This window comes from Sorangium sp. So ce281, from assembly GCF_051527395.1.
GTDB classification, from domain to species: Bacteria; Myxococcota_A; Polyangia; order Polyangiales; family Polyangiaceae; genus Sorangium; species Sorangium cellulosum_B.
This window is the reverse complement of record NZ_CP150322.1, coordinates 8,357,788-8,414,537: the sequence shown is the minus strand read 5'-3', so window position 1 is coordinate 8,414,537 and position 56,750 is coordinate 8,357,788. Positions and strand designations below refer to the sequence as shown.

48 protein-coding genes (2 of these 48 only partly in view) are annotated in these 56,750 nt (G+C 72.1%); 23 read left to right on the top strand and 25 right to left on the bottom strand.

The window, feature by feature from the left end:
• Positions 1–1,854 carry the 3' portion of a hypothetical protein gene (locus WMF27_RS31990; RefSeq protein WP_437765076.1) on the top strand. The gene continues 3 nt to the left of window position 1, outside the view, so the window shows 1,854 of its 1,857 coding nt (coding positions 4–1,857); its start codon lies off the left edge, out of view; it ends in the stop codon at positions 1,852–1,854.
• Between the two features lie 84 nt (positions 1,855–1,938).
• Here the strand turns inward: WMF27_RS31990 and WMF27_RS31985 are convergent, their stop codons facing one another.
• The 6 genes from WMF27_RS31985 to WMF27_RS31960 all read right to left on the bottom strand — a co-directional run bounded on the left by WMF27_RS31985 (position 1,939) and on the right by WMF27_RS31960 (position 6,527).
• Positions 1,939–2,187, bottom strand: a complete 249-nt coding sequence (locus WMF27_RS31985) for a hypothetical protein (protein ID WP_437765077.1) — start codon at positions 2,185–2,187, stop codon at positions 1,939–1,941.
• A 226-nt stretch (positions 2,188–2,413) separates the two neighbouring features.
• Positions 2,414–2,896: a ribonuclease E activity regulator RraA gene (gene rraA, locus WMF27_RS31980; RefSeq protein ID WP_437765078.1), complete on the bottom strand. Its 483-nt coding sequence runs from the start codon at positions 2,894–2,896 to the stop codon at positions 2,414–2,416.
• Between the two features lie 64 nt (positions 2,897–2,960).
• The gene (locus WMF27_RS31975) at positions 2,961–4,352 is read right to left on the bottom strand and encodes a sigma 54-interacting transcriptional regulator (RefSeq protein ID WP_437765079.1); all 1,392 of its coding nucleotides are present in this window, start codon (positions 4,350–4,352) and stop codon (positions 2,961–2,963) included.
• A gap of 149 nt (positions 4,353–4,501) precedes the next feature.
• Positions 4,502–5,428: a Grx4 family monothiol glutaredoxin gene (grxD, locus tag WMF27_RS31970; RefSeq protein ID WP_437765080.1), complete on the bottom strand. Its 927-nt coding sequence runs from the start codon at positions 5,426–5,428 to the stop codon at positions 4,502–4,504.
• 153 nt (positions 5,429–5,581) lie between these two features.
• Complete coding sequence (locus WMF27_RS31965) at positions 5,582–6,097, bottom strand: hypothetical protein (protein ID WP_437765081.1); 516 nt, start codon at positions 6,095–6,097, stop codon at positions 5,582–5,584.
• Between the two features lie 73 nt (positions 6,098–6,170).
• Positions 6,171–6,527 carry a hypothetical protein gene (locus WMF27_RS31960; protein WP_437765082.1) on the bottom strand — a complete coding sequence of 119 codons (357 nt, stop codon included), beginning with the start codon at positions 6,525–6,527 and terminating at the stop codon, positions 6,171–6,173.
• Between the two features lie 152 nt (positions 6,528–6,679).
• On the opposite strand from WMF27_RS31960, the gene WMF27_RS31955 reads away from it, so the two are divergent.
• The gene (locus WMF27_RS31955; protein ID WP_437765083.1) at positions 6,680–7,330 is read left to right on the top strand and encodes an RNA polymerase sigma factor; all 651 of its coding nucleotides are present in this window, start codon (positions 6,680–6,682) and stop codon (positions 7,328–7,330) included.
• Complete coding sequence (locus tag WMF27_RS31950; protein WP_437765084.1) at positions 7,327–7,596, top strand: hypothetical protein; 270 nt, start codon at positions 7,327–7,329, stop codon at positions 7,594–7,596. Before WMF27_RS31955 ends, WMF27_RS31950 begins: the two co-directional genes overlap by 4 nt.
• 68 nt (positions 7,597–7,664) lie before the next feature.
• On the opposite strand, the gene WMF27_RS31945 is transcribed toward WMF27_RS31950, so the two are convergent.
• Positions 7,665–10,691 (bottom strand): beta-propeller domain-containing protein, encoded by a 3,027-nt coding sequence (locus WMF27_RS31945; protein ID WP_437765085.1) that lies wholly within the window; start codon positions 10,689–10,691, stop codon positions 7,665–7,667.
• A 474-nt stretch (positions 10,692–11,165) separates the two neighbouring features.
• On the opposite strand from WMF27_RS31945, the gene WMF27_RS31940 reads away from it, so the two are divergent.
• A complete protein-coding gene (locus WMF27_RS31940) occupies positions 11,166–12,035 on the top strand; it encodes a hypothetical protein (RefSeq protein ID WP_437765086.1) in 870 nt (289 codons plus the stop codon).
• A gap of 136 nt (positions 12,036–12,171) precedes the next feature.
• On the opposite strand, the gene WMF27_RS31935 is transcribed toward WMF27_RS31940, so the two are convergent.
• From WMF27_RS31935 to WMF27_RS31920, 4 genes are all read right to left on the bottom strand, one after another.
• Entirely contained in the window at positions 12,172–12,765 is a 594-nt protein-coding gene (locus tag WMF27_RS31935; protein WP_437765087.1) for a hypothetical protein, read from the bottom strand.
• A 12-nt stretch (positions 12,766–12,777) separates the two neighbouring features.
• Entirely contained in the window at positions 12,778–13,368 is a 591-nt protein-coding gene (locus WMF27_RS31930) for a hypothetical protein (RefSeq protein WP_437765088.1), read from the bottom strand.
• On the bottom strand, positions 13,365–14,603 hold the full coding sequence (locus tag WMF27_RS31925; protein WP_437765089.1) for a hypothetical protein: 1,239 nt from the start codon (positions 14,601–14,603) through the stop codon (positions 13,365–13,367). Before WMF27_RS31925 ends, WMF27_RS31930 begins: the two co-directional genes overlap by 4 nt.
• A gap of 180 nt (positions 14,604–14,783) precedes the next feature.
• The gene (locus WMF27_RS31920; RefSeq protein ID WP_437765090.1) at positions 14,784–17,645 is read right to left on the bottom strand and encodes an Hsp70 family protein; all 2,862 of its coding nucleotides are present in this window, start codon (positions 17,643–17,645) and stop codon (positions 14,784–14,786) included.
• A gap of 133 nt (positions 17,646–17,778) precedes the next feature.
• Here WMF27_RS31920 and WMF27_RS31915 point away from each other — a divergent pair, with 133 nt between their 5' ends.
• The 4 genes from WMF27_RS31915 to WMF27_RS31900 all read left to right on the top strand — a co-directional run bounded on the left by WMF27_RS31915 (position 17,779) and on the right by WMF27_RS31900 (position 23,442).
• Positions 17,779–18,288: an OmpA family protein gene (locus WMF27_RS31915; protein ID WP_080599074.1), complete on the top strand. Its 510-nt coding sequence runs from the start codon at positions 17,779–17,781 to the stop codon at positions 18,286–18,288.
• 497 nt (positions 18,289–18,785) lie between these two features.
• Positions 18,786–19,439 carry a hypothetical protein gene (locus WMF27_RS31910; RefSeq protein ID WP_437765091.1) on the top strand — a complete coding sequence of 218 codons (654 nt, stop codon included), beginning with the start codon at positions 18,786–18,788 and terminating at the stop codon, positions 19,437–19,439.
• Positions 19,440–19,662: 223 nt separating this feature from the next.
• Positions 19,663–20,643: an aldo/keto reductase gene (locus tag WMF27_RS31905; protein ID WP_437765092.1), complete on the top strand. Its 981-nt coding sequence runs from the start codon at positions 19,663–19,665 to the stop codon at positions 20,641–20,643.
• Between the two features lie 357 nt (positions 20,644–21,000).
• On the top strand, positions 21,001–23,442 hold the full coding sequence (locus tag WMF27_RS31900; protein ID WP_437765093.1) for a GH36-type glycosyl hydrolase domain-containing protein: 2,442 nt from the start codon (positions 21,001–21,003) through the stop codon (positions 23,440–23,442).
• 119 nt (positions 23,443–23,561) lie between these two features.
• On the opposite strand, the gene WMF27_RS31895 is transcribed toward WMF27_RS31900, so the two are convergent.
• Positions 23,562–24,920 carry an amidohydrolase family protein gene (locus WMF27_RS31895; protein WP_437943231.1) on the bottom strand — a complete coding sequence of 453 codons (1,359 nt, stop codon included), beginning with the start codon at positions 24,918–24,920 and terminating at the stop codon, positions 23,562–23,564.
• A gap of 778 nt (positions 24,921–25,698) precedes the next feature.
• Here WMF27_RS31895 and WMF27_RS31890 point away from each other — a divergent pair.
• Complete coding sequence (locus WMF27_RS31890) at positions 25,699–26,148, top strand: hypothetical protein (RefSeq protein ID WP_437943230.1); 450 nt, start codon at positions 25,699–25,701, stop codon at positions 26,146–26,148.
• A 178-nt stretch (positions 26,149–26,326) separates the two neighbouring features.
• On the opposite strand, the gene WMF27_RS31885 is transcribed toward WMF27_RS31890, so the two are convergent.
• The 4 genes from WMF27_RS31885 to WMF27_RS31870 all read right to left on the bottom strand — a co-directional run bounded on the left by WMF27_RS31885 (position 26,327) and on the right by WMF27_RS31870 (position 30,463).
• Positions 26,327–27,205: a transglutaminase family protein gene (locus WMF27_RS31885; protein ID WP_437765096.1), complete on the bottom strand. Its 879-nt coding sequence runs from the start codon at positions 27,203–27,205 to the stop codon at positions 26,327–26,329.
• A 17-nt stretch (positions 27,206–27,222) separates the two neighbouring features.
• Positions 27,223–29,100, bottom strand: a complete 1,878-nt coding sequence (locus tag WMF27_RS31880; RefSeq protein ID WP_437765097.1) for an Hsp70 family protein — start codon at positions 29,098–29,100, stop codon at positions 27,223–27,225.
• The gene (locus tag WMF27_RS31875; RefSeq protein WP_437765098.1) at positions 29,097–29,750 is read right to left on the bottom strand and encodes a DUF2760 domain-containing protein; all 654 of its coding nucleotides are present in this window, start codon (positions 29,748–29,750) and stop codon (positions 29,097–29,099) included. Before WMF27_RS31875 ends, WMF27_RS31880 begins: the two co-directional genes overlap by 4 nt.
• Positions 29,751–29,851: 101 nt before the next feature.
• Entirely contained in the window at positions 29,852–30,463 is a 612-nt protein-coding gene (locus tag WMF27_RS31870; protein WP_437765099.1) for a hypothetical protein, read from the bottom strand.
• A 391-nt stretch (positions 30,464–30,854) separates the two neighbouring features.
• On the opposite strand from WMF27_RS31870, the gene WMF27_RS31865 reads away from it, so the two are divergent.
• From WMF27_RS31865 to WMF27_RS31855, 3 genes are all read left to right on the top strand, one after another.
• Positions 30,855–31,067, top strand: coding sequence for a twin-arginine translocase TatA/TatE family subunit (locus WMF27_RS31865; RefSeq protein ID WP_437765100.1), 213 nt, complete (start codon positions 30,855–30,857; stop codon positions 31,065–31,067).
• A 96-nt stretch (positions 31,068–31,163) separates the two neighbouring features.
• Complete coding sequence (locus tag WMF27_RS31860) at positions 31,164–34,298, top strand: MXAN_5808 family serine peptidase (protein ID WP_437765101.1); 3,135 nt, start codon at positions 31,164–31,166, stop codon at positions 34,296–34,298.
• Positions 34,299–34,420: 122 nt separating this feature from the next.
• Positions 34,421–34,975, top strand: coding sequence for a TerB family tellurite resistance protein (locus WMF27_RS31855; protein ID WP_437765102.1), 555 nt, complete (start codon positions 34,421–34,423; stop codon positions 34,973–34,975).
• A gap of 48 nt (positions 34,976–35,023) precedes the next feature.
• Here WMF27_RS31855 and WMF27_RS31850 read toward each other — a convergent pair whose 3' ends face one another.
• Positions 35,024–35,329: a hypothetical protein gene (locus tag WMF27_RS31850; RefSeq protein ID WP_437765103.1), complete on the bottom strand. Its 306-nt coding sequence runs from the start codon at positions 35,327–35,329 to the stop codon at positions 35,024–35,026.
• Positions 35,330–35,411: 82 nt separating this feature from the next.
• Here WMF27_RS31850 and WMF27_RS31845 point away from each other — a divergent pair, with 82 nt between their 5' ends.
• Positions 35,412–36,380, top strand: coding sequence for a uroporphyrinogen-III synthase (locus tag WMF27_RS31845; RefSeq protein WP_437765104.1), 969 nt, complete (start codon positions 35,412–35,414; stop codon positions 36,378–36,380).
• Here WMF27_RS31845 and WMF27_RS31840 read toward each other — a convergent pair.
• Positions 36,368–37,180, bottom strand: coding sequence for a hypothetical protein (locus WMF27_RS31840; protein WP_437765105.1), 813 nt, complete (start codon positions 37,178–37,180; stop codon positions 36,368–36,370). The two genes, WMF27_RS31845 and WMF27_RS31840, sit on opposite strands and share 13 nt — an antisense overlap.
• A 77-nt stretch (positions 37,181–37,257) precedes the next feature.
• Positions 37,258–40,020: a tetratricopeptide repeat protein gene (locus WMF27_RS31835; RefSeq protein ID WP_437765106.1), complete on the bottom strand. Its 2,763-nt coding sequence runs from the start codon at positions 40,018–40,020 to the stop codon at positions 37,258–37,260.
• A gap of 786 nt (positions 40,021–40,806) precedes the next feature.
• Here WMF27_RS31835 and WMF27_RS31830 point away from each other — a divergent pair.
• The 3 genes from WMF27_RS31830 (at position 40,807) to pdxA (ending at position 44,410) form a co-directional block, all read left to right on the top strand.
• Positions 40,807–42,252: a TldD/PmbA family protein gene (locus tag WMF27_RS31830; RefSeq protein WP_437765107.1), complete on the top strand. Its 1,446-nt coding sequence runs from the start codon at positions 40,807–40,809 to the stop codon at positions 42,250–42,252.
• 203 nt (positions 42,253–42,455) lie between these two features.
• Positions 42,456–43,310, top strand: coding sequence for a winged helix-turn-helix domain-containing protein (locus WMF27_RS31825; protein WP_437765108.1), 855 nt, complete (start codon positions 42,456–42,458; stop codon positions 43,308–43,310).
• Complete coding sequence (gene pdxA, locus WMF27_RS31820) at positions 43,307–44,410, top strand: 4-hydroxythreonine-4-phosphate dehydrogenase PdxA (RefSeq protein WP_437765109.1); 1,104 nt, start codon at positions 43,307–43,309, stop codon at positions 44,408–44,410. The genes WMF27_RS31825 and pdxA overlap by 4 nt, the downstream gene beginning before the upstream one ends.
• 38 nt (positions 44,411–44,448) lie before the next feature.
• Here the strand turns inward: pdxA and WMF27_RS31815 are convergent, their stop codons facing one another.
• From WMF27_RS31815 to WMF27_RS31800, 4 genes are all read right to left on the bottom strand, one after another.
• Positions 44,449–45,441, bottom strand: coding sequence for a ketopantoate reductase family protein (locus WMF27_RS31815; RefSeq protein ID WP_437765110.1), 993 nt, complete (start codon positions 45,439–45,441; stop codon positions 44,449–44,451).
• A 67-nt stretch (positions 45,442–45,508) separates the two neighbouring features.
• On the bottom strand, positions 45,509–45,961 hold the full coding sequence (gene dtd, locus WMF27_RS31810; RefSeq protein ID WP_437765111.1) for a D-aminoacyl-tRNA deacylase: 453 nt from the start codon (positions 45,959–45,961) through the stop codon (positions 45,509–45,511).
• A gap of 2 nt (positions 45,962–45,963) precedes the next feature.
• On the bottom strand, positions 45,964–46,437 hold the full coding sequence (locus WMF27_RS31805; RefSeq protein WP_437765112.1) for a hypothetical protein: 474 nt from the start codon (positions 46,435–46,437) through the stop codon (positions 45,964–45,966).
• Entirely contained in the window at positions 46,434–47,117 is a 684-nt protein-coding gene (locus tag WMF27_RS31800; RefSeq protein WP_437765113.1) for a hypothetical protein, read from the bottom strand. Before WMF27_RS31800 ends, WMF27_RS31805 begins: the two co-directional genes overlap by 4 nt.
• 782 nt (positions 47,118–47,899) lie before the next feature.
• On the opposite strand from WMF27_RS31800, the gene WMF27_RS31795 reads away from it, so the two are divergent.
• The 6 genes from WMF27_RS31795 (at position 47,900) to WMF27_RS31770 (ending at position 53,944) form a co-directional block, all read left to right on the top strand.
• Complete coding sequence (locus WMF27_RS31795) at positions 47,900–49,393, top strand: YcbK family protein (RefSeq protein ID WP_437943229.1); 1,494 nt, start codon at positions 47,900–47,902, stop codon at positions 49,391–49,393.
• Between the two features lie 12 nt (positions 49,394–49,405).
• Positions 49,406–49,948, top strand: a complete 543-nt coding sequence (locus WMF27_RS31790) for an NUDIX hydrolase (RefSeq protein ID WP_437765115.1) — start codon at positions 49,406–49,408, stop codon at positions 49,946–49,948.
• A gap of 191 nt (positions 49,949–50,139) precedes the next feature.
• Positions 50,140–51,363: a serine hydrolase domain-containing protein gene (locus WMF27_RS31785; protein ID WP_437765116.1), complete on the top strand. Its 1,224-nt coding sequence runs from the start codon at positions 50,140–50,142 to the stop codon at positions 51,361–51,363.
• Between the two features lie 739 nt (positions 51,364–52,102).
• Positions 52,103–52,480 (top strand): hypothetical protein, encoded by a 378-nt coding sequence (locus tag WMF27_RS31780; RefSeq protein ID WP_437765117.1) that lies wholly within the window; start codon positions 52,103–52,105, stop codon positions 52,478–52,480.
• On the top strand, positions 52,392–53,231 hold the full coding sequence (locus WMF27_RS31775; protein WP_437765118.1) for a Smr/MutS family protein: 840 nt from the start codon (positions 52,392–52,394) through the stop codon (positions 53,229–53,231). Before WMF27_RS31780 ends, WMF27_RS31775 begins: the two co-directional genes overlap by 89 nt.
• On the top strand, positions 53,228–53,944 hold the full coding sequence (locus WMF27_RS31770; RefSeq protein ID WP_437765119.1) for a hypothetical protein: 717 nt from the start codon (positions 53,228–53,230) through the stop codon (positions 53,942–53,944). The genes WMF27_RS31775 and WMF27_RS31770 overlap by 4 nt, the downstream gene beginning before the upstream one ends.
• Before the next feature lie 35 nt (positions 53,945–53,979).
• Here the strand turns inward: WMF27_RS31770 and WMF27_RS31765 are convergent, their stop codons facing one another.
• Both WMF27_RS31765 and WMF27_RS31760 read right to left on the bottom strand, forming a co-directional pair.
• A complete protein-coding gene (locus WMF27_RS31765) occupies positions 53,980–54,816 on the bottom strand; it encodes a hypothetical protein (protein WP_437765120.1) in 837 nt (278 codons plus the stop codon).
• 25 nt (positions 54,817–54,841) lie between these two features.
• A complete protein-coding gene (locus tag WMF27_RS31760) occupies positions 54,842–55,858 on the bottom strand; it encodes an isocitrate/isopropylmalate dehydrogenase family protein (protein ID WP_437765121.1) in 1,017 nt (338 codons plus the stop codon).
• A 359-nt stretch (positions 55,859–56,217) separates the two neighbouring features.
• Between WMF27_RS31760 and WMF27_RS31755 the strand changes: the two genes are divergently transcribed.
• Positions 56,218–56,750 carry the 5' portion of an OmpA family protein gene (locus WMF27_RS31755; protein WP_437765122.1) on the top strand. It continues 292 nt past the right edge of the window, so the window shows 533 of its 825 coding nt (coding positions 1–533); it begins with the start codon at positions 56,218–56,220; the stop codon falls past the right edge of the window.

The following is a 56,750-nucleotide window of genomic DNA, read 5'->3' as shown; positions in this document are numbered from 1 at the left end:
CCGCCAGTCCCCGAAGTCGTCGCCGTCACAGAACTCGCGCCCGGAAGCGCCGCCTCGAGCGGCGCCGCGGCCGTGCCGGCGGTCGATCCGAGCGCCGCGCGCGGCGCCGAGACACCCTCGGCCGAGCTCGATCGTGCGCTGTCCACGCTGGGCGACGCCGCGCTCGGGTTCGCTCGCATGCCGGCCCTCGAGAAGGCCTTCCTGCTCCGCTCGTCGCTCCCGGACCTGCTCGCCGCCGCGCGCGCCGAGGTCGAGGCGTCGTGCGCCGACCGGGGGCTCGATCCCGGCTCGGCGGCGAGCGGGGAGGCGTGGCTCGCGGGGCCTTGCGTCACGCTCTCGCAGGTGCGCCGCCTGGCCGAGGCGCTCGAGGACATCGCCGCGCGCGGGCGCCCCCAGCTCGGCCGCGGGGCGGTGCGCGCCCGCGCGGACGGCCGGATCGAGGTGGAGGTGTTCCCGGCGCGCCTGAAGGACACCGCCCTGCACGGGCCCCTCCGCGCGCGCGTGCTGATGCAGCCCGGGGCGACGCGCGAGAGCGTCCGGGAAGAGCAGGCGCGCTTCTACCAGCAGCGCGACCCCGAAGGGGGCGTCGCGCTGGTGCTCGGCGCGGGCGACGTCGCCCGCGTCCCCCTCCGGGAAGCGCTGCACAAGCTCTTCGTCGAGGGGCGCGTCGTGGCGCTCGCGATGAGCCCGCGGAGCGCGCCCCTCGGCGCGCTGGTCGAGCGCGCCCTCGCGCCGCTCGTCGCGCGCGGGCTCCTCCGCTTCGTCTACGGCGGCGCCGCGTCGGGCGCCTACCTCGCGGCCCACCCCGCCGTCTCGGAGGTCCACGTCACCGGCCCGGCGGGCGCGCACGACGCGCTCGTCTGGGGGCCGCCGGGCCCGACGCAGGCGCGCCGGCGGGCGTCGGGAGCGCGGCTGCTGGACAAGCCCGTCTCCTCCACGCTCGGCGGCGCCAGCCCGGTCCTCGTGATGCCGTGGCTCTACGGCGGCGACGAGCTCTGGTTCCAGGCGAGGTGCCTCGCGAGCCAGATCGTGAGCGGCGCGTCGCACGGCAGCCACGCCGCGAGCGTCCTCGTGCTGCCCAGGGGCTTCGCGCAGCGGCCGCTGCTCTTCCGGATGCTGCGCCGCGCGCTCGCCGCCGTGCCGCCGCGGCGCGCCGCCCACCCGGAGGCCGAGGCGCGGTACGCCGCGCTCACGGCCGGGCGCGCGCCGATCGAGCCCGAGCGCCTCGAGGCCTCCGCCGACGTGCCGCTGCCGTGCGGGGTCGCGCGCATCGGCGCGCCAGGGCCGGGCGAGCTCCCCTGGACGCTGATCGCCGGGCTCGCCGCGTCGGACGCCGCCGAGCCGCTGTTCTCGACCGAACCGCTCGGCGGCGTGCTCTCCGTCGTCGAGGTCGGCTCGAGCGATCCGGTGGAGTTCCTGGAGGCGGCGACCCGCTTCTGCAACGACCGGCTCGGGGGCAGCCTTGGCGCGACGATCGTGGTGCACCCGATGAGCGAGGAGGACCCCGCCGTCGGGGCCGCGCTCGACCGCGCGCTGCTCGATCTCCGGTACGGCGTGATCGCGGTGAACCAGGCGCCCGCCGCCGCGCACGCGGCCGTCGTCCCGCCCTGGGGGGGCCACCCGGGCTCGACGCTCGCCGACATCCGGAGCGGGCTCGGCTTCGTGCACAACACAGCGATGCTCGCGCAGGTCGAGAAGACCGTCCTGCGCGCGCCGCTCACCGCCTTCCCGCGGCCGCCCGGCTTCTACGATCACCGGCGCTCCCACGTCGTCGGGGAGAGGCTCGCGGCCTGCGCGGTGGATCCAGGGTGGGGGAGCGTCGCGCGCGTCGTGGCCGCCGCGCTGCGGGGCTGATCCGGCGTCGCGCCCCCACCGCGATCTCGTCGCGTTCCCGCCTCGCCTCGATTCCGCCTCGATTCCGCCGCGCTGGCGCGGCGATCAGGAGGGGAGCGACGAGCGGAACTCCTTCACCTTCTCCACGATCTCGCGCAGCGCCTTCCGCGAGGCCTCCGAGGCGTCCTCGGCCAGCTTCTCGGCGTCGAGGAGCCTGGGCTCCAGCTTGTCCCAGGCGTCCTTCGCGTCCATGCCGGCAAGGTGGAGCCTGACGCGGATCTCGTCGCGCAAGGTCTGGAGCGACTCCAGGCTCTTGTTCAGATCGCTCTTCAGTTCCGATGTGATGTTGCCCATTCTTGTCCTCCCGAGGCTACGAGTGTCGATCGCTCCTCTCTGCTCGTGATGCATTGGCCGCGCCAGTTGGCGCGCTTCGACGCGGCGCGCGACGTTCACGCGTCCTGACCGGATCCGAGCCCATCCAACCCGGGCGCAGCCGCCGCGCCCTCCTCGCGAGGTGTGGCAAAAGCGCCCAGGGACGTGCGTTTTGCCGCACCTCGGACGCAAGCGCGCGTGCGGGCGCTCAGGCGAGTTGCGCCTGCGCGCAAACGATGCCGTCATGATCGGCATAGACGAGCTCGCCGGGAACCCACGTGACCCCGGCGAACGTCACGGCGATGTCGCGGTCCCCCGCGCCCTTCTTGGCGCTCTTCCTCGGGTGCGTCGCGAGGGCCTTCACGCCGATCGGGATCTGGCCGATCGCCTCCGCGTCGCGGATGCACCCATGAACGATCACACCGGCCCAGCCGTTCTGGTGGGCCATGGCGGCGATGTTGTCTCCGAGGAGCGCGCAGCGGAGGGAGCCGCCTCCGTCCACGACCAGCACCCGCCCCTGGCCGGGCTCTTCGAGCGCCTTGCGGACGAGCACGTTGTCCTCATGGACCTTCACCGTGGTGATGCGCCCGTGAAACAGCCGAGCTCCGCCGTAATCCCGGAAGATCGGATCGGCGACGAGGACGTCCGGGTGCTCGTCGCACAGATCCGTGGTCTTGATCGATGAGCTCATGAAGACTCCCTGTCCGCCTTCCTGGGTTGTCGACCGCCGGATTCAACCGCTCATCCGCCGCCGGTCACGAGGGCTCGTGGCGCTCGCCGTCCTTGGCGGAGGGGAGGGAGGCGCCGCCCTTGCGCCTGCCCGCGCCGGCGAAGGCCGCCGGGTCGACGCCATGCCGGGCGAGCCACCGGCGCAGCTGGTTCCGGTGCATCCCGAGCGAGCGCGCCGCCCGCGTGACGTTCCCCTGCTCGCGCCGCAGCGCCGTCTCGATGGCGAGCCGCTGCATCTCCGGCGGCGCCGGCGTGCGCCTCGCGACCTCCGTGATGTCGAGGCCCGCGGACGGCGCGAGATCCGCCACCTCCACGGCGGTGCGCCCGGCCGCGAGCGCCGCGAGGCCCGCCTGCCTCACCTCGCAGAGCAGCTCCCGCACGTTGCCCGGCCACGCGCGCAGCGCGCAGCACTCCAGGAAGCTGGCCCCCGGCGCGAGCCGCGCGCCTGTGCGCCTGAGCTCCGCCGCCACGAGCCAGGGGATCTCCTCGAGCCGCTCCGTCAGCGACGGGATCCGCACCTCGGGCCGGCCGATCCGGTAATAGAGGTCGTCCCGGAACCGGCGCGCCGCGACCTCGCCCTGGAGATCCTTCAACGTGGCCGCGCACAGGCGGAACGCCACCTTGCGCGGGCGCGTGTCGCCGAGCGCGACCACCTCCCGGGTCTCGAGGACGCGGAGCAGCTTCGGCTGAACCGCCGGATCGAGCTCCGCGACCTCGTCGAGGAACAACGTGCCGCCGTGGGCAGCCTGGACATAGCCCTCGGCGTCGGCGGTCGCGTCCGAGTAGGCGCCGCGCCGCGCCCCGAAGAACAGCCGCTCCGCGAGGCCCTCCGGGATCGCGGCGCAGTTCACGGCGACGAAGGGGCCGCCCCGCCCCGTCGCCGCGTGGTAGGCGCGCGCCGCGAGCTCCTTGCCCGAGCCGCTCGGCCCGGTGAGCAGCAAGGTATCCCCGCGCATCCCCGCGCGGTGGATCGCCTCGCGGACCTGCCTGAGCGTGGGGCCGACCAGCCCGTCCTCGTGCTCCAGGACCCCGCCGCGCTGGAACGGCTCGATGTCCGCGGTGAAGCGCAGCAGCGTGCTCCCGAGCCGGATCACGCGCGGGGGCGACGAGAAGACCTGATCCTCGATCTGCACCCCATCGACGAAGGTGCCGTTCCTGCTGCCGAGATCGGTGATCCGGAGACCCGCGCCCGACAGCGCGACGCGGACGTGCCGGCGCGACACCTGCTCGTCCTCGACCACCACCGTGTCGTCCGCCGCTGCGCGGCCCAGCACGACCGCGCCGCCCTCGAGCGGGATCGGCGCGCAGGCAGGCTGGCCGCGGGCGAAGATGACCACCAGGCCAGGCGTCGCCCCCTCTGGCGACGCCGACGGCGCGGTGTCGGACGCCCTGATCGTCGACTGATCGTCGGCACCCACACCTCACGCATACATGATCCCACGCCGGCCCTGAAGGCTCTCGGGTATCGGTCAGTGTGGTTGAAAAAATCTATCGAGGCGCGATGCCCGCGCCTCTCTCGTCGTGGGAGTGCGGCTGCTCGTCGTGGGCGTGCCTCTGGCCGAGGCGGTCAGTACCGCGGCACCGAGGGGTCGACCTCTTGCGACCACGCATCGATTCCGCCCTGGAGGTTGTAAAGGTTCCTGTAGCCCTTCGCGAGGTAGTGCTCGGCGGCCGCCTGGCTGCGGCCGCCGTGGTGGCAGTGGAAGACGATCCGCGCGTCCTTCGCGAGCGTCTCCAGGTACTGCTGCCCTGCCTGATCGAGGTGACGGGCGCCCTCGATCGTGGCGATCTTGCGCTCCTGCTCGGTCCGGACGTCGAACAGCGCGATCGCCTCGCCGCTGTTCAGAAGGGCCTTGAGCGCGGTCGACGAGATCTGCTTGACCTTCGGCGGCTCGTTCGGGCTCTCCAGCTTGAAGCCGCCGCCGGAGGGGCCCTCGACGAAGTCGATCGACAGCCCCTCGGCGCGCCGCGCGCTCGCGCGGTCGAGCAGGAACACCGCCCCGCCCGCCTGGGCCTCGATGTCGCCTGCCTGCCGCGGGCCGAAGTAAAGGCCGTAGTTGTAGGACGGGTCGATCTCGATGTGGACGAAGTCGGCCTCGGACTCCTTCGCGGCCGCGAACGCCGCGAGCGCCGCCGCGGTCACCCGGAGCGTGGGCGGCGCCTGCGCCTCGCCCTGCGCGAGCCCGAGCGCCTTCACGAGCTCCCCGGTCGCGTGCAGCTCCTTCACGATGTCGCAGCCGCCGACGAACTCGCCGCGGATGTAGAGCTGCGGGATCGTGGGCCAGCTCGAGAACTCCTTGATGCCGTCGCGCAGCGCGGGATCCGAGAGCACGTCCACCGTCTGGTACTCGGGGAGGTGCTCGTCGAGGAGGGTCACCACCGCGGCGGAGAACCCGCACTGCGGCATGGTGCGCGTGCCCTTCATGAACAGGACGACATCGCTCTCGCGGATGATGGTGGCGATCCTGGCCCGCATGGGCTCGCTGAGGCTCATGTGCTTGCTCTCCCTGCGCGGCGGTGGCGGTGCGGTCGGCTCCCGCGCTCGTCCGCGGGCCTCTCGCTAGCATGAGCAAAGCACGGCAGCGAGGCCCTCCAGCCGGCCCCGCCCGCGTCGACCGAGGGCGGAGCGCGCCGCCTCCCTGCGCGCTCAGCGGCCGAGCAGGAGCCCGAGGACCGCCGCGATCGCGGCGAGGGTCGCGATGACGGCCGGCGCGCCGAGCTCGGCGCCGAGCGCCCGGAAGCGCCCGCCGCTCGTCGCCGGAGAGCGCGCGAGCGCTTCCGACGGGGGCGGGACGCGGCGCACGCCCGGCGACGCCGCGCTGTCTTCGCGGAGCTCGACGAGGAGCTGATCGAGCGGGGCGTGCTCGCCGAACGGGCGCACGAGGCGGAGCGTCACGCCGCCGCCGAGATCGGGGGGGAGCCGGAGCCGCAGCGTCCTCGCGGCGATGTCCGCCGGGGCGCGGTGGGCGCCGCTCCGGGCGCAGCTGTCGCAGCCGCCGCCGTCGCAGCGGGCGCAGGTGACGCGGGCGGGCACGGCGATCTCGATGTCGGCGCCGTCGCGCGCCCACGCCGCCGGGACGGCGATCGCGAGGCGGCCTCGCGAGCCGTCCGAGGCGTCGAGGCCATCGCGGTCGATCAGCTGCGCGAGCTCGGCTCTGCCCATGGACCTTGTGTGCCGCACCCGGGCCCCGGCGCCAAGCGCCGGCGCTGGGCGAGACCCGCCGCCGCGCCGCGGATCACGCCACCCGACCGGCGCGCAGGACGCCCACCGCCGAGAGCAGGCACGCGATGGCGAGCAGCAACCCGCCGAGCGACCCGGGCCGCGTGCTCTCCTTCAGCCCCACGACGAGCACACGCGCGAGCTCGCCGTCCGGCACCTTCGCCGGGTCGGACAGGTAGCTGAACACCGCGCCGAGGTCGATCCACGTCGCGTGGATCGTCGCGACCAGCGTCGTCAGCCCCATGGCCGCGATGAACCCGAGCTTCCCGGGCTCCGGCCGCCGGGCGTACTGCAGCCCCGCGCCGACCGTGACCATCCCGAAGACCAGGATAGGCCACATCCCCCAGCCGCCCTCGACGAAGAAATCGAACATCGGTGCCTCCCTCTCGTCTGCTCTTCTCTGCCTGCCGCGTCTCGTCGCCGCCGCCGTGCGCGCCGGCCTTCACGAGCCCCAACGCGGCGCCGCGGATCCCGTGACCGGAAAACTTCCTTGTCACGCCTGCTGCCCTCGCGCGTTATGTCGGCGTGGAGAGGGAGGGCGCAGCAGCTCCGTCCGACGCCGAGCTCGCGGCGCGCCTGAGGCGCCGCGATCCGCGCGCCTTCGACGCGCTCTACGCGCGCTACCACCCCCGGATCTTCAGCTTCCTCGTGCGCCTCTCCGGCCGGCGCGACGTCGCCGAGGACCTGTTCCAGGACACCTGGCTCGCCGTCGCGCGCCACGCCGGCCGGCTCGCCGAGGACACCGATCTCGCCGCGTGGCTGTTCACGATCGCCAGGAACCGCTACCGGAGCCACCGCCGCTCCGCCTTGCTCGACCTCGCCCGCGCCGCGCTGTTCTCCCGCGAGCCCGCGCCGGCCGCGCCCGAGCCCGAGGGCGCGGCGGACGCCCGGGCCGACGTGGCGGCGCTGGAGGCGGCGCTCCGCGATCTCGCGGCGGCGCACCGCGAGGTGCTGCTCCTCGGGGCCGTCGAGGGGCTCGACACGGCGCAGGTCGCCCAGGTGCTCGGCATCCGCGAGGACGCCGCGCGCAAGCGCCTGTCGCGCGCCCGCGCCGAGCTTGCGGTCCGCCTCGAAAGGCGAAATGCTGAGCGTCCGCGGTGGGGATCGACGACCTCGATCTCCGCCGCGGACGCCGCGGATGCGACGGATGGACAGCCGCGAGGAGGTTCTCGATGAAGCCGTTCTCAGGAGAGGAGCCTCTGGCGAGGGACCTCGCCGATCTGCCGCCGGTCGCCCCGCTCGACCCGGCCCGGGCCGACGCGGTCCGGCGCCTCGCCCGCGACGCGCTGGTGGAGCTGGTGGAGACCGAGCGCCCCGCGCCGAGCGCGCGGCTCTCGCTCGCCTGGTCGGCGGTGATCCTGCCGGGGCTCCTGCTGAGCTCGGGCTGCGTGTACGTGTGGGATTCGGTGCAGAAGATCGGGCAGATCTACGGGGGAGGGTAGCGGCCGGGCGGCGCCTTCGCCGCGCTGCCCGTGACGAGCCGCGCGGGGGGGAAGCGGCGGCGCGCGGATCAGTCGCCGAGGTCGACGACCTCGAGCCCGTGGTACCAGAGCGCGCAGAGCGCGGTGTCGCCGGAGATCGTCACCTGCGAGACGTACGACGAGAGCTCGCCCTTCATTTCGAGCGTCAGCTCGTCGAGGTCGGCCGCGTCGAGCACCGAGAGCGCGGGCGGGTTGTAGCCGGCGAGGAGGAGGCGGGTCCCGTCCACGGCGCGCGGCCAGCCGGCGTCGGGGGTCGAGAGCTCCTTCGTCGCGACATCGATGCTGCCTCCCTCGAGCCCGCTGGCCACGAGGATCCCGGACGAGTACGCGCGCCCGCCCACCGCGTCGCCCACGGCGTAGTACCCGGAGGTGTACATGAACACGCGGTCATCGCCCACGAACACCTGGTCCAGGCGGGTGTCGTCGTCGAGCGTGTGCTCGTCCCTGAGGCGCGCGCTCGAGCTGCCGACGTCGAGCAGCTTGAGGGTGTGGTGCGTCCCGCGGCAGACGCCGGGGCCATCGTAGTTCTGCTGGTTCGCCGGCACGAATTCAGCGTAGTAGCTGAACGCGGTGTAGCACTCCTGGTAGCTCGCGACCTCGAGCTCGACCGCCTCGTAATCGACCGTGAGCGCGCGGTCCGACGCGCCATCGAAGGTCAGCAGCGAGCCGGGCACGTTGACCGGCGTCCGCACGACCGGCGATGAGGGATCGGCCACGTCGATGCGGTCGATGTAGAAGCGCGCCCTGGAGGCGTCGTTCGACAGCGGCACCCAGTGCGACGTCAGCACGGTGGTCCCGTCGAGCTGCAGGCCCGTGTAACCGGTGCCGTCGGGCAGCGGCAGCGAGCGGTGCGTCGGGCTCGACGGGTTCGAGAGGTCGATGATCTCGAGCGACGGATCGCGGGGCTGCGGCGGCGGGGCGCCGCCGCCGTCCTCGTAGTAGTAATAGTACTGGTCCTCGACGTTGCGGAGCACGAGCGTGCTCCCTGCCTGGACCACGGCGGCGCCCGTGGGGACGATCCCGCCATGGTACCCGGAATAGTAGAGCGCGTTGCTGGTGAACGGCAGATCGCGCTGGCTCGCGATCCGGGGGGCTTCGGGGTTCGTGAGATCGATGACGGCGAGGCTCGTCTTCGTCGAGTCCGCGTACGAGGGCCAGAGCAGGTAGGCGTGTTGCCCGTGCGCGAAGAGCTGCGCGCTGATGAGGCCGGAGCCATAGCAGTCGCTCTTCGATCCGGAGGCCAGCGTCGAAAGGTCGAGCTTCCCGATCGGCTCGGCGCGCCCCGGCTCCGCGGCGTACACGACCTCGAGCTCCGCGGCCTGGGTCCACCAGTCCGCGCCCATGCGGATCACGAGATCGCCGGTGGCGACCGTGTTGCTGACGACGGTCGCCAGGGCCAGGTCGGCGGCCTCGACCGGGGCGTCGCGATCCTCGATGTTGAACGTCCCGACCTCCTGGTCGGAGACGGCGAAGAGCCGCGTGTCGTGGACGAAGGCGCGGCGCGCCTGGCCGCGCGCCGGCGCCGAGCCGCGCTTCGTGAGCGTGTCGGCCGTGAAGTCGACCAGCTGGACGCCGCTCTCGTACGAGCCGCAGCCCTCGGCCTCGTCGATGTCCCAGCCGCTGTACGGCACGAGGATGGTGCCGAGATCGTCGAGGATGGTGAAGGCCTTGTGGATCCGGTCCTGGCCCTCGGCGAAGCTCGCCCAGTCGCCGCCGAAATGGACGCGCTCCAGCATCGTGGGCTTCGCGAGGTCGGAGACGTCGAAGAGCGAGACGTGGAGCGAGCCATCGGTGGCGGCGTTGTCGAAGCCGAGGGCGAGCAGCCGGTCGCCGCGCGGCTCCATGTGGTAGACCCAGCCGGGCATCTCGAGCTCGCCGAGCTGGGCGGGGTGCTCCGGATCGCTGAGATCGAGGGTGAAGAGCGGGTCGGTCTGCTCCGCCGTGATCGCGTAGGCGCGGTCGCCGTCGAAGCGCACGGAGCGCAGCGTCTCGGGCCGGGGCAGGGTGAGCTCGGTGAAGCCGAGGGGCGTGAGCTCTTGCGAGGACGCGACGGCGAAGGTCTGGACGCCGGGCAGCGCGTCGGTCCGCCAGAGGCCGGGCTGGCTGACGACGCGGAGGACGCCCTCGTGCTCGTCCATCTGCCAGCGGCTCTGGATCTGGCCGACCGCCTCGACGCTCGCGCCCTCGACGAGCGCGCCGCCGGGATCGGAGATGTCGACGACCTGGATGGTGGAGTGCCCCTCGTCGGTGCCGTCCCACTCGATGCCCGCGATGTACATGCGGTCCTGGGTGACGCTCACGCTGCGCTGCCACCCGTAGTCGTTGGGGTCGTCGTCGTAGCTCAGCTGATCGACCACGGCGATCTCGGCGGGGGCGCCGACGGCCAGGGAGGTGATCGTGGTGTTCCGCGACTGCTTGCACCCCCAGCAACCGCCGTCCTCGAACGTGACGGTATAGAGCACGTCGCCGACGATGCGCGAGTCGGAGATGGCGCCCGGCAGGTCGAACGAGCCGATCTGCTGGATATCCGCCGGGTCGGAGACGTCGAGCGCCTCGATGTGGCTCGATTGCTCATAGGAGTACTCGCCGGTGGCCGCGTCGTAGATGTATTGGGTCCACGACGAGAACATCGCGTAGACGACCCCGTCGCGCAGGTACATCTCGAAGGGGATCCCGCTCGCCCGGTAGCGCCCGACGAGGCTCAGCCGGTCGCGCTGGGAGATGTCGATGATGCTGAGCCCCGAGTACTGCGAGAGCGCGTAGAGCTTGCCGTCCTTGACCTGGATGATGTCGGCCTCGGTGATCGCGCGCTCGGCGTCGCCGTCGGCCGGGGGCGCGGTCGGGTCGCCGTCTCCTCCGGTGCCCGCCGAGGCGCTGCCGCCGTCCTCGGCCGTATCTCTTCCACCGCCGGCCCTCGGATTGTCAGAGATGAAATCGGTCGAACCGGTTTCGGAGGAAGGCCCCGTCGAGCCTTTCCCGCAGCCGGTGAGTCCGGCCGAGGCCGCCGCCGTCGCGAGGACGAGCCAGCCGGCGTAAGTTCGAGACAGGAAGGTCATGGTTCACCTCGTTGAGGACGAGACACAGGGCGTCATGTCTCCGCCGGTGCGCGTACACTGTTCAGGTCCCGTGCCCGGCGCACACAGCAAGTAACGGGCCACGCGGAACTCCGCGAAAAATCCAAGGAATTCGCCGGTATTCCCGTGGCTTGTGCCAGAGTGTGCGGCCGGCGGGCTGCTGGCGGTCATGGGCCTGCCCGCAAGGCGTGCGCCGTGGCGATGTTCGATGCCCTGGTCCCGGGGTGAGCTCTCATGACCTGGAGGCGGCTCACGCGGCTTGTGGGCAGCTGTTCGCCACCGCGGGAGCATCGCGCCTGCGCGCGTGGATGCGTGGGGGGCGCCGGCGCCGTGCTTGGCACGAGGTGTGAATCCTGGCGCCTGCGGCTGCCGAATGGCAGGTTCGTCTATCTCTTGATAGGAGGCTTGACGATGGATCTTTTCAGCAAACGTCACCGGCTTGTGGTTGCGATGCTCATGCTCTTCGTACCTTTGCTCACCGGCGCCAAGGGCAAAGGCTGTCAGGGCCCGATCGAGGGCGGGGGGGCTGGCCCTGGGGGAGGTGGGGTGGCGGGTGGCGAGCCGGCCTCGTGCCAGGTGACCGGCTGCAGCGGCCAGGTCTGCGCGGACGAGGACGTGGTGACGGACTGCGAGTACCGGGAGGAATATGCGTGTTACCAGGAGCACAGCGTGTGCGAGCGGGGCGCGTCGGGCGAGTGCGGCTGGCGGGCGACGCCGGAGCTCGAGGCGTGCCTCGGCGGCGGCGAGCCTGCGCCGTGCGTGGTGACCGGCTGCAGCGGTCAGGTCTGCGCCGACGCCGATGAGGAGATCGTCACGACCTGCGAGTACCGTGAGGAATACGCGTGCTACAAGGAGCACGGCGTGTGCGAGCGGGGCGCGTCGGGCGAGTGCGGCTGGCGGGCGACGCCGGAGCTCGAGGCGTGCCTTGGCGGCGGCAAGCCTGCCCCGTGCGTGGTGACCGGCTGCAGCGGTCAGGTCTGCGCGGACGAGGAGGTGGCCACGACCTGCGAGTACCGTGAGGAATACGCGTGTTACAAGGAGCACGGCGTGTGCGAGCGGGGCGCGTCGGGCGAGTGCGGCTGGCGGGCGACGCCGGAGCTCGAGGCCTGCATCGCGGCGGCCTCTCCTGACAGGACGCCGGTCGGCGGCAGGTGCATCCGAAACAGCGGCGACGCCTGCGTCACGGACGCCGACTGCGTGGCCGGCGGCTGCGGCGGCGAGCTCTGCTACAACCCTGCCGTGAGCGAGGGGATCTCGACGTGCGATTGCACGAGCCCGGGGCTCGGCTGCGGGTGCGTGGACGGCGCCTGCACGTTCTGGAACTGAGGCCGCCGCCCAGGGGGCGCGCGCGGCGGTCGCGGGAGACATCGAGCCCACGCGTCCGCGCGACCTGTGCGCGTGACCGATGGACCTCCCGCGGCGCGAGACGTGGACCTCGCGTCCGGGGTAACACATCCGGCGCTCAGCGACGAAGTTTCTCCGGATCGCGCGCCCGTAGACCATGAAGAAAATAGTGGAGGATCTCCGCGGGCGCCAGCACTGGCGCGGGGAGCAAGAGATCGTCGTTGCCAGGATGGATGTGGCTGCGCAGCTCGCGGGTCTCGTTCTCGTGCCCAGGCTCATTCAGGTCGACGCGTATGAATCGCGGCGAATGCCCCGGCGGGAACACGATCTCGAAGTCATAGGCGATGAGTGATAAACGCTTCCTGCCGTCCCAGTTTACGGTGATGGTGAAGTGAATCCACGCGCCGTCACCGCGCACGAGATGTGCGCTCTCGGGTTCACGGCGGAAGTCCTTGACTCCACCGACGATGATGTGCGGACCTACCGCCGGTCGCTCCGGATCGTTTGGATTATCCTTGGGATCGAGCTTCACCCATTTGTTGATTTCGTTCTGTGAAGTGCCGAGGACGCTGATGCCGTCCACCTCGGCTTTGTGCGCTTCCAGGAGCACCGCCTTCAGCTCTAGAAGAAGCTGCTTCGGGGTGGTAGGCTCGAATTGCGGCCATGCGCCGACGACGCGCTCCTGGATCGTCTTCTCGTGCACCGAGAGCATGCCACGTTCTCCTCAGCGCCGGATCAGATCGCCTCTTCCGATGAGCACCAGCCACTCCGTGATATCGGGCTCCGGCGGCACGGTGCCCGCCTCGGCCCGCCGCACGAGTTCGTCGTCGTCGAAGCCGAAGTGCGCGCGAAGCGCGCCGAGCCGCTGCGCGCGCTGCTCGTCGCTCAACCCTTCCTCAGGGACGCCACGCCAGGCCGCGCTTGCGACCCAACTCCACAGGTTGGGCGCGTGCACCCGCATCCTCTCCACCGCCGGCTGCCCCAGCACCAGCAGCGCGGGAAGCGTCCTCTGAAGCCGGCTGCGGTTGGCGTCGATCCGCCGCCAGGCTTCAGGACTCAGCGCGTCGAAACCGTGGAGCACCAGCGCGCTCTGCGCATGCTCCCTCACCGCCTTCAGTAGCTCGCTGGGTGATGTGACCCGCACCGGCTCGACCGGCTCGTCGATCAGCGAGGCGAGCGTCTCTACCGCATCGGCAACCTCGATGTCCACGCGCTCCAGTCCGACCGCGAGCACAGCCCATGATGCCGGATCGTCCGCTAACTTTGCAGCGAGCGGCCACACCTCGGTCGGGTAGAGATCGACGCGTCGCGTCACGCTGCCTCTGGTATCGCATCGAGCAGCGGTGCGAGCGCTGGGTGTACGGCGAAGCGGCTCTCACCGTGGAGCACGACCCGGCCGGTCTCGAGGAGCGACAACTCGCGCTCGCCGCGGATCACGAAGCCTTTACCCCTCCGGATGTGGTGAAGCGTCTTGACCTGCTCGTCGTCGAGCCCAACAGCGAGGCTCCGACCGAAGGCATCGACGGCCTTGGCGACGTCTTCAAGCATGATTTGGTCGTGTCCGACCGAGTAGGCCTCCTGACCTGCGCGCTTGGCCAGGGCGATCAGGTCGCGCATCACACCGCCCGATGCACGTGCGAGCGGAGCGAGGCACTCGTCAGGTAACGCACCCGGCTCTGCCCGCTTCCGCAATACCTGGGTGAGAAAGGCAAGCCCGTCGGAGCTTGTAGGATCGTGGGCGATCAAGAAATGCGTCTGATCGAACAGATCGGTGATGGCTCGATCGGTTCCCGACATGAAGCGGACGGGACCGACCACTGCGACGCCGAGCCCGGCCGTCTTCAGGGCGCGCAGATCATACTTCACCGCCTCGCGAAAGCGCTCCGCGCTCGGAAGCCGATCGAGCGAATCGAATAGGAAGACGATGTGCTTTCCCTCACCAGGATAGATCGCGCGAATTGTGCGGAGATGCGTGGCCAGGAGCTTGAAGCTGGAAGGAAGCTGCTCATCCGGCGACACGATCACACCGGGAACATGCAAGTACTCTCCGTACGGTGCATCCTCGTCGAGCTCGGGCGGTTCGTCGTCATCGGGATAGGGCTCGTCAGCCACCCAGGTGCGGTAACCATGAGCGTGATGGCGAACAGCTTCGACGGCCTGCGCTAGCGGGCTCTTCGGTTCCGGGTCATAACGCTTGAGCACCTGTCGGACGAGCGACTGACCTGCGAGTGCGACCAGCACTCCTGAAAGACCGGAAGCATCAAGGTCATGACGCCGGCTCACATCGATGTACTCCGCTAGATCACCGGCCTCGGGTAGCGTGCTGCCCAGGCGCTCGGCCGCCATGAGCAGCTCGGATGTTTTCCCCGACCCGATGCCGCCGATGACGAGGTGGGTCGATGCTGGCTCCAGTTCGAGGCGCGTGGCAAGCTCGTCGGCCACGCTGCGGCCTGGTGGAGTCACGTAAAGCTTCTCCCGGAGCGCCGCCCCTGGGTCGGCGACCGGGTTCATGCGAGCCATGTAGGCCCGGAAGCGCTCGAGCCGTGTCATAGCCGGCAGTATGGCACGCGGCCCCATCCCTGGCCCAGCACCTGCCGCATGTCGGAGCACCTTGGACGGCAGCCCTTCTCTGGGCTAGCGCTGACGGAGGGGGGCACGGGCTGGGGTGGGGTTGCGCCGGGCTTCTCCCTTCCCGCTCGAGTCCTCCGACGAGAGTAAAGAACGACAATCCTACTCCCCCACGAGCCGCAGCCCCACCGGCAGCCCCTCTCCAAAGAACGCCGCGCGCTCGGACTCCTCGACGGCCACCACCTCGCGCACCGCGTTGACCCACGCCTCGGGCGCGCCCACCTTGACGAGCCGCCGCTCCACCTCGCCGCGGATCCGGTCCGAGACGTCGCGCGCCCGGTCCCCGGTCCTGCGCGCGAGCTGCACCGCGGCCGGCGCCGCCGACGGCAGCTCGTGCCACTTCTCGCGCAGCAGGTGGTCTATCCACCGCTCGGCCGCCGCCGGCGACACCACATGGTGGACGCTCGCGTAGGCCGGAACGCGCGCGCCGAGGCGGCCGATCGCCGCCCAGAGCCGCGCGTCGCGGTCGGTCCATGTGCGCTCCAGGATCCACGCGCCGAGCTCGCTCCGCCGGCCGGCGGGCACGCGCTCGAGCGACGCGCAGAGCTCGAGCAGATCGTCGAGCGCCTCCGGCTTCACCCCCTTCGGCTTCTTCAGCCGCTGCTCGGCCGGGGCCAGGAACGGATCCGCCAGGTCCCGGATCGCGACCTGCAGCGGCTCGTCGAGGCCGCCCGCGATGCGGCGCCAGGCGATCCAAAACTGCTGCCAGGAGCGCGCCTCCTGCGGGAACGCCAGCCGCTCGGCGAAGAGCGGCGCGAGCGCGGCGACGCGCGCCGGGTCGCCCGCGTCGCCGAACCCGGGGCGGAGGCAGTAGCCGGCGAGCGACCAGAACACGCGCTCGTGATCGGCCGAGCGCCGCCGCGAGCGCGCGCTCGGGACGAGGGTGTCGAGCAGCGCCCGCGCGGTCTCCGTCGTCCAGGTGGCGCGCTCCCCGAGGACGCGCTCGAGCTCGCGCACCAGGTTCTTCGCCTCCCGCGGCGCCACGTCGGGCCGCCCCTTGCCGAACACCCGCTCGATCGCCTCCCGGGCCTCGTCGAGGCGCTTGCCGCCCGGCGCCGCCGCGGCGTGAGGCCTCGCCTGCGCCCGCTCCGCCGGGGCGCCGCCCTCGGCCTCGGCGGCGCGCGCGCCGCGGCCGTCCTCGCGCAGCTGGAACGCCAGCCGGAAGCGGCGCGGCGCCGCGGCGTCCACCTCGACGCAGGCGAGATCCAGGGTGCCGATCGCGGTGAGCTCTCCCTCGATCTGCACCCGCACCTCCGCCTGCTTGCCGGTCGCGGCGCGCGCCGCGTCCCCCGCGTCGAACGCCACCGCGATCGGCGGCAGCGCCTCGAACCGGTCGTCCTCGAGGGGGACGAGGTCGCCCGCGCGATCGGCGCGCGCGTCGTCCGACGCGAACAGGTCGAACCGCACCGGGCGCCCCACGACGAGCGCGAAGGTCCGCCCGGCCGCCGCGTGGACGCTGCCCTCCTTCGCGCCGCGCGGCACGACGCAGACCGCTGGCCGCGGCGCCCCGCCGGCGGGCGGCTCGAGGCCGACGTAGTAGCCGCGCGCCGCGCCCCCCTCGATGCGCACGCCGCGGCCCGCGAGGGCGAGGCCGTACGCGACCGCGCCCCGCGCCACCGCGAGGTCGGGATCGGCGTGCGGGAGCAGATCGAGCGTCGGGCCGCCCCAGCGCTCGACGACCTGCGCGAGGCGCTCCGCGACGCGGCGGGCGCGGAAGACGCCGCCGTTCAGGAGCAGCGCGGTCGGCCCTCGCGCCTCCGGGGCGTGGCGCGCGAAGAACCAGGCCACGTGCCGGGTGATCGCGACGTCGCGCTCGTAGGGCAGGCCGAACGCGACGAGCCCGCTCCGCCCGCGCTGAGGCCGGGCGTCCCGCGGCGCGTCCGGGAAGAAGCCGTCCAGCACGACGCCCTCGACCTCGTCGCGGCCGAGGCGCGTCGTCAGCGCGCCGCCCACGAGCCGCGCGCCGTGCGAGAGCACCGTGACCGGCGCGTCGTCCGGCGGCGAAGGCGCGGCGCCGCCGGCGCCGCCGGACGAGGCCCCGCCGGCGAGCAGGCGCTCCTTGGCGGCGCGGCAGGCCAGCACAAGCTGGCCGAAGCGCGCCGGGTCGAGCTTCTCCCCTGCGCCCACGAGGCGCGGCTCGCAGAGGTGGGCGAGCGCCAGGTCCATGTTGTCGCCGCCGAGCAAGAGGTGGTGGCCGACCGCGACGCGGGAGACCTCGGGGTTGTCCTTGGCCGCGCCAGCGCCCCGAGCGACCCGGATGAGCGACAGATCCGTTGTGCCGCCGCCGACGTCGCAGACGAGGACCATCGCCTCGCCGCCCGAGCGATCGAGCAGGGCGTCGAGGCCCTCGGCGCCGGCGAGCCGCATGAAGTCGTAGAACGCGGCCTGCGGCTCCTCGAGGAGCCGCACCGAGAGGCCGGCGCGGCGGGCGGCCTCGACCGTGAGCTCGCGCGCGACCTCGTCGAACGAGGCCGGCACGGTGAGCACGACCTCCTGCGCCGCGAGCGGGCGCTCCGGGAAGGCGTCGTCCCAGGTGCGCCGCACGTGGGCGAGGATCCGGGCGCTCGCGTCGAGCGGCGAGACGCGCGGCAGGGCGGCCGCCTCCTCGGCCGCGCCCCAGGGCAGGATGGGCGCCGTGCGGTCGACGGCGGGGTGGCAGAGCCAGCTCTTCGCCGAGGCGACGAGCCGCCCGGGGATCTCGCCGCCGCGCCGGCGCGCGTGCTCGCCGATCGCGAAGGGCGCGTCGCCGAACGGATCGGCGGGCGCCTCGCCGGGCAGGGGCGCGTAGAGCAGGGACGGCAGCAGCGGGCGCGCCTCGACCTCGGTGGCGGTCACGAGCTGCGGGATCGAGAAGACGCGGATCGCGCCGGGATCGGCGTCGCGCTCGGCCCACGCCACGACGGTGTGCGTGGTGCCGAGGTCGATTCCGACGATCAGGCTCGGGCTCTTCGCGGGGGCGGACATGCGTGCGCGCAGCAACGATACTGGATCGCCGCGGCGCATTCCGCAGGTCCGGCGCGCCGCCGCGCCGGCTCGCGCGCGCCCCGGCGCGCTTCTTCCGGTTCTTCCGGGCGATTCCCCGTGCTAGAGCCGCGAAATGCGAGCGAACCGAGCGATCTGGCTTGTGGTCCTGGGCGCCCTTGCGGCGGGGTGCGGGTCGGCGAAGACCGAGATGTCGGTGGCGGCGAGCGCGGCGCCGCCGCCGCCTCCTCCTCCCGTGGCCGTCCAGCCGGCGGCGCCTGCCGAGGCGGTCATCGAGGGGGATCGCATCAAGATCGCCCGGCCGATCTTCTACGACCTCGACAAGGACGAGATCCGGCCGGAGTCGTTCTCGGTCCTCGACGCGGTGGCGAACATCCTGCGGACCCACCCGGAGATCACCGCGCTCACGGTCGAGGGCCACACGGACAACCAGGGCAGCGTGGAGCACAACATCAAGCTGTCCGAGCGCCGTGCGAACGCCGTCGTCCGCTACCTCGTCCAGCGCGGCGTCGCGACGCCGATGACGGCGCCGGGGTACGGCGCCGGCGCGCCGCTCTGCTTCACGAACGACGAGGGCTGCCGCGCCATGAACCGGCGCGTGGAGTTCCGCATCAAGTCGAAGTGACCGGCCGGCGGCCGATCGAGGCCGCCCGCTCGTCGCTCCGGCTCCGACACGCCCGTCCCCGCGCCTGAACCCGAGCCACCCGGGCGCCGGAACGACAGGCCAGGTTACCACAGACCCTCAATCGAAATCGACTGATTTCGTCGGCGTGTGACGCGTGTGACGCGTGTCACGCGTTGTGCGGGGCGGCGGTCGCGAGGTTTGTCGTGAGGATGCCTGTCCTTCTGTGCGCCTGTGGGACAAGGGACTCCCAAAGATGCTTGTGCTGCAAATTTGTATTGAACGGCGCCTCTCGATCGTACTTAATCTATCGCGGGAATCCGCGCGCTAGATGCGACGCGCCAGGTCGAGCAACTCACTGCATTGCAAGGTGGATCATGGCGAGCGTTCGTCGTCGTATGCTGGAGATCGCTTGTCTCGTCCTTCCGGGGCTCGCGTGGCTTTCGCCGCGCACCGCCGATGCGCATCACGCCGACCATCTCAGGTGGGCGGAGAGCCTCGTGGACAACATCAGCCCTGAGAACAACGAATACAACTCGAGCCCCAGCTTCATCAGCTGGGCTGGCGTGGCCGGCGCGCGGCGCTACGCGAACCGGACGCAGTGCGCCACCTTCCTGACGGAGCTGCTCAAGCGGGGCTACGGCTTCACCGAAGCGTCGCTCAACCGCTGGCTGGGCAGCCGGAGCCCGAGCGCGGCCGCCTACTACGACGCCATCGTCGAGGAGAACGGATTCGAGAGGATCCACGACCCCAAGGACGCGCGCGCCGCCGACATCATCGCCATCCGCTACCCCGCTGGCGACTCGTCGACCGGGCACGTCGCGATCCTCCGCCGGGCGCCGAGGGCGAAGCTCCCCGTCAGGCCCCTCGTCGCGGGCACATTCCAGTTCGAGGTGAGCATCGTCGACTCGACGAGCACGCACCACGGCTCGTCCGACTCCAGGTACGCCTCGAGCGGCCGGGGGGCCTCCGGCGCCGGCTACGGGACGATGCGGCTCTACACGAACACCTCGGAGACCATCGTCGGGCACACCTGGAGCACGGCCGCCGTCACGGCCTATTACCCCACGACGGTGCGCCAGGTGGTGATTGGCAGGCTGGTGTTCGAGGACGACGATCGGTCGGACGACGCCGACGCCGACGACCGGTGGTAGCGAGGGGCCGACGGCCACTTCCGCGTGTTCAAGGCTCGTCGCTGACGGATGCCCCTCGCTCGGCTGCACGCTGAAGACGGCGTCCGCCCCCCCCCGGGCCGCGGCCCCGATGAGGAGAGCGGCGCACCCGCCGCCGCTCGCCCGAGCCGTGGGATCTGCGTGGATCCAGGCCTCGGTTTACGTTCGACCCGTCGGTTGGTAGAGTCCTCTCCAGGAGGGCCGTATGCGCGAGCCGAGCGAGACGGGAAGTGCCGACGGTGGCCGTCGTGGCGTGCTGGGAGCGGTCGCCACGACCGCAGCGGCCGCGGCGATCGGGGCAGCCGGCTGCCCGTCGCCTGCCGCGCCTGCGTCGCCTGCGGCCGGCGAAGCGCCGGCGCGCACGCTCGGGCGGACCGGCGCGCAGGTGGAGCCGGTGTCGCTCGGGGGCGAGGGGATCCTCCGGACGACCGGCCGCCACCGCGAGGCGGTGCCCGTGATCCTGGAGGCCCTGCGCCTCGGGGTCAGGTATTGCGACACCTCGCCTGCATACCAGCAGAGCCAGGACTACTACGGTGAGGCCTTCCGCGCCGCCGGCCCCAAGGCGCGCGAGCAGGTCTTCCTCGCCTCCAAGACCCACGCGCGCGATCGCGACGGCGCGCTGCGGCTGCTCGACGACAGCCTGCGTCGGCTCGGGACAGACCACCTCGATTCATGGCAGCTGCACGATCTGCGGGAGCTCGAGGAGCTCGACGCCATCTTCGGCAAGCGAGGCGCCATCGAGGCCGTGGAGCAGGCCAGGGCGGACGGCCGCGTGCGCCACGTCGGGATCACCGGCCACCACGACCCGCGGATCCTCCTGGAGGCGATGCGGCGTTATCCTGTGGATACCGTGCTCTGCGCGGTCAACCCCGCAGATCCGGCGCGGCTCCCGTTCCTGACGACCGTGGTCGAGGAGGCGCGGCGGCGCGGCGTCGGCGTCATCGGCATGAAGATCATGGCCGCGGGCCGCCTGCTCCAGGATCGCGCCGCGAGCGCGACCGAGCTCATCCGCTACGCGGCGAGCCACGCCGACACGGTGATCATCGGCTGCTCGTCGATCGCCGAGGTGCGCGAGAACCTGGGCGCGCGGTCCCTCTCCCTCCCGATGCCGCCCGCCGAGCGCGCCGCGCTGGAGGCGCGCGTCGCGCCGCGCGCCGGCCGTTACGACACGTTCAAGGCCGGTTGAAGCGGCGGATACGCGGCTCCGCGAGCGAGGCGCGGCCCGCGGAGCTGCGGTGTGTCAAATTATTCCTTCACTGCAATCCTGGGTTGTCTGCCACACACGAGCCATGCGCCAGCACGCAACAGAGCGCAACAGAGCGCGACGGAGCGCGACGGAGTGCGACGGAGCGCGGCGTTCTTCCTGGCAAAACGCCGGCGAGCGCGCCCCCAGGCCCCGTTGACAAGCGGAGGCGCAGGGGTCTAGAGTGGCGGCCTCTGAGCTCGCTCGGAGCCCCAGGCCTGACAATCATCGGCTTATCCGACCCGGGGCAGCGCTGCCTCCGGGTTTTTTTCTGTCGCTATCCACGGAGACCGCGCGTCCATGAGCAATCAGTACGGCCACTTCGACGACGAGAGCCGCGAGTACGTCATCACCCGGCCCGACACGCCGCTGCCCTGGCTCAACTACCTGGGCTCGGACGAGATGTTCGGCCTCTGCACCAACACGGCGGGCGGCTACACGTTCTGGAAGGACGCCAAGCTGCGCCGGCTCACGCGCTACCGGTACAACAACGTGCCCATGGATCTCGGCGGGCGCTACCTGTACGTGAACGACGGCGGGGTCGTGTGGAACCCCATGTGGAAGCCCCTCAAGACGGCCCTCGATCGCTACGAGTGCCGCCACGGCCTGGGCTACACGAAGATCACGGGCGAGAAGAACGGCGTCGAGGTGGAGGTGCTCTACTTCATCGTTCCCGGCGAGAACGTGGAGATCTGGCGCACCCGGGTCACCAACAAGAGCGGCTCGAAGAAGGACATCCAGCTCTTCTCCTATCAGGAGTTCTGCTTCTTCGAGGCGCTCAACGACATGACGAACTACCAGCGCACCTACTCCATCGGCGAGGTGGAGATCGAGGGGAGCGCCATCTATCACAAGACCGAGTTCCGCGAGCGCCGCTCCCATTACACGCTCTTCGCCTGCACGCGCGCCATCGACGGGTTCGACACGAGCCGTGACGCCTTCTGCGGCAGCGTCCACCACGGCCTCCACGAGGCCCAGGTGCCGGCCAGGGGGAAGGCCACGAACTCCAAGGCGTTCGGCTGGAACCCGATCGGCAGCCACCAGGTGAGCCTCTCGCTCGAGCCCGGCGCGAGCGAGACGATGAGCTTCGTGCTCTCGTACGTGGACCACGGGGACCTGCCCAAGTTCAAGGCGCCCTTCGTCCTGAACAAGCAGAAGGGCAAGGAGATCCTCGCCAAGTACTCGGCGCCCGGCGTCGTGGACGGCGCGTTCGCCCAGCTGAAGGCGGACTGGGCCGGGATCCTCTCGAACTTCCAGGCCGACTGCCCGGACGAGCACGCGACTCGCATGCTCAACACATGGAATCAGTACCAGTGCATGGCGACCTTCAACCTCTCTCGGTCGGCCAGCATGTACGAGACCGGCATCGGCCGGGGCATGGGCTTCCGCGACTCGAACCAGGATCTCCTGGGCTTCGTGCACCTCGTCCCCGAGCGCGCCCGCCAGCGCATCCTCGACATCGCGGCCACCCAGCTCAGCGACGGCACCTGCTACCACCAGTACCAGCCGCTGACGAAGAAGGGGAACGCCGACATCGGCGGCGACTTCTACGACGATCACCTGTGGCTGATCCTCTCCACGTGCGCGTACATCAAGGAGACCGGCGACAAGGGCATCCTCAAGGAGGCCGTGGGCTACGCCGACAAGCCGGGCTCCAAGGAGGACCTCCTTCACCACCTGGAGACGTCCATCGCCTACACGATGAAGAAGCGGGGCCCGCACGGCCTGCCGCTGATCGGCCACGCGGACTGGAACGACTGCCTCAACCTGAACTGTTTCAGCACCGAGCCCAACGAGAGCTTCCAGACCGCGGGCGACGTGAAGGACTCGAAGGCCGAGTCCGTGATGATCGCCGGCCTCTTCCTCTATGCCAGCCGCGAGATGGCCGCCCTGTACGACTGGATGGGCCAGAAGTCCGACGCGGCGCGCATGCGTGAGCAGTACGCCGAGATGCTGGCCGTGGTCGAGAAGGAGGCCTGGGACGGCGAGTGGTACCGCCGCGCCTACGACGCCGAGAGCCGGCCGGTCGGGAGCAAGGAGAACGAGGAGGGGAAGATCTTCATCGAGAGCCAGGGCTGGTGCGTCCTGGGCGGCGCCGGCGCGGACAACGGCCGCGCCAAGCAGGCGATGGAGAGCGTGCACAAGCACCTCTACACGAAGAACGGCATCGTTCTGCAGCAGCCCGCGTACTCGACCTATCACCTCGAGCTCGGCGAGGTCACCTCGTATCCGCCGGGCGTGAAGGAGAACGCGGGCATCTTCTGCCACAACAACACATGGATCCACCTCGGCTGGTGTCTCCTGGGCGAAGGGGAGCGCGCGCTGGAGTACTATCTCTCCATCTGCCCCTCGGCCAAGGAGAGCCAGATCGAGACCTATCGCGCCGAGCCCTACGTCTATGCGCAGATGATCGCCGGCAAGGACGCCCCGGTCTTCGGTGAGGCCAAGAATGCCTGGCTCACCGGCACCGCGGCCTGGACGTTCGTGTCCGTCAGCCAGGGGATCCTCGGCGTGCAGCCCCAGTACGACGGCCTGAAGCTGGATCCCTGCGTGCCCAAGGCGTGGAAGAGCTTCTCCATCTCCCGCCGCTTCCGCGGCGCCACCTACGAGATCAGCGTCAAGAACTCGGGGGTGTGCAAGGGCGTGAAGAAGCTGACCGTGGACGGCAAGACCGTCGCGGGGAACGTGATTCCCCTGTCGCCGGTCGGCTCGACGGTGCGCGTCGAGATCGAGATGGGCTGAAGGCCCTCTGTCGGAGCGCGCCGCGCGATGGCGGCGGCGCGCTCCGCGTGCGCTCGTCCTGTCCGCGCAACTGCACGTAACGCGCGCGCCGAGCCCGCGGCGGCGAGCGCGCGTGCGGCTCACTCGGCCTGGGCTGGGCCGACCCACCTCCCGTTCAGCATGACCCGCTTCACGCGCCGCATCGCCCGGATGTCCGCGAGCGGGTCGCCTTCGATCAGGACGAGGTCGGCGAGCTTGCCCGGCTCGACGCTGCCGAGCCGGTCGTCGGCCCGGAAGTACCTGGCGTTCTCCAGCGTGCCAGCGACGAGGACCTCCATGGGCGAGAGGCCGCTCTCGACGAGCAGCTCCATCTCGTGCTGGTAGGCCCACCCTCGCTCGGCGCCCGGCGCCTTGCCGTGGGAGCCGACGACCACCCGCACCCCGGCGCGGCGCGCCGCGAGGGTGAGCTTCATCATGTTCTCGAAGCCGCGCACCTGGGTCTCCGTCGCGCCCGCGTCGCCGGCGCGGCGCTCGAAGATGGCGAGCGTCGGGGTGAGGAAGGTGCCCCGCGCCGCGAGCAGCCCGAGCAGCGCTCGGGTCCGCGGCGCGCCGAGGGAGATGCCGCGAAAGATCTCGAAGCGCCCCGGAAAGCGCGCATCGTTGTCGGCGATCACCGACTGGCGGTAGCGCTCCGCCTCGCGCGGCGGCACGAGGGCCGTGCCGAGCGACGTGATGTGCTCGATGCCGTCGAGCCCGGCGCGGACCGCGGCCGCGGCGTCCACGGTCTCGAGGTGCGCGACGGCGATCACCCCGCGCGCGTGCGCGGCCTTGGCGACCTCCTCGACGAGCCCGAGGGGCAGGCGGAAATAGACCTTGATCGCCGACGCCCCGCGCTCGACCAGCTGATCGACGGCCCAGCGCGCCTCGGCCGCGTCGCGCACCAGCATCGCGCTCTCCGGATAGGCCGGATACGGCGCGTCGAGCAGCGGCCCCGCCAGGAAGAGCCGCGGCGTCGGGCCGAGCTTGCGGGCGGCGTCGTACGCCTCGATCCAGCTCCCCGGCTCGCGCAGCGAGGTGACGCCGCGCTGCAGGACGACGCCGGGCAGCCCGTCGTCGCCGTCGAGGTGGAAGTGCGCGTCGATGAGGCCGGGCAGCACCGAGAGCCCCGCGCCGGGGACGACCTCCGCGCCGGCCGGGACGTCGGTGGCGCCGCGCGCGCCCGCGGCGACGATGCGGTCGCCGCGGATCACGACGACGGCGTCGCGCACCGGCGGCCCTCCCCGGCCGTCGATGAGCGTGGCCCCGACGATCGCCGCGCAGCGCGCGGCGTCCGGCCGCGCGACGGCGTTGATCTCCCGTGGGGGCGGGGGCTTCGGCTGCCCTTCCGGCGAGGGCCATTGCACGGACGTGCTCGCGCAGGCGCACAGGCCCGCGAGCGTCGCCGCCAGACACACGCGCAACACGCGCAACACGCGCAACACGCGCAACCGAATGCCCATCGTGCCCTCCCCCCGTGACGCGCGACGAGCCCCGCGCGTCGCCGTCGCTCCGCGGCGCGCGTGGGGCCGTATCGCTGGCGCCCGTCGCGCGCGATGGCAGCGCGAGGCCGGGCTCTGCGATCGCGCGCGACGCAGGCGCCGCGGCTCTGATCATAGCAGATCCGTGCTCCAGGGCCGCTGTCACGAGCGCTTTCCAACTTCCACCTTCAAGTCGTCGAAGTCGAAGGCGCGCGCGCTCCCGGCGACGTCCGCCGCCATCTCCAGATTCGCTCGAGGCATCGAGATGGCGCAGCGCTGCGGTCAGCGCGCGGCGCGGGCGGCGGCGATCCCGGTGACGGCCTGGCGTTCCGTGGAGCACAAGGAGGCTCGGAACTCGCGACTTGCAGGATTCGGTGCCACGCTCGCGGCGAGCGTGAGCCGCGAGCCCCCCGCCACGGCGATGCGCGCGACGCGCGATTTCGGTGCTGTTCCGTCAGGACGTCGGAGTCAGGCGATCCCCGAGCCGCGGGCGCTGGTGGGCTCGTCCGCAACGCGCATGCCATGGTGTTTGGGGTCGCTCGACCGGGCGAGGCGCGGACAGCTGTTTTCGCGCGTCGCATGGAAGATAGTTGAGCGTCACAGCCTGGGTGGAGTAGTGTGCCGCCGCCGGCACGCGGGGGTTGTCGCGACCGGCGAGTCCCCTTGGGACTGACAGACGAAGCGACGATCGACGACGGGCGCTCGTTCGAGCGCGCCGGAGGACACCATGCGTAACATGAATCTTGTCAGCATTGGCTCGATGGCCCTCATCCTTGGCGCGACCGCCTTCTCCGCGGGGTGCGGGGACGACACCGAGACGACGGGCTCGGGCGGCGGGGCCACCGCGAGCAGCACGACCGGCGAGGGCGGCGGCGGCGGCACGGGCGGCAGCGGCGAGGGCGGCAGCGGCGAGGGCGGTGCCGGCGGCACGGGCGGCGGCGAGGACTGCGTGACCTGCTCGGCGCCCCTCCTCACCGAGGCTGATCCGGCGGACCTGTGCGAGTCCTCGATGCCGAAATACCAGGCGGTTACGCAGTGTATCTGCGAGACGTGTGGCGCGGCGGAGGGCGACCCCTGCTTTGCCGCGTGCGACCCGGAGACGGACGTACCAGCGGACGCCGAGTGCCAGGCGTGCGGCACCGCGGCGGCCACCACCGCTGAGGGCGCGTGCATCGAGCAGGGCACCGACTGTCTCCAGGACGGCCAGTGATCGCGACGCGCCGAGGTCTCGCGGATCCGTCCGAGCGACCTTCGGCGATTCGCGCTGCGGCCGCAGGGAGGGGCGGGAAGCCTGCCTCGCCCGCGGCCGTCGTTTCGCGCTCTCCGCTGTCGCTGTGGGCTCGTTGCGACAGGCGCCTGTCGGTGCGCGGGCGATCCCGCGGAGAGACCTAGTCGACCTCGCTCACCGTCACATCCACGTTCATTGTCTCGGCGGCGGCGGTGTAGAGCGTCCCCGCTGTCGGCGTTGCGTCCATGTAGTTGCGGCCGTAACCGACCCGCACGTGGTCGAGGCTGGCCAGCACGCCGTTCGTGGGGTCGAACCCCTTCCAGCCGATGTTCGGGATGTAGAGCTGCACCCACGCGTGGGTCGCGTCGGAGCCGGCGCGGCTCGCGCCGACGTTGCCGGTATAGACGTATCCGCACACGTAGCGCGCCGGAATGCCGAGCAGCCGCGCCATGCAGATGAACAGGTTCGCGAAATCCTGGCAGACGCCGCGCCGGTTCACGAAGACGTCATACGGGGTGGTCGCGAGGTTCGTCGAGCCCGGCACGTACCGGTATTCGCGGAAGAGCGTCAGGTTGAGCGCGAAGAGCGTCTCCATCAGGTCCGCGTCGTTCTGCTCGACGAACGACATGGCGTAATCGAAGAGCTCCTGGAGCTGGGTGTCGGGGAGCTCCGCCGGGCGCACGTACGGCGCGATGAGCGCCTGCTCCCAGGGCATCCAGACGAGGGGGAACGCGGGCCGGATCGTCTTCTTCGCGAACGCGAACGGATCGGCGTCGCGGAGCTCCACGATCGAGTCGGCCGAGATCGTCAGCGCGGTATACGGGGCGGTGATCTCGAAGCGTGTGACCCGGTTCCCGAAGACGTCCTCGAACTCCACGGTCGACACGTTGGGATCGATCGTGAGCGTGTGCGAGAGCACCCGTTGATCCCAGTCGTGCACCGGGCAGAGATGCAGCTTGTGCACGCTGCGCTCCACCGGGCGATCGTAGGTATATCTCGTCGAATGGACGACCCGGAGCCTGCGAATCGCCGGTGCCATGTCGGGCACCCCCGCGCTCACGCCTCGGCGCGCACCGACAGCTCGATCCGCCAGCGCTCGTTCGGCTTCTGCGCCTCGCGGGGGATCGCCTCCAGGAGCAGCGTCCCCACCTCGGTGACCGACGCGCGCAGCCGCACTGGCACCATGTCGCCCTCCCGGCGGCCCTCCGCGGGCAAGGTGACCTCGATCGGCGAGAGCTCCTCGAGCTCTCCGGGCTTCCAGTCCTCGAGCTCGGTCCCGGCCTGGTCATCCCGGCGCACCGACGAGCTGAAGAAGCGGAAGCGCACCGGCTCGCCGACCACCACGCTGAACTCCTGCGGCGGCAGCGTCGCCTCGGTGCCTTCCTCCATGCCGAACGGCGCGAGGCAGAGCGCCGTGATCGGCGGCTCCAGGCCGGGCACCGCGGGAACGGCCCCCTCGATGCCCACGTAGTAGGCCCGCGCCGTCCCGCCGCGGATCCGGAGCCCGCGGCCGCGCCGCGCGAGGCCGTAGGCGGCGGCGCCGCGCGCGACGGCGAGATCCAGGTCGTCGCTCGGGAGCACCCGCGGCCGGGGCGCGCCGTCCTGCTCGAGCCACGCGCCGAGCGTCGCGACGAGCCGCTCGCGCAGCGCCGCGCTCTTCATGACGCCCCCGTTGAAGAGCACCGCCGTCGGGTGCAGGAGGAGCGGCGCGCGGCCGGGCTCGGCGTTCGCGCCTCCCTGCGGGGCGAAGCCCGGAAGCTTCGACGTCGCGCCGGCCTGCCGCCCCAGGAACGCGGCCAGGTGGCGGGTGATCGCCGGGTCCTGCGCGTACGGGAGGCCGAGCTGCGTCAGGCCGGCGCGCGCGCGGGTCGCGGGGCGCGCGGACGAGGGGACCTCGGGGAAGAACCCGTCCACGAGCGTCCGGGTGATCTCGTCGCGCGTGAGCTCGGTCCGGATCGCCGCCCCGAGCAGCTTCGAGCCGCGGCCGGCGATCGCGATCGGCGCCTCGCTGATCGACGGATCGCCGAGCAGCCGCTCCTTCGCGACGCGCGCGGCGTGGGTGAGCGACGTCATCTGCCAGCGATCGAGCTCCTTGCCCTCGGCGGCGAGCTTCGCCTTCACGACGTGCGCGAGCGCGAGGTCCATGTTGTCGCCGCCGAGCAGGATGTGGTCGCCGACCGCCACGCGGACGAGCTCGAGCGAGCCGTCGCGCGGGACCGCGGCGATCGCGGAGAAGTCGGTGGTCCCGCCGCCGACGTCGATCACGAGCAGCACGTCGCCCGGGTGGAGGTGCTTGCGCCACGCCTCGCCGGCCGCGTCGATCCAGGCGTACACGGCGGCCTGCGGCTCCTCGAGCAGGGTGAGATCCTCGAACCCCGCGGCGCTCGCCGCCTCGACGGTGAGATCGCGCGCGGCGGCGTCGAACGACGCGGGCACCGTGATCACGATCTCCTGCTTCGCGAGGGCGAGCGCCGGATCGTCCTTCGCGAACAGGTGATCCCACGCCTCGGTGAGGTGCTCGAGGTACCGCCACGACGCCTCGACGGGCGAGATCTTCTCGATGTCCTCGGGCGCGCCGAGCGGGAGCGTCGATCCGCGCCGGTCGATGCCAGCGTGGCTGAGCCAGCTCTTCGCGCTCGAGATGAGGCGCGCCGGCGCGTCGATGCCGCGCGCGCGGGCGTGCTCGCCGACGGCGAAGCGCCGCTCGGCGTCCCAGGGCAGCGCCTGGGGGCCCTCGCTCTCGTGGGGGATGTACATGAAGGAGGGCAGGAGCGGTCGCGCCTCGAGCGTCCCCTGCGCCACGAGCTGCGGCGCGGCCATCACCTCGGGCGACGGCGTGAGCCGCGCGTCGGCTCCGTCCTCGGGCAGGCGCGCGTAGGCGAGCGCGCAGTGGGTGGTGCCGAGATCGATGCCGATGATGTAGCGCGCGCTCATAGCTCGACCTCCGCGGGGGCGATGATGCTGGCGTCGTGGCCGGCGACCGGCGTCGGCAGCGAGACGTCGTCGGCGCGCCAGCCCCGGTGGCGCAGCACCCCTCTGTAGGGCGCGGTCCCGGACACGTTGCCGATCAGCTTGATCTCGGAGGGGTTGTAGCCGGCCTCGAGCGTCACCTTCTCCCCCTCGTCCTCGCGCCGCACGGGCGCGAGCTTCGCGTGGCTGCGCAGCGCCTTGCGGCAGCCCTCGTGGACCATCCTCGCCGCCACGCCGACGTCCGCGTCGCCGAACGAGGCGATGTCCTGCTCGAGGAAATCGACGAGCCGCCCCTCGCGCTGGAGCAGCGAGAGCAGCTGGAGCGCCGAGCTCACCGCGGGCGCGGCGTGCGGCGCGGGGGCGGCGACCGGCGCGGGGGCGGGCTCGCTCGCCGCAGCCGCGGCGGCCTCGGGGGCCGCGGGCGCACCGCCTGCGCGATCTCGCTCGAGCCGACGCGGCTCAGCGCGCTCGGCCGGCGGCAGGGCGGCGACCGCCCCGCGCGCCTGCCAGGCCCGCGCGGCGAACTGGGAATCGAACAGCACGCGGAAGAAGCAGGCGAAGGCGAACCAGAGCCGCGTGGACCAGGGGAGGGGGGGATCGTGGAGGTCGGCCACGGCGAGAGCCTAACGCCGAGCGTGGGGATCGGCACAGAGACCGGCGCGCGGGGCAGGGGGGCGCCTGCCCCGCGCCGCCGCCCGGGGCGACCCCGGGCCCCTCAGAAGGTCGCCCGGAGGACGGGGACGCGGACCTCGTGCCCCTGCGCCACGCCGAACTTGAACATCTCGTCCTGCGAGTAGAGCGGCTTGAACGAGAGCGCGGGCACGCCGAGCGCGACCCGGCGCGGCGTGATGTCGACGAGGCCGAGCCGGGGCGCTTCCCAGCGGGCCCGCCGGAGGATCCGCGCGGCGTCCGTCGTGAGCTGGACGTTGATCCCCGGCTGCGGGGGCTCCGCTGCCGGCTCGTTGCGGATCGGCTCGCTCTGGTCGGAGTCGGGGGGCTTGTACGCGGTGGCGTTCAGGGTGACGACGAGGGTCGGGATGACCAGCGCCATGCCGCCGGCGAGCATGTAGAGCGGCACCTCCGCGGGCGGATCCGCCGCCTCGACGAAGTAGCCGGCGACGCCGCCGCCCACCGCGCCGAGCCCGCCGAACACGAGGTACGGCCAGGCGCGCTCGACCCCGACCGCCCCCATGGTCAGCATCACGACCTCGCCGCCGAGCAGCGCGCCGCCGACGATCCCCTTGCCGTCGACGCTCACCGTGTCGCCCTCGCTCGCCTCCTGCGCGCTCGCGCGCCCGGCGGCGCCGGCGAGCACCGCCGCTGCCACCGACGCTCCTGCCAGACAATGCGCTGCCTTTCGATTCAAGCGGTTCATCGGCATCGTATTTTCCCCGTGTCGACTGTCGCGAAGCCTGCGAGGGCTCAAGCCATGGATCACCACCGGCCTCATCCGAGCCTGGCGTCCGGGCCGGCCGGCTGGCGATCCCGTTTGGGCCGTCGAGCCGTTCTTGATTTGTGAACCGCTGGCGGAGTGAGCGGGTGCACACGCGCCTCGTCTCTCCTCCAGCGAAGCCGGTGCGCGAGCCTAGCACGGGTCTCAGCGCTTCGAACCGCTGCATTGCCGGTGCGGAGGATGGGTGGTATGGCTCCGACGCAAACCGGGCCGTGGCCCGCCGACCTGCCGCCGAGCGCGCGGCAGCCTTCAAGGGATCAACGCTATGGGCCGCATCGGACCGCTCGAAATCGCTCTCCTCATCGGCCTCGCCTTGCTCCTCTTCGGCGCGGGGAGGATCGCTGACATCGGGAAGGGGATCGGCGAGGGCATCCGGAATTTCAAGAAGGGGATCCGCGACGAGGACGACGAGGATCCCGCCAAGCAGCTGCCGGCGAAGCCCGAAGAGAAGCCAGAGGACACGCAGAAGCCCGTGTAGCGCCCGCGCTGGAACGCGGCGCTCGGGGGCGATCGGGGCGATCGCGCACCGACGTTGGTCGACGCTCGCTGGAGCACGTCTATACTCGATCGCCGTATGGCTCACCGACCCATGGAGCGCATCGCCAAGGCGCTCGTCGTCTCCGCCGCGTTCCCGCTGGCAGCGTACTTCGTCCTTCAGTTCGGCCCTGGCGGGCTCTGGCGCGGGTTCGAGCCTGCGCTGGCGGTCACCGGGCAGGTAGCCAAGGCGCCGTACGACCTCACGCGCCTCGAGGCCGTCAACGAGACGCTCAAGATGATCCGCGACAAGTACGTCGAGCCGGATCGCGTCAAGCCGAAGGAGATGCTGCTGTCGGCGCTCAACGCCGTCCAGCGCGACGTCGCGCAGGTGATCGTCCTCAACGAGGATCCGAACGAGGTCACCGTCCGCGTCGAGACCAGCGAGAAGAAGTTCCGGATCGACAACATCCAGGGCCCCTGGGACGTCTCCGCGCGCCTCCGCGAGGTCTTCGCCTTCCTCCAGAAGAACCTCCGCGGCACGGAGGTCGATCTGCGGGACGTCGAGTACGCCGCGTGCAACGGCATGCTGCACACGCTCGACCCGCACTCGTCGTTCCTGAGCCCCGAGGCGTACAAGGAGATGAACCTCTCCACGTCGGGCGCGTTCGGCGGGCTGGGCGTCGTGATCTCGATGCGCGACCAGAAGGTCACGGTGCTGAGCCCCATGCCGGACACGCCCGCGGGGAAGGCGGGCCTCCAGCGCTGCGATCACATCGAGCGGATCAACAACGAGTCGACGGTCAACATGTCGCTCGACGACGCCGTGCGGAGGCTCCGCGGCGATCCTGGCACGGACGTCACCGTGTGGGTGGCCCGCGAGGGCGAGGCCAGCACGAAGCCGTTCAAGCTGACCCGCGAGGTCATCAAGGTGAAGTCCGTCGAGTCGCGCGCGCTGGACGGCGGCGTCGGCTACGTCCGGCTCAAGCAGTTCCAGGCGACGTCGACCGCGGAGCTCGACGCGGCCCTCGAGGGGCTTCGCTCCAAGGGCCAGCTGAAGGGGCTCGTGCTCGACCTGCGCGGCAACCCGGGCGGGCTGCTCGATCAGGCCGCGCGCATCGCCGACAAGTTCCTCGCCGACGGCGTCATCGTGTCCACGGTCGGCGCCTCCGAGGGGCGCGAGGAGAAGCGCGCCAAGGGGCCGGGCACCGAGCCGCTGTACCCGATCGTGGTGCTCGTGAGCGGCAACAGCGCGAGCGCGAGCGAGATCGTGGCCGGCGCGCTCAAGAACAACGATCGCGCCGTCATCGTCGGCTCTCAGACGTTCGGCAAGGGCAGCGTGCAGCTCGTCTTCCCCGACGTCACGGCCGAGAAGGCGGCCCTCAAGCTCACGATCGCGCAGTACCTGACGCCGGGCGACATCTCGATCCAGGGCGTCGGCGTCACGCCGGACATCGAGCTCGATCCGATGACGGTCGACGAGACCGAGATGGATCTCACGGTGCAGAAGGACGGGCTCCGGGAGCGCGACCTCTCGGCGCACCTCTCGAACGCGCGGGCGGCGGCCGCAGGCAAGCCGTCCGAGGTCGTTCGCTACCAGCTCACGAGCGCCGAGCGCGAGCAGATGCGCGATCGCGGGGGCGACATCGACGAGGACTTCGCCCTCGACTTCCCCATCCGCTTCGCGCGGGAGCTCGCCGCGCGGATGCCGCCTTCCACCCCGAGGCTCCAGCAGCTCCGGGCGGTGCACGATCACATCGAGCAGGTCGGCAAGGAGGAGCTGGGCAAGGTCGCGGCCGAGCTGGCGAAGCTCAGCGTCGACTGGTCCGACGCGCCCGAGGGGGTCACGCCGGCGGCGAAGTCCGAGCTCGACGTGAAGGTCGAGACCGATCGCCCGAACGCCGAGGCGACCGCGGGCCAGCCGATGGAGCTCCGAGTCACGGTCAAGAACAACGGAAAGCAGCCGGTCTACCGGCTCCGTGGGACCACGGAGAGCGACAACTCGTACTTCGACAGCAAGGAGCTCATCTTCGGCAAGATCGCGCCCGGCCAGACGAAGACCGCGAAGGTGCCGCTCGGCTGGTGCGAGGTGGAGGAGCCCTTCTGCCCGATCCGGCCGCGCAAGGAGCCGAAGAAGCGCGTGTGCAGGATCCCCATGGACGCCCTGTCGCGGAGCGATGGCGTCAAGGTGAAGTTCGAGGTCGAGGGGGCGCCAGAGCCGCCTTCGGCCGAGATCCGGCCCACGGTGCGCGCGCTCGACCGGCCGCTCTTCCAGTACGCCTACCAGATCGTCGACGACCGCGAAGGCAACGGCGACGGGCTCATCCAGAAGGGCGAGCGGGTCAGCATGTACCTGACCGTCAAGAACGTCGGCAAGGGGCCGTCGTACGAGACGCAGGCGAACCTCGCGAGCCGCTCGGGCGACGGGCTGCTGCTGCACGCGGGGCGCTTCGACATCCCCAACATGAAGCCGGGCGACGTGCGCAAGGTGGCCTTCACCTTCGACGTGGAGTCACAGCTCTCGGAGCCCGAGGCGACCCTGTTGCTCTCGGTGGGCGATCGCGATCTCCGCGAGTTCGCCAGCGAGAAGGTGAAGATCCCGATCTCACCGCGCATCCAGCTCAGCGGCGGCGGCTCCACGGCGAAGGCCGGGACCGGGGGGGCGACGCTGCTGCCGTCGCCGGAGGCGAGCGCGCGCGGCTTCGGCCGGCTCCCGGCGGGCACCGTGGTCAAGGTGCTCGGCGAGGCGTCGGGCGGGTTCCTCAAGATCGACCTCGGCGCGGGGCGCTTCGCGTTCGTCGCGGCGCGCGAGGTGGCCCCTGGCGGCGGGCCGGCCCCGGCGGCGGTCGCGTTCGAGGACCTCTACTCGCACGCGCCGCCGACGCTGGACATCGCCGCGGCGGCGCTGGCGACGACGGCCGGCACCGTGAAGATCACGGGGACGGCGTCGGACAGCGAGCGGCTGCTCGACACCTTCATCTTCGTCGGGTCGCGGAAGCTCTACTACAAGTCGAACCGCGACGGCGCCGACCCGAAGAAGGCCGAGTTCTCGTTCGAGGCGCCGCTCCGGCCGGGGGTCAACGTGATCTCCGTGGTCGCGCGCGAGACGCCCGACACCACGACGCGGCGCACGCTCGTCGTGCGCAAGGACGGGCCTGACGGCTCGATCCTGAAGACCCCGAAGTCCGACAACCCCGTGGACGATTGGATTGCGGACCGCGGCGGTGAGGAGTAGGTCGCTGGCAAATGGACGAAGGCGACGACAGCCAAGGCGACATGGACCACCGCGGTGACGGGCGTAGAGGGCAATGCTCCGCCGGGCTGCCCTGTCCGGCGAGGATCTGGTAGCCTCATCACGTGGGACTCCTCGCCTGGCTCGGCCTGAAGCAGGGAGGCTCGTTCCCGAACCTCGACGCCCTCCTGACGGAGCTCCGCGCGGCGCTCCCGGACGACGAGGCGGTCGTCCTCCGCTACATCGCCACCGTCATCGTCCTGCTCGGCAAGGTCGCCTGCGTCGACGGCCGCTTCTCCGACAAGGAAGACGAGCTGCTCCGCGAGCTGCTCACGCACGTCGACGGGCTCGCGCCGAGCGGCGTCGAGGCGGTGTTCAACGCCCTCCAGGGCAAGCTGCCCGCGCTCCAGGAGGGCGAGGTCGACCGCTGTTACCGCGAGCTCAAGGCGCTCTGCAACGCGAGCGAGCGGGTGGAGGTCGTGCGCCTCTTGATCCGGCTCGCGGCGGCGGACGGCGCGCCCACGCCGGCCGAGCGGGCCGAGATCGAGCGCATCGCCGAGGAGCTCGGCGTCTCGCTCGCCGACATCGAGCCCGACCTCGCCGTCGAGGCCGTCCATCAGGCGGGCTCCCCGGCGCCGCCGGACGACCGGAGCGATCCCGGCGGCGAGCCCCCGGCGTGAGCCGGGCGCAAGCGCGCTCGTCTGCTCCGTCTGTTCCGTCGCGCTCGATCAGTCGCGCGCGTCGCGCTGCTCGGCGCTGCCCTCGGGGCTCGGAGCGCGGTTCGCGAGGCCGAGCGCCCGTCGCTGCTTCAGCGCCGTGAGCGCCACGAACAGGACGAACAGGACGGCCCCGAGCACCGCCACGAGCACGCCGAAGTTGAAGAGGTAGTGCGCGCCCTGCGCGCCCCCCACCCCCATCAAGAAGATGCCGAGCAGCGCGATGCCCGCGCCGATGACGGGATCAGGGCCGACGTCGTTCTCCGACGTCGCACGCGAGAGCCCGCTCCCCTGGACCCCGGAAGCCTCGTTGCTCATCGGATGGCTCACACGGAGGAGCTTAGCAAACTGGTCCACCGCCCGAAACCCGCCCGCGCCGGACCCGGGCTATGCTGCGCGGGTGAGCACGCCCACCCACCCACGCAACGACCGTCCTTCTCCGCCCGCGCCGTCTGACTTCGCCGGGCGCCGCGTCATCTGCTTCGAGAGCCGCCGCGCCTCCGAGATGGCCTCGCTGATCCAGCGGTATGGCGGCGTGCCCGTCACGGCGCCCACGCTCCGCGAGGTGCCCATCGACAGGAACGAGCGCGCCCTCGACTTCGCGCGGCGCCTCGCGGGCGCCGAGTTCGACCTCGTGATCCTGATGACCGGCGTCGGGACCCGGGCGCTCGTGGCCGAGGCGGCGCCCGCGCTCGAGCCGAACCAGGGCGGCGGGGCGTCCGATGGCGACGGTGGCGCGGACGCCCAGGGCGTATCTCTCCTGGCGGCGGCGCTCTCGTCCGTGCAGATCGTCGTGCGCGGCCCCAAGCCGGCCGCGGCGCTGCGCGAGCTGGGCCTGACCCGCTTCACCACCGTCCGGGAGCCGAACACCTGGCGAGAGATCGTCGAGGCCGTCAGCGCGCTCGGCGACCTGCGCGGAAAGCGCGTCGCCGTCCAGGAGCACGGCGCGCCGAGCCACGAGCTCTACGCGAGCCTCGCGGCGGCCGGCGCGCAGGTCACGCCGGTGCCGGTGTACCGCTGGGCGCTCCCGGAGGACACGGCGCCGCTCCGGCAGGCGCTCCGCCTCATGGCGGACGGCGGCGCGGCGATCACGCTCTTCACGAGCCGCGCGCAGGTCGAGCACGCGCTCCTCGTGGCGGCCGAGGAGGGGCTCGTCGAGCGGCTGCGCGCCGCGCTCGCGCGGGGCGTGGTGGCGTCCATCGGGCCGGTCTGCACGGAGGCGCTGCGCGCCGAGGGGATCGAGCCGGATTTCGAGCCGGAGCACCCGAAGATGGGCCACCTGGTCAAAGCGGCGGCCGCGCGCTCGATCGAGATCCTCGTCGCGAAGGGAAATCGGGGCGACGCGCCCCTGCCGCCTCAGTCTTCGTAGTCGTCGTACGCCTCGTCCTCGTCGGTGGAGCGCGCCACGGTCGCCGGTCGGGGCGCGAGGCCGGGCCCTGCGCCGGCGGCCGCGCGCTCGTCCATGTCGGCGTGGCCCCTGTCGATCAGCTCGGCGCGGTAGAGCACGCGCCCGTCCTCCGCCGTGATCTCACCGCCCACGTCGCCCCAGGTGAAGTCGTCGCTCTGGAGCGTGCGCATCGTCGCCTTCGTCTTGCCGAGGCGCACGCGGAAGCTCGTCCGCTGGCACGGGATGGAGGCGCCGCCGACCTCGACGTTCACCGCCTCGCTGCCGAGCACGTCCTCGTTCTCGTCGGCGGCGAGCGCGGTCTTGGCCATCATCGCGTCGTAGGCCGAGAGGGTCGCCGGCCGCTCCGCGCCGTCGTCGATCCACGCCGCGCCGAGGATCTCACCGCGCCTGCTGGGCTCGTCGCTCATGCGGACCCGCAGCGCCTCGGCCTGCTTGCCGTCCTCGAGGATCACGTCGACCACGAGGACGTCCCCCTCGCGCGCGACGACCCGCTGCGTGAGGAGCAGCGGCGTCTTCCTGAAGCTGCCCGAGAACCGGTAGGCCACATAATCGCCGGGCTTGCGCGCGCCGGGCGCCTGCTCGGCGATCGGGCCGCGCTCGTCCGGGCCCTTCGCGCGCTGCGGGACCTCGCGCCGCGCTTGCGCCGCCACCTTGGCGGAGGCGTCCTGCGGGCGACCGGAGCGAGCGTTCGTCTCGATCCCGGCGCCGCAGCCGGCAGCCAGGACCGAGGTGAGGGCGGCGAGGAGGAGCGGTCGGTTCATGCTCGTCCGGTACCGGAGAGCGCCCGCCGTGGCCCAATTTCTGGCGGTTCCAGGGCGCGCCCGCGCGCGCTATGGGTTCAGGGCAGCTTGCCGCTCGGGAGCATGTCGTCGAAGGCGGCGTCGAACTCGTCGGCGATCATCTCGGCGCCGACGGCGCGCGCGGCCGGCTTCGGGACGTCGATGCGGCGCAGCCGCTCCGCCACGCTGCCGCGCGGGTCGCTGTAGCTCGGGCTCATCCTGGCGACGCGCTGGAAGTAGTAGAGCGCCTGCTCGGGGACGCCGCGCATCTCGTAGGCGTTCGCGATCTCGTAGGTCAGCGCGAGCTCCTGCTCGACCGTCTTGTGCGAGGCGTGCAGCCCGCGGATCAGCGCGTCGATGCCTGCCTCGATGTTGCCCATCTGGAGGTGGGTGACGCCGATCATCGATTGGCAGACGCACTCTCGCCCGGGGTCGCGGGAGGCGAGCTCGAACTCGCCGATGGCGTCGGCGTAGAGGCCCATCTCCTTGTAGGCGACGCCGAGATCGTAGTGCGTCGACGCGTCGGACTCGGAGATCTGCGCCGCGACGCCCGCCTTGAACTGCTCGAAGACGCTCTCGACGCTGATCTGCCGAGGATCGTCCTGGACGCCCGTCACCGAGCCCGGCACGACCTCGAGCTCGTCGATCATCTTGAGCGACTCGGCGATGTCGAACGCGCGATCCTCGTCCGGCCGCTCGCTGCCGCGCGGGACGGCCCGGGTGCCGCTCTCGTTGTCGGTCGCCGCCCGCACCACCACCCGCGCGTCCGAGGCCAGCTCCGTGACCTCGCGCAGCCGTTCCATCAGGAGCGGGTGGTTCGGCAGCCGCGCCAGCTGCTCCTCGAGGATGTTCCGCGCCTCGTCGAACATCCCGTGCTGCGCGAAGAACTCGACCTCCTCGAGCGCGTCCTCGTCGAGCGCGTCCGCGCGCCGCAAGGAGCCCGGCGGCACGGAGCGGCCCGACACCGGCCGGACCGACGCCGGTCGGCCCGACACCGGGCTGTACAGGGCCGGCGGCGGCGCGGCGAGCACGGGAGGGGGAGGTATCGACGACGCCGGGGGCGGAGCCTGGGACGCAGCGACGGCGAGGGGGTGCTCGGGCGCGCGGCTCGGGTTGACCGACGCCGTCTCCTCCTCCTCGTCGTCGATGGCCTCGAGCTCCTCGACGTCCTCGAGCTCCTCGACGTCCTCGATCGGGAAGCTCGGCAGCGGCGGCTCGTTCGCGAACGGATCGTCGAGGTGCGTGACGAGCTCGGGCCGCCGGGGGAGCGCCTCGACGACGCCGTCTTCATCGAGGGTGTACGCGGGCAGCGGCGCGTCGGGGTCGTAGAGGTCCTGGCTCGGCACCTCGGACGCATAGGCGTCGTTCTCACCGGCCGTCGGCGAGGCTTCCGGCCCGGCGGTGTCTTCCTCCGCGAGCTCCTCCTCCTGCGGCACGGCGTAGCCGAGCAGGTTGAGCATCTCCGTGGCCTGGGCGTTGCCGGGATCGAGGAGCAGCACCTCGTCGAGGAGCCTCGCCGCGTCGTCGACGGCGTCCTCGCTGGCCAGCTGCTGCGCGAACGCGAGCATCTGCTCGACGGCGGCGTCCTGGTCGCCCGCCTCGATCAGGACATCGCAGAGCTTCTCGCGCAGCTCTCGAGCGGCCGGCAGCCGGGCGACGCCGCCCTGGAGGAGGGCGATCGCCTTGTCGTACTGCCGGTCGCGCCGGAGGCTCTCGGCGTGCGCGACGAGCTGCCTCGGGCTCGCGATCGGCGACGTCGAGGGCTGCGACGCGCGGAGCGGGATCGGCACCGCGGACGCGGGCTCGTCGTCCTCGACGTCGAGCTCCTCCGCCTCCTCGTCCTCCTCCTCCTCGAGCTCGACGTCGATCGACGCGCGCGTGTTCCTCGACGAGGGCGCGATCTGGGAGGCGAGCTGGCGCACGCCCTCGTCGTTCGGGGCGCGCGTGATCAGGGCCGAGACGAGCGCGGTGAACTGGTCGACCCGCCCGGCCTCCTTGGCGATGCGCGCCGACTCCTTCTGCACCTCGATCGCCTTGGCCGGCTGCCCGAGCAGGTCGAAGGCGCGGGCGAGGAGCGCGAGCGTCTCCAGGTCCTTCGGGTTCTCCTTGAACGCGATCTGGAGCTTGGTCAGGGCCGACATCCCGTCGCTCGGGTCGCCGCGGTCGAGGTAGATCTCGGCGGCCATGCGGGCGAATCGGGCGTCGGGGCGGTGCTGCAGCAGGCGCTCGACCACCTTCAGCGCGTCGTCGCGCCGCCCGAGCTTGAGCAGGAGCTCGGCCGCCGTCCCGAAGCGCTGGATCGCGGCGTCGTAGTCGCGGACCCGGATCAGCGCCTCCGCGAGGCGGAGATAGGCGAGGGGGTTGTTCGGGTCGAGGTCGACGACCCGCTTGAAGATGTCGATCGCGTCGCGGTCGCGCCCCGCGCGGAGCAGGCGCGTCGCGACCTCGTCGTAGGCGGCGAGCGCGTCGCTCGTGAGCCCGAGCTGCGTGTAGATCTCCGCGAGGCGCGGGACGATGTGGCCGAAGCGATCCTCGTACTGCGGGACGTGCTTGTGGATGATCTCGCGGATCTGCTTGTAAACGGCGATCGCCTTGAGCGCGAAGCCCTGGAGGGAGTAGAACTGGCCGACGCGCTCGTAGGTGGTGATCGCCTCGACGTACTCCTCCGTCTTCAGGTAGAGGTCGCCGATCTTGAGCAGCGTGCGGACGTCCTTCGGATCGTCTGCGACCAGCTTCTGGTACTCGGCGATGGCCTTGTCGAAGCGCTTCCGCTCGACAAGCTTCTGCGCGGTCTGGAGTACCTTGTCGCGATCGACCGCCACGGCGATGGGAATCTCCTGCTGAGGGCAGCAAGGCGTTGCTCGGGCGCCTCGCCGGCATCCCTCACCTCGCCTAAAAAACACCTAGCCAATCCCGCCACCACGTACAAGCGCGCGGCACCGGAAGTTCCGGAAGCTACCGCGAAGGTGCTTGTTTGCAGTGTGCGGCCCCCCGGGGGCCCTGTCTGACGACGCGGCGACCGCCTGGCGCGGTGGCCGCGAGCCCCCGCCCCGGTCGGACGCGGGCGGTCCGGTCGAGGCGCGTCGAAGAGCGCGCCCTACCTGTAGGAACGCGCTGAACGGCCGGGGATTCGCGAAGATCGCGGGGAGGGTGGCGAGCGCCGCCATTCCCGCGAAGACAGCGTTAAGCCTAGCAGTCGAGCGGCCTTGTTGCACATTTCGTGCGATCTTCCACGACCCGCCGACCCGCGGCCGCTTCGCTGGAGGTCGCGCGACCCCGCGATCGCCGGATGCGCCTGGTACGCCTGGTACGCCTGGTACGCCTGGTACGCCTGGTACGCCTGGTACGCCTGGTACCCATCGCGCGCGGGCGATGTACGCGCGCCGCGCGGGCGATGTACGCGCGCCGCGCGGGCGATGTACGCGCGCCGCGCGGGCGATGTACGCGCGCCGCGCGGGCGATGTACGCGCGCCGCGCCGGATGAAAGGGCAGGGGGTAGGTCGCGAGCTCGGCCGTCGCCGGGGGCGAGCGCGGGCGCCGGCGGGAGGGCGCTCCGGAGCGCCGCCGTTTCTCGACCGTCACGGCGAATGGACCTAGAGTTGGGCACCATGTCGCGCAGCCAGGCCTACCGCGCCCCGTTCGCTCCTGGAGAGGAAAATGCCGTCGACGCCGCGCTTTGCGAGCGGCTCCTCTCGGTCGCCCTGTCCAAGGGTGGTGATTACGCTGACCTCTTCTTCGAGTACCGCGCCGGAGGCGGGTTCACCTTCGACGAAGGGATCCTCAAGGCGGCCTCGCGCGGGGTGTCGATGGGGGTCGGCGTCCGCGTCCAGCGAGGCGACGCGACCGGGTACGCGTACACGGAGGACCTCACCTGGGAGGCGATGCGCCGCGCGGCCGAGACGGCGGCGCAGATCGCGACGGGCTCGGGCGGCAAGGAGAAGATCGAGCTCAGGCGCCGCGAGCTGCCGACCCGCTACGAGCTGCCCAGCATCTCGCTCGACGCCCCCGGGCTCGCGAAGCGCGCGCTGCTCGAGCGCGCGAGCGCCGCGGCGCTCGCCTACGATCCCAGCATCGTCAAGGCGGAGGCGAGCTTCGTCGAGGAGGTGCGCGAGGTCCTCGTGGCCACGAGCGACGGGCGGATGGCGCACGACGTCCAGCCGCTCATCCGCTTCGGCGTGCGGGCGCTCGCCGAGCGCAGCGGAAAGCGCCAGGAAGGCTCGAGCGGCGGCGGCGGGCGCATGACGACGGCCTACTTCGAGGGCAAGTCGCCGGAGTGGCACGCCGAGGAGGCCGCCCGGCAGGCGGTCGCGATGCTCGACGCCCGCGACGCGCCCGCCGGCGAGATGAACGTCGTGCTCGCCCCGGGCGACAGCGGCATCCTGCTCCACGAGGCGGTGGGGCACGGGCTCGAGGCGGACTTCAACCGCAAGGGGACCAGCAACTACGCGGGACAGGTCGGCAAGGACGTCGCGAGCCCGCTCTGCACCGTGGTGGACGACGCGACGCTCCTCCAGTCGCGCGGCACGATCAACGTGGACGACGAGGGCCACGAGCCCGAGCGCAGCACGCTCATCGAGAACGGCAAGCTCGTCGGGTACATGCACGACCGGCTCTCGGCCCGGCACTTCGGGCTCACGCCGACCGGCAACGGGCGGCGCGAGAGCTTCGCCGCCGCGCCGATGCCCAGGATGACGAACACCATCCTGCTCGCGGGCCCCCATGATCCCGAGGAGATCGTGAGGTCCGTGAAGCGAGGCGTCTTCGCGAAGAAGTTCGGCGGCGGCCAGGTCGACATCTCGAACGGCGATTTCGTTTTCTCTCTGACCGAGAGCTACCTCATCGAGGACGGCAAGCTGACCGCGCCCCTCAAGGGCGTGAACCTCATCGGCAACGGCCCCGAGGTGCTCCGGCGCGTCACCATGCTCGGCCACGACGTCGCCGTCTCCGACGGCATCTGGACGTGCGGCAAGGACGGACAGAGCGTCCCCGTGGGTGTTGGCTGCCCCACAATCAAGATCGATCTCATCACGGTCGGCGGAACGCGGATCGGCTGATTTTCAAGACTGGAACGTCAGGCGGAAGGTAAGCCCCGCAGCGGTGTTGGTGGGTTTAGCGCGGTGCGTCTTGCCGGCCCGTCGTGACACCCGTATACGGGGCGTTCATGGCGCGTCGCTCGTTCATAGCCATCGTTGGACACGGACCGGATCTGGAGCGCGACGAGGGTGCCGCATCGGTCTTGCGCTCGCTGGGCGCTGACGTGCGAACCCTGGATCTCTGGGACGATCCACCGCGGCTCTTCCACGACGACGAGAGCAAGGCGCGGGCGATCGTCGTCGAGGCGCTCGACAGGCCGGACCTGGCCGCCGCGGCGCTGCGCGCGCTGCGCCGCGAGCCGCGCCTCGAGGAGGTCGGCGCGCTGGTCGCCGTGAGCGTCGCGCAGATCGCGCGGATCGAGCCGTCCAGCGGCTTCGACGACTTCCTGCTCGTGCCGTACGTGCCCGCCGAGCTCTACGCGCGCGTGCGCCTCGTCGAGTGGCGCCGCAGCGAGTTCGCGACCGAGGAGCGGGTGAAGGTGGGCGCGATCGTCATCGATCGCGCGGCCCACGACGTCTCGGTCGGCGGCATGCACGTGCCGCTCACCGCGAAGGAGTTCGCGCTGCTCTCGTACGTGTGCGAGCGCCGCGGAAAAGTTGTGTCGCGGACGGAGCTTCTCCGCCGTGTCTGGGGCAGCCAGTACGAGGGCGGCGCGCGGACCGTCGACATCCACGTGAGGCGTCTCAGGGCGAAGCTCGGCGCGGCGCTGCCGCTCGTCACGCTGCGCGGGGCCGGGTACCGCCTCGAGTCGCCGAGCCCCGGCGCCGGTGGTCCCGAGGGCGGCGATGCGAGCAGGGCGCTCCAGCGGAGCGGGGCCGGCGAGGAGGCCCAGGGCGACGAGCGCGGGGAGCTGCGCGACGAGGACGAGGACGAGGACGAGGACGAGGACAGCGACGACGAGGGCGACGAGGACGAGGGCGAGGGCGACGAGGAGGAGGACGCGCAAGCCAAGCGGCGAGCGGCGCCCTCGGCGAACGACGCCGCGCCGCCCGGGCGCGAGCGGCGCATCACCCGATGACGCCGCCGGTTCGCCGCGGCGGCGCGCGAGCGACCGCCGCCGCGCGCCGCACCGGCGGCGATCGCTCGCGCCCCGCCGGGCCGCCGATCGTCGCGATCAGCGTCGGGTGCCCCAGCGGGGTGGGCCCCGAGGTGGCGGTGGCCGGCGCGGCGTCCGTCGAGGGCGCGCGCTGCGTGCTCGTCGGCGATGAGGCGATCATCCGGCGGGCAGCGAGGCTCGTCCGGGTCGCGGCCCGGCGGCTCGTCGTCGTCGATGGGCGCGCCGCCATCGAGGAGCTCGCGCCCGGCGCGATCGGGCTCTGGGCGGGCAGCGCGCGGCTCTCGCGGCCGAGCGCGTTCGGCCGGCCCGAGGCCGAGGACGGCGCGGCGCAGCTCGCGTGGATCGACGCGGCGACGGATCTGGTCCGCGAAGGCGTCGCTGCGGCGCTGGTCACGGGGCCCGCGTCGAAGCACGCGATCGCCACGAGCGGCGCGCCGGGGTCCGCGGACTTCCTCGGGCACACCGAGCACCTGGGCCGGCGGCTCCGCGCGCGCGAGGTCACGATGGCCTTCGCCTCGGGCAAGCTCGTGACCGCCCTCGTGACGACCCACCTGCCGCTGCGCGAGGTGCCGGAGGCGGTGAGCCCGCGCGAGGTGGCGCGCGCCGCGGTGTGGCTCGCGCGGCTGCTCGGCGATCTCGGCCGCGAGAGGCCGCGCGTGGCCGTGGCCGCGCTCAACCCGCACGCAGGCGAAGGCGGGCTCCTCGGCGACGAAGAGCAGGTGCGGATCACGCCGGGGATCCGCCTCGCGGCGCGGCGGCTTTCGCGCTCGGGCCCGGCGGCGGAGCTGACCGGACCCGTCGGCGCGGAGACGGCGTTCCGGCTCGCGGCGCGCGGCGCGCTCGACGGGGTCGTCGCCATGTACCACGACCAGGCGACGATCCCGAGCAAGCTCCTGGGCTTCGGCGAGGCCGTGAACGTCACGCTCGGCCTGCCGATCGTGCGCACGAGCGTCGACCATGGCACCGCGTACGATCTCGCGGGAACGGGGCGCGCCGACCCGCGCGGCATGCGCGAGGCGATCGCGCTCGCGGCGCAGCTCGCGGCCGCGCGCGCGCGCTGACGCAGCGACGCGCCAAGCCGCGCGCGGGAAGCCGCGGCTCAGCGCGCCCGTGGGCGGCCGCCGAGGTGCGCGAGCAGCCGCTCGAGCGCCGGCATGCTCACGCCGCGCTCTCGGCCCATCTCGAGGACGGCGGCGCCCATCGCGAGGTGCTGCGCGTGGAGCTTGGGGCCGAAATGCACGTCGAGGAACCGCAAGAACTCCGGGGCCAGCAGGCGCACGAGCGCGATGCCCGGCTTCAGCGTGAGCGGCCCGATGCACCGGAGGAGGAGCTTCGTCCACGGGGCCACCTTGCCCAGCCGGTCCGCGAGCGCCACGGACTCTCTCGTGGCCTCGATCACGGTGCGGAGCACGCCGTCGTTCTCGAGGAGGGCGCTCGCCCCGCCGCCCGCGTCGATGGCGGCGATCAGCGGGAAGAACGCGGTCGTGGTGGCCACGTTCTGCGCGCCCACGTCGGGCTCGAGCCGCGCCGGGACACCGGCGCTCGTGAGGCGGCGCGCGAGCTCCTCGAGCGGCGGTCGCTCCGCGGGGGCGCCTCCCTCTTCGTCGATGAGCGTGGGAGCGAGCTCGGTGATCCAGGCGCGGACCACGCCGCGCTCGTCGAGGTAGCCCGAGACGCCCGGCATCGCGGGGGTGATGCGGCGCTGGGCGGCCTCCTCGAGGTCGGCGCGCTGCCTTGGCAGGAGCGGCGTGAGCACCACGGCGGGCGCGGCCGGGGGGCCGCCGCGGAGCAGATCCGCCACCGACCTGCCCGCCGCGCGCTGCGCGGCGCCGCCGAGGTCAGCGCGCGGGACGAGCTGATCGAAGCGCACGGTGATCAGGACGACGTCCGCGTCGGCCGGGATCTCGGTCGCGAGGCGCGGGCGATCGAGCGTGTCGCGCCGATCGGCGCCGTTCACCTGTTCGACCACGAACGGCCGTACGTCGCCGGCGCGCTCGGGCCGGACCACGAACGTGACGTCGTCTCCCTGGGCGGCGAGGCGCACGCCGTAGACCCGCCCGAGCGCCCCCGCGCCCACGATGGTGATCCGCATGGCTCTCCCGTAGCCTGCGCGGCGCTCGGAGAGAAGGGGGCCGTCGCCGCCGAACGCAGCGGATCCCTCAGAACGTCCGCTTCGAATCGATGAGGATGGTGACCGGGCCGTCGTTCTCGACGAACACGCGCATGTCGGCGCGGAAGCGGCCCGTGGCCACCGCGAGGCCGCGGGCCCGCAAGGCGGCGACGAAGCGATCGTACAGCGCCTCGGCGCGCACGGGCTCCATGGCGCCGTCGAAGCTCGGCCTCAGGCCGCGCCGGACGTCCCCGAAGAGCGTGAACTGGCTGATCGCGAGCACGCCGCCGCCGCGCACGTCCGCGAGCGCCCGCGACATCTTGCCGGCGTCGTCGCTGAACACGCGGAGGCCCGCGATCTTGCTCGCGACGTGGTCGGCGTCGGCGTCGTCGTCGTCCTTCGCGGCGCCGACGAAGGCCACGAGGCCGCGCTCGATCGCGCCGACCACCTGGCCTCCGACCTCGACGCGCGCGCCGAGCGCGCGTTGAACGACCGCGCGCATCGCTAGCGCTGCGCTACCGCGCTTCGACTCGGCGCGGCGGCGGGCTCCGCCCCGGTGCCCGCGCTCAGCCCGAGCTCGCGCATCAGCTTGGCCGTGAGCTTGAAGTAGGTGCCGCGATCGTACGGCTGGTTGAGGATGTGGAAGTCCTTCCGGACGAGCCCCACGCAGCCGAAGCAGTAGGTGCAGCCGGTGCAGTCGACCGAGCGCACGAGGTACGACGACTGCGTGCACCGCTCGGACGCGACGCAGTGGCTGCACGCGATGAGATCGCGGCAGCCGCGGCAGTGCGTGCTGTCCGAGGAGCGCTGGGTGTCGACGCAGTAGTGGCACCGCTGCAGCGCCTTCGAGTTGCGGCAGAACGTGCAGTCGACGCAGCGCTCGCACGACACGCACGCGACGCACCGCTCGTTGCCGGTGCCCGTCTCGAACGTCTGGATCAGCTTGCGGAGCTCGGCCTCGAATTCCGCGCGCGTCATTCCGCCTCGCCGCTCGCTTCGGAGATGTCGCCGCTCGCGCCGCGCCGGGGCGCGCCGTCCGCGGCCGGGGCCTCGGGCCTGCCGCTCACCTGGCGGCGCAGCCGCTCGGCGGCCTCGCGCGTCGCGAGCTCCTCCGCGAACTCCTCGATGCGGCGGAGCCGCGACTCGAGCACGGCGCGCCGCTTCGGCAGCTCGCCGACGAGGATGCCCGCGAGCTCGTCGATCGCCTCCTGGATGCGCTGCTCGTCGCTGTGCTCGAGCAGCTGCAGGTACACGTCCTGCTCCGCGGGGAAGGTGTGGCCGGCGCGGAGGAACTCGTTCGCGGCCTTGGAGATGTTGGGCCGGCCCGACGCGCAGAGCAGCTTCGACAGGAGCCGCTGGCGCTCGATGGCCTTCGGGTCGCTCTGCGGAGGCGGCGCGAGGACGATGCGCCCCGGCGCCTTGGACGCGGCGTCGCGTCCGGACTTGACGCGCCCGCCCTTGCTGTCCTCTGCCTCCGGCTCCTTGCGCGGAGAGAACAGCGCCTCGAGCGCGGCGCGGTGTTGCTTGGCTGCCCGCCGGTCCTCGCCGCTCTGCGTCGGACGCGGCAGCCCCGCGCTGTTCGGCTGACCACGGCCATAGGCCGTGTGGAGCTCGGGATTGTGCCAGACCTTGGTTGCGTCTCTACGAATTCGCCGCATGTCGTGCCCCTGGTGACCTCGGAGCGATCATGGACGCGCCACCAGGTTCGGCTTCCGCATCCCGCGTGTGGCGCCCCGCTTGCATCGATGTTGTGGTGAATGAGGCTGGTGCGTGTTGGGCCGGGCGCTTCCCCCGCGATCCGCGATGGCCCGGACGATGTTGCGCAAGGGACGCGACGCCTATCTCCGCGCTGATCACGCTGGCTGCGTTGATCGTGAAGGTAGGGCCACGCCGCAGTGCATGGTGCGCCAGGCGATACCTGACCGCGGACCGCGTGACGAGGGGCTCTGCCCCCATGCACCCCGGAGCCGCGCTCACGACCCGACCGCAGTCGCGAGGCAGCTGGGTTCCTACCACAGCCTTTGGTCAGCGCCGCAGAAAATTGGGCTGCCCTCCGCACTTCATGCCATTCCTGTCCTCAGGGTTCGGTCCCTTCTGAGCTTGCCTTCCAAGTCTCCCTTCCGAGGTTGCGAGCTTCCGCGAGGGGCGTCTCGGAGACGCTGTTTCGAGGTTGCCGGTCTCGTCCCAGGTCGATTCAAGAAGCGGACCGCTGACTGCCCTTCCCAATCCCACATCCTGCGGACGGGCGGCGACGCCGTGTCTGGGAGATCCGCTCCTTGACGGATGGCACTCGCACCCGACCCGACTGGAGCTTTCCATGATGAGCCTTCGATCCGTGAGCAGTGAAGGCGCGGCGCCGCGGGACGCAGGGGGAGCTGTGCGCAGGGGAGAGCCGCGTGCGCGCCTGAGGCGTGCTCGCGCGGCCGCGCTCTCGGTGCTGGTGAGCATCGCGGTGCCGGCGATCCTGGCGGGGCCCGTCTGCGCGGAGCCGCTGCCCAGGGCGCACGCCGCTGCCGGGAGGTCCGGGGAATCGAGGGAAGAGAAGAGCGAGCAAACCCGTCGGGATCGGGCGCCGGCGAGCCCCGCAGGCGCGGAGCAAGCTCCGCGAACGAAGACGCGGGAGAGCTCGCCCGATCGTCGCGCGAAGAGCGCCGCGGCGGCGACCGGTGACGAGAAGACGAGCGGGGCGGGGGGCCGGAACCGGAAGGGGAAGGCCCGTACCCGCAGGGAGGCGCCGCACGCGGCTGCAGCCGCGGAGGAAAACGCGGGCGGTTCGGCGAAGGCGGGCGGCGGGAAAAAGGGGGTCGCCAAGAAGAAGGCGGGCGGCGAGAGGAAGAAGGAGAAGAGGCGGGCGGCGCGCACGGCCGAGAGCAAGCGGCGCGGGGCGAAGAAGGGGGTGGAGCGGGAGGCGCCTCCGAAGCCGTGCCACGGACCGGTGCTCTCGATGGATCGCAGCGGGCTGGAGCCCGAGCGCCTCGAGCTGGTCGACTGCAAGGGGAAGCCGCGCGAGGAGGCCCGGCGCGCCCTCTCCTTGCTTGCGCGCCCGTGGGGCACGCCGCGGCCGATCCTGTCCGACGAGGGCGCGCCCGCGCGGAAGTCGGCAGCGGCGAGCCGCAAGGGGCGGCGCGCCGGCGATGCGCCGCGCGCCGCCGGGAGCAGGGCGAGCGGGGCGCTGGCAGGGGAGATCGCGCCCGGGGTGCGGCTGCTCGATCCCGGGCTGCTCTCCCGCATCGACGCGCTGGCGCGGCGGTACCCGGGCCGGCTCGTGTCGCTCGTGAGCGGGTACCGGCCGCAGAGCCAGGGCAGCCTGCACCAGACGGGCCGGGCGCTCGATCTGCGCATCGCCGGGGTGCGGAACGACGAGCTCGCAGCCGCCTGCCGCGCGCTCGCCGACACGGGCTGCGGGTACTATCCGAACAGCTCGTTCGTGCATGTCGATGTGCGCGCGCCAGGGACGGGGAGCGTCTCGTGGATCGATGCGTCCGGACCCGGCGAGGCACCCCGCTATGTGACCGCGTGGCCGCCGCCGCAGGACGAAGGGCGAGGGGCGACCGAGCGGATGCCCGGCGAGGACGCGGAGGAGGTGCTCCGGCGGGAGCGCGGCGAGAGGTCTGCGAGCGCGGCGCCGGAGAAGATGGCGGGCCCTGCGTCGGACAAGGTGAGCGCGGCGCCGGAGAAGATGGCGGGCCCTGCGTCGGACAAGGTGAGCGCGGCGCCGGAGACGGCGGCGAGCGCGGCGCCGGAGACGGCGGCGAGCGCGGCGCCGGAGACGGCGAGCACGACGCAGGAGAAGGCGAGAGCGCCGGAGACGGCGAGCACGACGCAGGAGAAGGCGGGAGCGTCGGAGACGGCGAGCACGACGCAGGAGAAGGTGGGAGCGGTGCCGGAGAAGACAGGAGCGGTGACGGAGAAGGCGGCGAGAGGCACGCCGTAGTAGTGAGGCGGGATGGGTATCACGATTCCTCGCCGGCACGCCTCGGCGCTCGCCGGTACGTTCGGTCCGCTCGCGATCCATCGCCATGAAGTCATGGCTGCGGGCGCGTCTTATCCCGCCTTCACGCTGGAGCTCGCCGACTGGATCTCGGTGGCCGCGATCACGGATGAAGGTCAGTTCGTCCTGGTGCGGCAGTACCGGCACGGGGTCGACGCGGTGACCATCGAGACGGCTGGCGGCCTTGTCGATCCAGGGGAAGAGCCGGCGGCCGCCGCGCCGCGCGAGCTCCTGGAGGAGACGGGGTATGCCGTGGAGTCGCTCGAGACGCTCGGGTGGGTGCACCCGAATCCTGCGCTCCAGGCGAACCGCTGCTTCCTCTACCTGGCGCGCGGCGCGCGGCGGGTCGGCGAGCCCGAGGGCGACGAGCACGAGAGCACCGAACCGGTCGTGATGAGCGCAGACGACGTGAGGGCGGCGATGCAGGACGGCCGGATCAGCCACGTGATCGCCGTGATCACCCTGCTGCGGGCGCTCGCCGTCGCGCGTGATTCGTGAGAACGGCCTGTCTGCCGACTCACGCGATAAGCTGCATTATCGACGCCCTGCGTGAGCGAGAGCGCTCGCGTCCTTGCGGGCCGGTTGACACGGTCGGACCCCTCGCTTCTTGATGCCCGTCCTTCGCGGGGCCGCCCCTGGAGATCGGGAGCGGCGCGGCGGAGCGCAGCAATGGACCTCACGGCGAAGCCATGGAGACCCGATTGATGAGCCGTGTTCTTCGGCCGACCGCTTTCTTCTGTTCTTGTACTGGCATTGTCCTGCTCGCGGGGTGCACGAGCTCCACGCCCGCTCCGCTCGACATGGTGGCCACCACGGACGACGATGGCCGTGGGAGCGTCGGAGTCGGGAGCGCCGCCGCTGGACCTGGAGGCTCAGACCCTGCGCCGCGCGCCGGCTGTGACGAGCTCTCGGTCGAGCTCCAGGGTGCGCTCGACGCGGCCGTGGAAGCGCAGCGGCTCCCCGGCGCGGCCGCCGCCGTGCATCTCGGCGGGTGCAGCTGGCTCGGCGCCGCGGGGGTCGCGGACACCGAGGCCGACGTGGCCATTCAGCCCGGCGATCTCTTCCGCGCAGGGAGCATCACGAAGACCTTCGTCGCCACGCTGGCGCTGATGCTCCGCGCGGAAGGCCGGCTGTCGCTCGACGACGCCGTCTCGGCGTACGTCGGCGGTGTCCCCCGCGGAGAGCAGATCTCCGTGCGACAGATCCTGAACCACACGAGCGGCGTCGTCGACTACACGGCGCTCGACGAGTTCTGGACCGCGGCCTTCGACGACCCGACGCGCACGTGGACACCCGCGGAGCTCATCGAGCTCGCGGCGTCGAAGCCGCCGTATTTCGAGCCAGGGCGCGGCTTCGCCTACTCCAACACGAACTACATCATCGCCGGCCTGATCGTCGAAGCGGCCTCGGGAGAGCCCATCGGCGAGCTGCTCCGCGCCCGCGTCCTCGAGCCGGCGGGGCTCGCGCACACCTACCTCGACGGCGCCGAGGAGGCCCTGCCCGGCCTCGTGCACGGTTACGGGCGGAGCCGAGGGGAGCTCGTCGAGATGACCTCCGCGATCGACGCGTCCGCGGCCGGCGCGGCGGGCGCGCTGGTCTCGACCACGGGCGACCTCACGCGCTTCTACCGCAAGGTGCTCGACGGCACGCTGCTCGGCCCCGCCGAGATCGAAGAGATGACCGCGTGGGTCGACGCGCCCCTCGGCGAGGTCACCGGGTACGGCCTCGGGCTGTCGCGCCGGGAATCTCCGCTCGGCGTCCAGGTCGGTCACGACGGCGGTATCTGGGGCTTCACGTCGTCGTCTTATTACGCGGTCGACAAGGATGCTTCTATCACCGTGCTCGTCAACCTCGACGGCGGCGATGTCGGCAGGATCGTCGATGATCTGTCGAATGTCCTGATCACGCCCTGAGCCGGGAAGGGGGCCGTCGCGTCGATATCGACGCGCACGCGCGCAGGCCGGTACCGGCCGCTGTCCGCCGCGCGCACACGCGACGCCCCGCGGCGTGCGAGGCGCGCGCGGCGCCGATCCACGGTTATCAGGAACCTGCGCCGCCGTGCGTGGCACAAGCGGTCCGCCGCGAACGGGCCTCACGCTTGCATCGCCATGGACGCAGCCCGCACGGGATGACGCCCGGCAAGACGCTCGCATCGCGAAAGGATTCCGTGATGAAGCTGATGAAAGCGCTCGGGGTCCTGGCGCTGTCCGGAATGGCGCTCGGCACCGCGCAGATGGCTGCTGCGGGGAGCACGACGCCCATCCAAGATCTCGTGCTCGTCGAGGAGACAACGAGCGCGGACTTCCCCGGCGCCAGGATTCCCCCGGACGATGCCCCATATCATGGGAATTTCCGGCCGTTCAGGCCCTTCGGGCCGCACAGGCCGTATGGGCATTTCCGGCCGTTCAGACCCTTCAGGCCGTATGGGCATTTTCGGCCGCTCAGACCCTTCAGGCCGTACGGGGGCTTCTATCCCTACGGGCAGCCCCGTGACCCCGGGCGATCCGAGGCAACGCCGGCAGAGGACCGCCCCGGGCCGATCATGCGCCTCGGAGAGCCTCGCTGACCTCGGTCCAGCGCGGCGCCGGGGGCGGGTGGATCCCCGTTCCTCGCGCCGCGGCGCGCCCGGCCCGATGGCGTATGCTGCGCCCGATGCGCTCTCACGACGCGGGCCGCCCAGGCGCCCCGCCCGCCGCCCCCTCGCCCGCCCAGCTCTTCCACCGCATCTTCGCGCTGCTCGCCGACATGGAGGGAGCGCAGAGGGCCAAGGTCATCGACCTCGCGCGGCGCCTCATCCCCACGCTCACGGCCGAGGACATCCGCAACCCGCACGACTTCCCGGGCCTCGACGACCCCGACTGGCACTTCGAGGACGGGCAGCTCGCCGGCATCGAAGCCGTCCGGTTTGCACTCCGCGGCCTCGCGAGCGATGTTCTGGGGGATGGCGAAGGGCGCGAAGCGCGAGAGAGACACGAGAACGACGGCCAGCCCGGAGCGCGCCGCGAAGGCGGCGGCGCGCAAGGCGAATGAGGCGTTTTATCAGCCGTTCTCCACGCTCCGGCAGCTGAACAAGGCCAAGCCGGCGCCCGAGGCGAGGCCCAAGGCGACGGCGGCCTCGACCGAGGCGAAGCCCAAGGCGACGGCGGCCTCGACCGAGGCGAAGCCCAAGGCGAGATCGCCCGCGCCCCCGGGCGCAGGCGCGGCGCCGCGGGCAGGCGCCGAGCCTGCGCCGCGGCCCGTCGACCCCGAGACCTTCGCCATCTACATGGCCGGCGTCCGCGTGCTCGAGGATCGCGCGACCCGGATCCCGGTCACCGCCAGCCGCGTCGAGCGGGCCGCGCTCCCGACGATCGCGATCGATCCGGACGAGGACGCGCGCTCGCGCATGCGATCGCTCGTCATCGAGGGGATCAAGTTCGAGACCACGGACGACAGCGAGCGCATCGAGGGCCGGCGCCTCGACGTCGATCCGCGCGAGCTCAGGCGGCTCCGCCGCGCCCGCTACGCCGTCGACGGCACCCTCGATCTGCACGGCCTGAGGCTCGAGGCGGCGCGCGAGGCCGTCGAGGCGTTCGTCTGCAAGCGCCAGCGCGACGGCGACCGCGTCGTCGCCATCGTCCACGGCAAGGGCAACCACTCGCCCGGCGGCCACGCCGTGCTCCGCGGCGAGATCGCCGCCTGGCTGAGCAACGGCCGCGTCGCCCGCCACGTCGCCGCCTTCGCGACGGCTCCGGACGCGGAGGGCGGCGCAGGCGCGTTGCTCGTCCTGCTCACGCGATGAGGCCGGAGCCGCGCGCCGAGCCCGAAGGAGCGCCGGGGAACGGGCCGCAGCCGAAGGCGCGCGCGCCGCGCCGCGCCCTCGCGCCGGCCGCCGCGCTGCTCGCCCTGATACCCGCGTGCGCGCCGGCCCCGGCCGCGCCGCCCGGGCCGCCGAGGCCCGCGCCGCCCGCGCAGGCGGCGTCGACGCTCGGCGACGGCGAGCTCGGAGAATACCGCTCGGATCGCTTCGATCTCCGGCTCCCCCTGCCCGACGCGCGCGGCTTCCGCGTCGAGGACGGCGAGGGCCCCTGGCTCGTCGCGACCCACGCCGCGTCGTCGACGTCGCTGCTCGTGCGCACATGGCGCGAGGACGGCCGCGCGAGCCGCGCGGCGTGCGAGGCGCGCGCGCGGCTCTGGCGCGATCTGCCGCGTCCAGGAGAGGGCCTCACCGCCGTCGAGCGCCGGATCGACGTGCCGGAGGGGTTCGACACGGTCGTGGCGATCGGCGTCGCCGACACGCACTCATCGCCGCGAGCGCCGATCGACGGCTTCGCGGTCGCCTTCGGCGGCTCCGGCCGGCGCTGCTTCGCCTTCGTCGCGGAGACGCGCGCCGCGGGGCCCTCGGCGGAGCAGCTCGTGGCGGAGCGGCTCGCCGCGGTGGTCGAGATCTCGCTCGGCGGCCTCCGCCTGCTGCGCGAGATCGCGCCCACCGTGCCGCGCGAGCCGCCGCCGTGAGCGGCCGCCGTGCGCCGCCGCGGTGAGCCGCCGGTTCAGCGGTAGACGCCGCCCCGCGCGCGGGATTCGAGCGCCGCGGCGAGCTCCTCCTCGCCGATCGACCAGGCCTCGGCCGACAGCGCGCGCGCCTCGACGGGCTGGAGCGCCTCCAGCGCGTGCGGCGCGAAGCGCAGCCGCGACAGCGACAGGAGGCGCTCGAGCGCCTCGGACGCCACGCCGCCCTGGAGCTCCTGCCGCCACGCGCGATCGATCGCCTCGAGCCGCGCGGGGCTCCTCCACGCGTCGGCGATCACCACGCGGCCGAGCCGCGCGTCGATGGCGTCGATCCCCGTGGGCAGCGCGACGATCGCCTGCTGCGCCGCGCGCGCCGGGTCGCCGAGGCCCAGCGAGAGCAGCGCGCGGGCCGCTTCGAGCAGCCGCGCCTCGTCGGGCCGGAGCGCGGCCCGATCGACCGACGGGAGCCGCTCCAGCGCGGCCGCGTAGCGCTCGCGGCGCGCGTCGTCGATCACCGCGGCCAGCGCGCGCAGGACCCTCGCCGTCGGGGGCGAGAACCACGGAGCCGCGCCGGCGCGCGGGCGCTGCGCCGGGTCCTCGAGGTCGAGCGCGGCGGCGCGCCACAGCGACGCGCGCGCGTCGAGGACGGCGCGCGTCGCCTTCACCGCGAGCGCGAAGAACAGGGCGGCCGGGAGCAGGCCCTTCACGCCCCAGATCTCGCTGAGGAAGTAGCTCGCCGCGACGAGCGACGAGAGCGCGAGGAAGAGCAGCAGCCGCCGCCGGCGCCTCGCGTCGTCGCCCGCGGCGCCGGCAGCCCCGTCCGTCGCGCCGACGAGCTCGGCGCACCACTCGAGCAGCCACGTGAAGGCGGATCCCACGTCTGCGGGATCAGGATGCCCTCCGCTAGGCCTCCGCGCGAGGCCTTTCGATCTCCGCGCAGAGCGCGCGGGTGAAGTCGCTCGTGCTCGCGGCGCCGCCGAGGTCGCGCGTGCGCACCTCGCCGGCCCGGTAGAGCGTCGTCAGCGCCCGCTCGATCCGATCGCCCGCGTCGTGCTCGCCGAGGTGCCGCAGCATCATCACGGCGCTCTGCACGAGCGCCGTCGGGTTCGCGTAGCCCTTGCCCGCGATGTCCGGCGCCGACCCGTGCACCGCCTCGAAGACCGCCGCGTCGTCGCCGATGTTCGCGCCGGGCACGATCCCGAGCCCGCCGACCAGGCCGGCCCCGAGGTCCGAGAGGATGTCGCCGTAGAGGTTCTCCGTCACGATCACGCCGAGCCGGTTCGGATCGCGGACCATCGTCATGGCCGCCGCGTCGACGATCATCTCGCCGAGCTGGACCTCGGGGTGCCCCACGGCCACCCGCCGCGCGCAGTCGAGCGCGAGGCCGTCGGAGATCTTCATGATGTTCGCCTTGTGGACGATCGTCACCTTGCTCCGGCCGTGCTTCTTCGCGTACCGGAACGCGAACTCCGCGATGCGCGTCGAGCCCCGCTCGGTCGTGAGCTTGATGCTCTGGGCCACGCCGGGCAGGATCATGAGCTCGAGCCCGGCGTAGAGCCCCTCGGTGTTCTCGCGCACGATGACCATGTCGACGTCGAACCGCGGGTCGACGCCCGGCAGGCTGCGGATCGGCCGCACGTTCGCGTAGAGGTCGAGCGTCTGCCGGAGCGTGACGTTGACCGAGCGGAACCCGCCCCCGATCGGCGTCGTCACCGGGCCTTTCAGGGCGATCCGGTTCTTCCGCACGGCGTCGATCACGGGGAGGGGGAGCGGCGAGCCCGTCAGCTTCGCGACCTCGATGCCCGCGTGGTGGATCTCCCAGTCGACGGCGACGCCGGCGGCGGAGACCACATCCTGAGTCGCCGTCACGACCTCCGGGCCGATGCCGTCGCCCGGGATCAGCGTGATGCGATAGGCCATGGGCCGTCCCACTAGCAGGTGCGCAGGCGGGAACAATGGACAAGCGCACCTGTGTTGCGATGGCGCAACCACGCGCCGCGTCAGCGCGCCGCGCCCGGCGGAGGCGGGGACGGGGCCCGGCGACGGAGAGAGGCGCGCGCGGCGGCGGGTCGGGCGGCTCGATACGGCCTTTTACAATCGCGCGCGACCTCGGTAGGGTACGCGTCCGCACGGCCTGACAGGCCGCTGTCCCCTGGAACCGGGCGCGGGCCGGGCCATCGGCCCCAGCTCATGTTCACCAACTAGAGTGAAGGAGCGTGCTCATGCACCCTCGTGTCTTGAAAGGTCGCAGAACCGCTTTCGCGGCCTTCCTGCCTGCCGTGATCGCGTCGTCCTCGCTGGGGTGCGGCTACTCCGAGGAGGAGTGGAAGGCCCAGCTCGACAAGTACAGCCGCCTTCAGAGCCAGCACCAGACCACGGAGGGCCGCCTCGCCCAGACGCAGCAGGAGCTCGAGGCGGCCCAGGCGAGGGTCGCGGAGCTGACGAAGCAGCTGGAGGCGGCCGGCATCGACATCAGCAAGCTGAACGAGAACCTCCAGGCGACGAGCACGCAGGTGTCGCAGCTGAGCTCGACGCTGGAGGAGCGCGAGAAGGCGCTCGCGGAGTTCAAGGCCCGCGCCCGCCAGCTGGAGGCGATCAAGGCGCGGTTCGAGACGCTCAAGAAGAAGCTGGACGAGCTCACGAAGCTCGGCCTGGCGGTGAACATCCGGAACAACCGGATGGTCATCTCGCTGCCGGGCGACGTCCTCTTCGACTCCGGGCGCGAGTCGCTGAAGAAGGAGGGCAAGGAGATCCTCCTCAAGGTCGCGACGGTCGTCAAGAACGACAAGTCGCTGCTCCAGCGCGACTACCA

What these genes read in the sequence shown, in the direction of transcription:
- WMF27_RS31860 (WP_437765101.1), top strand. Translation starts at nt 31,164, where the DNA reads ATGGCTCACCGACCCATGGAGCGCATCGCCAAGGCGCTCGTCGTCTCC.
- WMF27_RS31945 (WP_437765085.1), bottom strand. Translation starts at nt 10,691, where the DNA reads ATGACCTTCCTGTCTCGAACTTACGCCGGCTGGCTCGTCCTCGCGACG.
- pdxA (WP_437765109.1), top strand. Translation starts at nt 43,307, where the DNA reads ATGACGCCGCCGGTTCGCCGCGGCGGCGCGCGAGCGACCGCCGCCGCG.
- WMF27_RS31915 (WP_080599074.1), top strand. Translation starts at nt 17,779, where the DNA reads ATGCGAGCGAACCGAGCGATCTGGCTTGTGGTCCTGGGCGCCCTTGCG.
- WMF27_RS31790 (WP_437765115.1), top strand. Translation starts at nt 49,406, where the DNA reads ATGGGTATCACGATTCCTCGCCGGCACGCCTCGGCGCTCGCCGGTACG.
- dtd (WP_437765111.1), bottom strand. Translation starts at nt 45,961, where the DNA reads ATGCGCGCGGTCGTTCAACGCGCGCTCGGCGCGCGCGTCGAGGTCGGA.
- WMF27_RS31925 (WP_437765089.1), bottom strand. Translation starts at nt 14,603, where the DNA reads ATGACACGGCTCGAGCGCTTCCGGGCCTACATGGCTCGCATGAACCCG.
- WMF27_RS31780 (WP_437765117.1), top strand. Translation starts at nt 52,103, where the DNA reads ATGCGCTCTCACGACGCGGGCCGCCCAGGCGCCCCGCCCGCCGCCCCC.
- WMF27_RS31965 (WP_437765081.1), bottom strand. Translation starts at nt 6,097, where the DNA reads ATGGGCAGAGCCGAGCTCGCGCAGCTGATCGACCGCGATGGCCTCGAC.
- WMF27_RS31775 (WP_437765118.1), top strand. Translation starts at nt 52,392, where the DNA reads ATGGCGAAGGGCGCGAAGCGCGAGAGAGACACGAGAACGACGGCCAGC.
- WMF27_RS31850 (WP_437765103.1), bottom strand. Translation starts at nt 35,329, where the DNA reads ATGAGCAACGAGGCTTCCGGGGTCCAGGGGAGCGGGCTCTCGCGTGCG.
- WMF27_RS31785 (WP_437765116.1), top strand. Translation starts at nt 50,140, where the DNA reads ATGGAGACCCGATTGATGAGCCGTGTTCTTCGGCCGACCGCTTTCTTC.
- WMF27_RS31800 (WP_437765113.1), bottom strand. Translation starts at nt 47,117, where the DNA reads ATGCGGCGAATTCGTAGAGACGCAACCAAGGTCTGGCACAATCCCGAG.
- WMF27_RS31920 (WP_437765090.1), bottom strand. Translation starts at nt 17,645, where the DNA reads ATGTCCGCCCCCGCGAAGAGCCCGAGCCTGATCGTCGGAATCGACCTC.
- WMF27_RS31840 (WP_437765105.1), bottom strand. Translation starts at nt 37,180, where the DNA reads ATGAACCGACCGCTCCTCCTCGCCGCCCTCACCTCGGTCCTGGCTGCC.
- WMF27_RS31770 (WP_437765119.1), top strand. Translation starts at nt 53,228, where the DNA reads ATGAGGCCGGAGCCGCGCGCCGAGCCCGAAGGAGCGCCGGGGAACGGG.
- WMF27_RS31880 (WP_437765097.1), bottom strand. Translation starts at nt 29,100, where the DNA reads ATGAGCGCGCGCTACATCATCGGCATCGATCTCGGCACCACCCACTGC.
- WMF27_RS31935 (WP_437765087.1), bottom strand. Translation starts at nt 12,765, where the DNA reads ATGCTCTCGGTGCACGAGAAGACGATCCAGGAGCGCGTCGTCGGCGCA.
- WMF27_RS31905 (WP_437765092.1), top strand. Translation starts at nt 19,663, where the DNA reads ATGCGCGAGCCGAGCGAGACGGGAAGTGCCGACGGTGGCCGTCGTGGC.
- WMF27_RS31895 (WP_437943231.1), bottom strand. Translation starts at nt 24,920, where the DNA reads ATGGGCATTCGGTTGCGCGTGTTGCGCGTGTTGCGCGTGTTGCGCGTG.
- WMF27_RS31885 (WP_437765096.1), bottom strand. Translation starts at nt 27,205, where the DNA reads ATGGCACCGGCGATTCGCAGGCTCCGGGTCGTCCATTCGACGAGATAT.
- rraA (WP_437765078.1), bottom strand. Translation starts at nt 2,896, where the DNA reads ATGAGCTCATCGATCAAGACCACGGATCTGTGCGACGAGCACCCGGAC.
- WMF27_RS31940 (WP_437765086.1), top strand. Translation starts at nt 11,166, where the DNA reads ATGCTCTTCGTACCTTTGCTCACCGGCGCCAAGGGCAAAGGCTGTCAG.
- WMF27_RS31865 (WP_437765100.1), top strand. Translation starts at nt 30,855, where the DNA reads ATGGGCCGCATCGGACCGCTCGAAATCGCTCTCCTCATCGGCCTCGCC.
- WMF27_RS31890 (WP_437943230.1), top strand. Translation starts at nt 25,699, where the DNA reads ATGGCCCTCATCCTTGGCGCGACCGCCTTCTCCGCGGGGTGCGGGGAC.
- WMF27_RS31960 (WP_437765082.1), bottom strand. Translation starts at nt 6,527, where the DNA reads ATGTTCGATTTCTTCGTCGAGGGCGGCTGGGGGATGTGGCCTATCCTG.
- WMF27_RS31985 (WP_437765077.1), bottom strand. Translation starts at nt 2,187, where the DNA reads ATGGGCAACATCACATCGGAACTGAAGAGCGATCTGAACAAGAGCCTG.
- WMF27_RS31950 (WP_437765084.1), top strand. Translation starts at nt 7,327, where the DNA reads ATGAAGCCGTTCTCAGGAGAGGAGCCTCTGGCGAGGGACCTCGCCGAT.
- WMF27_RS31815 (WP_437765110.1), bottom strand. Translation starts at nt 45,441, where the DNA reads ATGCGGATCACCATCGTGGGCGCGGGGGCGCTCGGGCGGGTCTACGGC.
- WMF27_RS31805 (WP_437765112.1), bottom strand. Translation starts at nt 46,437, where the DNA reads ATGACGCGCGCGGAATTCGAGGCCGAGCTCCGCAAGCTGATCCAGACG.
- WMF27_RS31760 (WP_437765121.1), bottom strand. Translation starts at nt 55,858, where the DNA reads ATGGCCTATCGCATCACGCTGATCCCGGGCGACGGCATCGGCCCGGAG.
- WMF27_RS31830 (WP_437765107.1), top strand. Translation starts at nt 40,807, where the DNA reads ATGTCGCGCAGCCAGGCCTACCGCGCCCCGTTCGCTCCTGGAGAGGAA.
- WMF27_RS31900 (WP_437765093.1), top strand. Translation starts at nt 21,001, where the DNA reads ATGAGCAATCAGTACGGCCACTTCGACGACGAGAGCCGCGAGTACGTC.
- grxD (WP_437765080.1), bottom strand. Translation starts at nt 5,428, where the DNA reads ATGAGCCTCAGCGAGCCCATGCGGGCCAGGATCGCCACCATCATCCGC.